The organism is Streptomyces dengpaensis (assembly GCF_002946835.1).
Taxonomy (GTDB): Bacteria; Actinomycetota; Actinomycetes; order Streptomycetales; family Streptomycetaceae; genus Streptomyces; species Streptomyces dengpaensis.
The window spans coordinates 3,495,818-3,553,488 of the sequence record NZ_CP026652.1 but is presented as its reverse complement, the minus strand read 5'-3'; the positions used below and the strand labels follow the sequence as shown (position 1 = coordinate 3,553,488).

The 57,671-nt window shown below is 71.0% G+C and carries 50 protein-coding genes and 3 pseudogenes (2 of these 53 running past the window's edge); 41 read left to right on the top strand and 12 right to left on the bottom strand.

Annotation, left to right across the window (positions count from 1 at the left end):
- The 7 genes from C4B68_RS16095 to C4B68_RS16065 all read left to right on the top strand — a co-directional run.
- Positions 1-598: the 3' portion of a DNA-directed RNA polymerase subunit alpha gene (locus C4B68_RS16095; RefSeq protein WP_003966937.1), read on the top strand. It extends 425 nt beyond the left edge of the window; 598 of the gene's 1,023 nt are visible here — the last part of the coding sequence; the start codon falls outside the window, past its left edge; the stop codon is at positions 596-598.
- Between the two features lie 164 nt (positions 599-762).
- Entirely contained in the window at positions 763-1,275 is a 513-nt protein-coding gene (gene rplQ, locus C4B68_RS16090; RefSeq protein ID WP_099500636.1) for a 50S ribosomal protein L17, read from the top strand.
- A 299-nt stretch (positions 1,276-1,574) separates the two neighbouring features.
- Positions 1,575-2,441 carry a tRNA pseudouridine(38-40) synthase TruA gene (gene truA / locus C4B68_RS16085; RefSeq protein ID WP_099500637.1) on the top strand — a complete coding sequence of 289 codons (867 nt, stop codon included), beginning with the start codon at positions 1,575-1,577 and terminating at the stop codon, positions 2,439-2,441.
- A gap of 40 nt (positions 2,442-2,481) precedes the next feature.
- Entirely contained in the window at positions 2,482-3,705 is a 1,224-nt protein-coding gene (locus C4B68_RS16080; RefSeq protein ID WP_099500638.1) for a GDSL-type esterase/lipase family protein, read from the top strand.
- A gap of 188 nt (positions 3,706-3,893) precedes the next feature.
- The gene (locus C4B68_RS16075) at positions 3,894-4,712 is read left to right on the top strand and encodes a glycosyltransferase family protein (protein WP_306511184.1); all 819 of its coding nucleotides are present in this window, start codon (positions 3,894-3,896) and stop codon (positions 4,710-4,712) included.
- Positions 4,712-5,704 (top strand): glycoside hydrolase family 26 protein, encoded by a 993-nt coding sequence (locus C4B68_RS16070; protein ID WP_099500639.1) that lies wholly within the window; start codon positions 4,712-4,714, stop codon positions 5,702-5,704. Before C4B68_RS16075 ends, C4B68_RS16070 begins: the two co-directional genes overlap by 1 nt.
- A 64-nt stretch (positions 5,705-5,768) precedes the next feature.
- Complete coding sequence (locus C4B68_RS16065) at positions 5,769-5,999, top strand: hypothetical protein (protein WP_143674302.1); 231 nt, start codon at positions 5,769-5,771, stop codon at positions 5,997-5,999.
- A gap of 94 nt (positions 6,000-6,093) precedes the next feature.
- Here C4B68_RS16065 and C4B68_RS16060 read toward each other — a convergent pair whose 3' ends face one another.
- Positions 6,094-6,981: a hypothetical protein gene (locus C4B68_RS16060; RefSeq protein ID WP_099500774.1), complete on the bottom strand. Its 888-nt coding sequence runs from the start codon at positions 6,979-6,981 to the stop codon at positions 6,094-6,096.
- 74 nt (positions 6,982-7,055) lie between these two features.
- Between C4B68_RS16060 and C4B68_RS16055 the strand changes: the two genes are divergently transcribed.
- The 4 genes from C4B68_RS16055 (at position 7,056) to glmM (ending at position 11,122) form a co-directional block, all read left to right on the top strand.
- On the top strand, positions 7,056-8,267 hold the full coding sequence (locus tag C4B68_RS16055) for a glycosyltransferase family 87 protein (protein WP_099500775.1): 1,212 nt from the start codon (positions 7,056-7,058) through the stop codon (positions 8,265-8,267).
- Positions 8,268-8,556: 289 nt separating this feature from the next.
- Positions 8,557-9,000, top strand: coding sequence for a 50S ribosomal protein L13 (rplM, locus tag C4B68_RS16050; protein WP_099500641.1), 444 nt, complete (start codon positions 8,557-8,559; stop codon positions 8,998-9,000).
- A gap of 42 nt (positions 9,001-9,042) precedes the next feature.
- Positions 9,043-9,564 carry a 30S ribosomal protein S9 gene (gene rpsI / locus C4B68_RS16045; protein WP_099500642.1) on the top strand — a complete coding sequence of 174 codons (522 nt, stop codon included), beginning with the start codon at positions 9,043-9,045 and terminating at the stop codon, positions 9,562-9,564.
- A gap of 199 nt (positions 9,565-9,763) precedes the next feature.
- Entirely contained in the window at positions 9,764-11,122 is a 1,359-nt protein-coding gene (gene glmM / locus C4B68_RS16040) for a phosphoglucosamine mutase (RefSeq protein WP_099500643.1), read from the top strand.
- Here glmM and C4B68_RS16035 read toward each other — a convergent pair.
- Positions 11,119-12,078, bottom strand: coding sequence for a DUF389 domain-containing protein (locus C4B68_RS16035; RefSeq protein ID WP_099500644.1), 960 nt, complete (start codon positions 12,076-12,078; stop codon positions 11,119-11,121). The two genes, glmM and C4B68_RS16035, sit on opposite strands and share 4 nt — an antisense overlap.
- Positions 12,079-12,120: 42 nt before the next feature.
- A complete protein-coding gene (gene coaA / locus C4B68_RS16030) occupies positions 12,121-13,089 on the bottom strand; it encodes a type I pantothenate kinase (protein ID WP_167459096.1) in 969 nt (322 codons plus the stop codon).
- Positions 13,090-13,262: 173 nt separating this feature from the next.
- On the opposite strand from coaA, the gene glmS reads away from it, so the two are divergent.
- The 7 genes from glmS to tsaE all read left to right on the top strand — a co-directional run bounded on the left by glmS (position 13,263) and on the right by tsaE (position 20,494).
- Positions 13,263-15,110, top strand: coding sequence for a glutamine--fructose-6-phosphate transaminase (isomerizing) (gene glmS, locus C4B68_RS16025; protein ID WP_099500646.1), 1,848 nt, complete (start codon positions 13,263-13,265; stop codon positions 15,108-15,110).
- Positions 15,111-15,222: 112 nt separating this feature from the next.
- A complete protein-coding gene (locus tag C4B68_RS16020; RefSeq protein ID WP_240634375.1) occupies positions 15,223-15,384 on the top strand; it encodes a hypothetical protein in 162 nt (53 codons plus the stop codon).
- 53 nt (positions 15,385-15,437) lie between these two features.
- Positions 15,438-15,809, top strand: a complete 372-nt coding sequence (locus C4B68_RS16015) for a holo-ACP synthase (RefSeq protein ID WP_099500647.1) — start codon at positions 15,438-15,440, stop codon at positions 15,807-15,809.
- A gap of 49 nt (positions 15,810-15,858) precedes the next feature.
- Positions 15,859-17,361 (top strand): NAD(P)H-hydrate dehydratase, encoded by a 1,503-nt coding sequence (locus C4B68_RS16010; RefSeq protein WP_099500648.1) that lies wholly within the window; start codon positions 15,859-15,861, stop codon positions 17,359-17,361.
- Between the two features lie 171 nt (positions 17,362-17,532).
- On the top strand, positions 17,533-18,690 hold the full coding sequence (gene alr, locus C4B68_RS16005; protein WP_099500649.1) for an alanine racemase: 1,158 nt from the start codon (positions 17,533-17,535) through the stop codon (positions 18,688-18,690).
- Positions 18,691-18,759: 69 nt separating this feature from the next.
- Positions 18,760-19,995 (top strand): alpha/beta fold hydrolase, encoded by a 1,236-nt coding sequence (locus C4B68_RS16000; protein WP_099500650.1) that lies wholly within the window; start codon positions 18,760-18,762, stop codon positions 19,993-19,995.
- The gene (tsaE, locus tag C4B68_RS15995; RefSeq protein ID WP_099500651.1) at positions 19,961-20,494 is read left to right on the top strand and encodes a tRNA (adenosine(37)-N6)-threonylcarbamoyltransferase complex ATPase subunit type 1 TsaE; all 534 of its coding nucleotides are present in this window, start codon (positions 19,961-19,963) and stop codon (positions 20,492-20,494) included. The genes C4B68_RS16000 and tsaE overlap by 35 nt, the downstream gene beginning before the upstream one ends.
- Before the next feature lie 529 nt (positions 20,495-21,023).
- Here the strand turns inward: tsaE and C4B68_RS15990 are convergent.
- A complete protein-coding gene (locus C4B68_RS15990; RefSeq protein ID WP_099500652.1) occupies positions 21,024-21,578 on the bottom strand; it encodes a hypothetical protein in 555 nt (184 codons plus the stop codon).
- Positions 21,579-21,701: 123 nt separating this feature from the next.
- On the opposite strand from C4B68_RS15990, the gene tsaB reads away from it, so the two are divergent.
- From tsaB to C4B68_RS15955, 8 genes and pseudogenes are all read left to right on the top strand, one after another.
- Positions 21,702-22,349 carry a tRNA (adenosine(37)-N6)-threonylcarbamoyltransferase complex dimerization subunit type 1 TsaB gene (tsaB, locus tag C4B68_RS15985; RefSeq protein ID WP_099500653.1) on the top strand — a complete coding sequence of 216 codons (648 nt, stop codon included), beginning with the start codon at positions 21,702-21,704 and terminating at the stop codon, positions 22,347-22,349.
- Between the two features lie 17 nt (positions 22,350-22,366).
- Positions 22,367-22,918 carry a ribosomal protein S18-alanine N-acetyltransferase gene (gene rimI, locus C4B68_RS15980; protein WP_099500776.1) on the top strand — a complete coding sequence of 184 codons (552 nt, stop codon included), beginning with the start codon at positions 22,367-22,369 and terminating at the stop codon, positions 22,916-22,918.
- Positions 22,911-24,059 (top strand): tRNA (adenosine(37)-N6)-threonylcarbamoyltransferase complex transferase subunit TsaD, encoded by a 1,149-nt coding sequence (gene tsaD, locus C4B68_RS15975; protein WP_099500654.1) that lies wholly within the window; start codon positions 22,911-22,913, stop codon positions 24,057-24,059. Before rimI ends, tsaD begins: the two co-directional genes overlap by 8 nt.
- Complete coding sequence (locus tag C4B68_RS15970; RefSeq protein ID WP_099500655.1) at positions 24,056-24,307, top strand: hypothetical protein; 252 nt, start codon at positions 24,056-24,058, stop codon at positions 24,305-24,307. The genes tsaD and C4B68_RS15970 overlap by 4 nt, the downstream gene beginning before the upstream one ends.
- Before the next feature lie 86 nt (positions 24,308-24,393).
- Positions 24,394-24,591 (top strand): annotated as a pseudogene (locus C4B68_RS44075) (LacI family DNA-binding transcriptional regulator); the annotation flags it as partial.
- Positions 24,592-24,798: 207 nt separating this feature from the next.
- Positions 24,799-25,956 (top strand): annotated as a pseudogene (locus tag C4B68_RS15965) (glycoside hydrolase family 3 C-terminal domain-containing protein); the annotation flags it as partial.
- Between the two features lie 191 nt (positions 25,957-26,147).
- The gene (locus C4B68_RS15960; protein ID WP_099500657.1) at positions 26,148-26,504 is read left to right on the top strand and encodes a YciI family protein; all 357 of its coding nucleotides are present in this window, start codon (positions 26,148-26,150) and stop codon (positions 26,502-26,504) included.
- Positions 26,505-26,723: 219 nt separating this feature from the next.
- A complete protein-coding gene (locus C4B68_RS15955; protein ID WP_099500777.1) occupies positions 26,724-27,944 on the top strand; it encodes an RNA polymerase sigma factor in 1,221 nt (406 codons plus the stop codon).
- Between the two features lie 70 nt (positions 27,945-28,014).
- On the opposite strand, the gene C4B68_RS15950 is transcribed toward C4B68_RS15955, so the two are convergent.
- A complete protein-coding gene (locus C4B68_RS15950) occupies positions 28,015-29,190 on the bottom strand; it encodes a class I SAM-dependent methyltransferase (protein ID WP_240634374.1) in 1,176 nt (391 codons plus the stop codon).
- Between the two features lie 91 nt (positions 29,191-29,281).
- On the opposite strand from C4B68_RS15950, the gene C4B68_RS15945 reads away from it, so the two are divergent.
- The 4 genes from C4B68_RS15945 (at position 29,282) to groL (ending at position 33,371) form a co-directional block, all read left to right on the top strand.
- Positions 29,282-30,256: a polysaccharide deacetylase family protein gene (locus C4B68_RS15945; protein ID WP_099500659.1), complete on the top strand. Its 975-nt coding sequence runs from the start codon at positions 29,282-29,284 to the stop codon at positions 30,254-30,256.
- Between the two features lie 50 nt (positions 30,257-30,306).
- Positions 30,307-31,077: a polysaccharide deacetylase family protein gene (locus C4B68_RS15940; RefSeq protein ID WP_099500660.1), complete on the top strand. Its 771-nt coding sequence runs from the start codon at positions 30,307-30,309 to the stop codon at positions 31,075-31,077.
- A 245-nt stretch (positions 31,078-31,322) separates the two neighbouring features.
- Complete coding sequence (gene groES, locus C4B68_RS15935) at positions 31,323-31,631, top strand: co-chaperone GroES (RefSeq protein WP_099500661.1); 309 nt, start codon at positions 31,323-31,325, stop codon at positions 31,629-31,631.
- Between the two features lie 111 nt (positions 31,632-31,742).
- Positions 31,743-33,371, top strand: coding sequence for a chaperonin GroEL (gene groL, locus C4B68_RS15930; RefSeq protein ID WP_099500662.1), 1,629 nt, complete (start codon positions 31,743-31,745; stop codon positions 33,369-33,371).
- Positions 33,372-33,493: 122 nt separating this feature from the next.
- Here the strand turns inward: groL and C4B68_RS15925 are convergent, their stop codons facing one another.
- From C4B68_RS15925 to C4B68_RS15915, 3 genes and pseudogenes are all read right to left on the bottom strand, one after another.
- Entirely contained in the window at positions 33,494-34,201 is a 708-nt protein-coding gene (locus C4B68_RS15925) for an ester cyclase (protein ID WP_099500663.1), read from the bottom strand.
- 152 nt (positions 34,202-34,353) lie between these two features.
- The gene (locus C4B68_RS15920) at positions 34,354-35,127 is read right to left on the bottom strand and encodes an SDR family NAD(P)-dependent oxidoreductase (RefSeq protein WP_099500664.1); all 774 of its coding nucleotides are present in this window, start codon (positions 35,125-35,127) and stop codon (positions 34,354-34,356) included.
- A gap of 97 nt (positions 35,128-35,224) precedes the next feature.
- Positions 35,225-35,861: pseudogene (locus tag C4B68_RS15915) on the bottom strand (MOSC domain-containing protein).
- A 79-nt stretch (positions 35,862-35,940) separates the two neighbouring features.
- Here C4B68_RS15915 and C4B68_RS15910 point away from each other — a divergent pair.
- A complete protein-coding gene (locus C4B68_RS15910) occupies positions 35,941-36,912 on the top strand; it encodes a LysR family transcriptional regulator (RefSeq protein ID WP_240634372.1) in 972 nt (323 codons plus the stop codon).
- 135 nt (positions 36,913-37,047) lie between these two features.
- On the opposite strand, the gene C4B68_RS15905 is transcribed toward C4B68_RS15910, so the two are convergent.
- Entirely contained in the window at positions 37,048-37,377 is a 330-nt protein-coding gene (locus C4B68_RS15905) for a WhiB family transcriptional regulator (RefSeq protein WP_099500665.1), read from the bottom strand.
- A 390-nt stretch (positions 37,378-37,767) separates the two neighbouring features.
- On the opposite strand from C4B68_RS15905, the gene C4B68_RS15900 reads away from it, so the two are divergent.
- The 4 genes from C4B68_RS15900 to C4B68_RS15885 all read left to right on the top strand — a co-directional run bounded on the left by C4B68_RS15900 (position 37,768) and on the right by C4B68_RS15885 (position 42,293).
- Positions 37,768-38,379 carry a response regulator transcription factor gene (locus C4B68_RS15900; RefSeq protein WP_003948568.1) on the top strand — a complete coding sequence of 204 codons (612 nt, stop codon included), beginning with the start codon at positions 37,768-37,770 and terminating at the stop codon, positions 38,377-38,379.
- Positions 38,380-38,635: 256 nt separating this feature from the next.
- A complete protein-coding gene (locus C4B68_RS15895) occupies positions 38,636-39,211 on the top strand; it encodes a sigma-70 family RNA polymerase sigma factor (protein ID WP_099500666.1) in 576 nt (191 codons plus the stop codon).
- A gap of 312 nt (positions 39,212-39,523) precedes the next feature.
- The gene (guaB, locus tag C4B68_RS15890) at positions 39,524-41,029 is read left to right on the top strand and encodes an IMP dehydrogenase (protein WP_099500778.1); all 1,506 of its coding nucleotides are present in this window, start codon (positions 39,524-39,526) and stop codon (positions 41,027-41,029) included.
- 139 nt (positions 41,030-41,168) lie between these two features.
- Positions 41,169-42,293 (top strand): GuaB3 family IMP dehydrogenase-related protein, encoded by a 1,125-nt coding sequence (locus C4B68_RS15885; protein WP_099500667.1) that lies wholly within the window; start codon positions 41,169-41,171, stop codon positions 42,291-42,293.
- A gap of 73 nt (positions 42,294-42,366) precedes the next feature.
- Here C4B68_RS15885 and C4B68_RS15880 read toward each other — a convergent pair whose 3' ends face one another.
- On the bottom strand, positions 42,367-42,888 hold the full coding sequence (locus C4B68_RS15880; RefSeq protein WP_099500668.1) for a hypothetical protein: 522 nt from the start codon (positions 42,886-42,888) through the stop codon (positions 42,367-42,369).
- Between the two features lie 151 nt (positions 42,889-43,039).
- Positions 43,040-44,248 (bottom strand): nucleotide sugar dehydrogenase, encoded by a 1,209-nt coding sequence (locus tag C4B68_RS15875; RefSeq protein WP_099500669.1) that lies wholly within the window; start codon positions 44,246-44,248, stop codon positions 43,040-43,042.
- A 269-nt stretch (positions 44,249-44,517) separates the two neighbouring features.
- On the opposite strand from C4B68_RS15875, the gene C4B68_RS15870 reads away from it, so the two are divergent.
- Entirely contained in the window at positions 44,518-46,224 is a 1,707-nt protein-coding gene (locus C4B68_RS15870) for a glycerol-3-phosphate dehydrogenase/oxidase (protein ID WP_099500670.1), read from the top strand.
- Between the two features lie 101 nt (positions 46,225-46,325).
- Here the strand turns inward: C4B68_RS15870 and C4B68_RS15865 are convergent, their stop codons facing one another.
- The gene (locus C4B68_RS15865) at positions 46,326-47,588 is read right to left on the bottom strand and encodes a serine hydrolase domain-containing protein (RefSeq protein ID WP_099500671.1); all 1,263 of its coding nucleotides are present in this window, start codon (positions 47,586-47,588) and stop codon (positions 46,326-46,328) included.
- Between the two features lie 185 nt (positions 47,589-47,773).
- Here C4B68_RS15865 and C4B68_RS15860 point away from each other — a divergent pair, with 185 nt between their 5' ends.
- The 5 genes from C4B68_RS15860 to C4B68_RS15840 all read left to right on the top strand — a co-directional run.
- Complete coding sequence (locus C4B68_RS15860) at positions 47,774-49,765, top strand: serine/threonine-protein kinase (protein ID WP_099500672.1); 1,992 nt, start codon at positions 47,774-47,776, stop codon at positions 49,763-49,765.
- 170 nt (positions 49,766-49,935) lie between these two features.
- Positions 49,936-52,878 carry a protein kinase gene (locus C4B68_RS15855; protein WP_099500673.1) on the top strand — a complete coding sequence of 981 codons (2,943 nt, stop codon included), beginning with the start codon at positions 49,936-49,938 and terminating at the stop codon, positions 52,876-52,878.
- Positions 52,879-53,044: 166 nt separating this feature from the next.
- Positions 53,045-54,724: a serine/threonine-protein kinase gene (locus tag C4B68_RS15850; protein WP_099500674.1), complete on the top strand. Its 1,680-nt coding sequence runs from the start codon at positions 53,045-53,047 to the stop codon at positions 54,722-54,724.
- 71 nt (positions 54,725-54,795) lie between these two features.
- The gene (locus tag C4B68_RS15845) at positions 54,796-56,442 is read left to right on the top strand and encodes a serine/threonine-protein kinase (RefSeq protein WP_099500675.1); all 1,647 of its coding nucleotides are present in this window, start codon (positions 54,796-54,798) and stop codon (positions 56,440-56,442) included.
- Between the two features lie 182 nt (positions 56,443-56,624).
- Positions 56,625-57,671, top strand: partial view of a serine/threonine-protein kinase gene (locus tag C4B68_RS15840; protein WP_099500676.1) — the 5' portion only. It continues 687 nt past the right edge of the window; only the first 1,047 of its 1,734 coding nucleotides appear in the window; the start codon lies at positions 56,625-56,627; its stop codon lies beyond the right edge, outside the window.

The following is a 57,671-nucleotide window of genomic DNA, read 5'->3' as shown; positions in this document are numbered from 1 at the left end:
CGGTCGCGGTTACGTCTCCGCCGTGCAGAACAAGCAGGTGGGCCAGGAGATCGGCCGTATCCCGGTCGACTCCATCTACTCGCCGGTTCTGAAGGTCACGTACAAGGTCGAGGCCACGCGTGTCGAGCAGCGCACCGACTTCGACAAGCTGATCGTCGATGTCGAGACCAAGCAGGCCATGCGTCCGCGTGACGCCATGGCTTCCGCCGGTAAGACGCTGGTCGAGCTCTTCGGGCTCGCCCGCGAGCTCAACATCGACGCCGAGGGCATCGACATGGGCCCGTCCCCCACGGACGCCGCCCTGGCCGCCGATCTCGCGCTGCCGATCGAGGAGCTCGAGCTCACCGTTCGCTCGTACAACTGCCTCAAGCGTGAGGGCATCCACTCCGTGGGTGAGCTCGTCGCCCGCTCCGAGGCCGACCTCCTGGACATCCGCAACTTCGGTGCGAAGTCCATCGACGAGGTCAAGGCGAAGCTGGCCGGGATGGGTCTCGCCCTGAAGGACAGCCCGCCCGGATTCGACCCCACGGCCGCGGCCGACGCTTTCGGGGCCGATGACGACGCCGACGCCGGTTTTGTCGAGACCGAGCAGTACTGAGAGCTCGGGACCGATCACCGGGTCTTGGCTGCGGGCCCGCTGTGGCTGGTCGCGCATTTCCCCGCGCCCCTTACGGGGCGCGGGTCTCCGACGGGCAAACCCGCCCGCTCGGATACTGACCTCGGTACCTGATACGGCCGGGGCAGACACCTAGGAGAAACACCATGCCGAAGCCCACCAAGGGTGCCCGTCTGGGCGGCAGCGCCGCGCACGAGAAGCTGCTCCTCGCGAACCTCGCGAAGTCGCTGTTCGAGCACGGCCGCATCACCACCACCGAGGCGAAGGCCCGCCGCCTGCGCCCGTACGCGGAGCGTCTGATCACCAAGGCGAAGAAGGGTGACCTTCACAACCGCCGTCAGGTGCTCTCGGTGATCACGGACAAGAGCATCGTGCACACGCTCTTCACCGAGATCGGCCCGCGCTACGAGAACCGCCCGGGTGGTTACACCCGTATCACCAAGATCGGTAACCGCCGTGGCGACAACGCGCCCATGGCTGTCATCGAGCTGGTGGAGGCCCTGACCGTGGCCCAGCAGGCCACCGGTGAGGCCGAGGCGGCGACGAAGCGTGCCGCGAAGGACGCCGAGGCTGCGGCTCCGGCTGCCGCCGAGGCCGCCGAGGCCGTCGAGGACGCCAAGCCGGCCGAGCAGGCCGCCGAGGAGTCCAAGGACGCCTGAGGCTCTGCCTTGCGTTGAGCGGGTCCGCCCCCTGCGGGGCGGGCCCGCTTTCGCGTTCCGCGGGCGGGGGCGAGCGCCGTACGCGGCTGCGGGTCCGGCTGTGCCCACCCTCCCCCCACTCTCGGCTTCTCCCCCAGTGCCTTAAGGGCCTGGGAGGTACCCCCAGAGCGGGGGGACCCTCATCGCCGCTGCGCAACGACTGCCCACAGCCTGGCGGCGGTCCGCCGGCCTGGCTGTCCCGCAGCCTGGCGGCGGTCCGCCAGCCTGTCTGTCTGCCCCCGGCCTGAGAGGATCTATCTGTGAGTGACGAAGTACAGCCCGGTTTTGTGCGTGTGCGTCTGGAACTGTCCTACGACGGGACCGCGTTCCATGGGTGGGCGAAGCAGGCCGGTGAGCGTAGGACCGTGCAGGCGGAGATCGAGGACGCGCTACGGACGGTGACGCGGTCCGGGGACACCGCGTACGAGCTGACCGTGGCCGGGCGGACCGATGCCGGAGTGCATGCACGCGGGCAGGTGGCGCATGTTGATCTGCCTCTGGAGGTCTGGGGCGAGCACCGCGGGAAGCTGCTCAAGCGGCTTGCCGGGCGGCTGCCCAAGGATGTGCGGGTGTGGGCTCTCAGGGAGGCGCCCAGCGGTTTCAATGCCCGCTTCTCCGCGATCTGGCGGCGGTACGCCTATCGCGTCACCGACAACCCCGGTGGCGTCGATCCGCTGCTGCGCGGTCACGTCCTCTGGCACGACTGGCCCCTCGACGTGGACGCCATGAACGAGGCAGCAGGGCGGCTCCTGGGGGAGCACGACTTCGCCGCGTACTGCAAGCGGCGCGAGGGTGCGACCACCATTCGTACGCTCCAGGAGCTGAGCCTGGTGCGGGGTGAGGACGGGATCATCACCGCGACCGTGCGGGCCGATGCCTTCTGCCACAACATGGTGCGGTCGCTGATCGGTGCGCTGTTGTTCGTGGGGGACGGGCATCGCGGGACCGACTGGCCCGGGAAGGTGCTGGCCGCCGGTGTGCGTGACTCCGCCGTCCATGTCGTACGGCCGCACGGGCTGACGCTCGAGGAGGTCGGGTATCCCGCCGACGAGTTGCTGGCCGCGCGGAGCAAGGAGGCGCGGAACAAGCGGTCGCTGCCCGGGGCAGCAGGGTGTGCAGCCTGTTAATGACAAGCTGAGGTCATGAGCGTAATGACAAGCTGAGGTCATGAGCGACCAGTACGACGACGTCCCCGGCTCCTCCTTCACGGAACGGCCGGCGGACCTGATCACCACGGACATCACGGCGGACCTCCTGCGTGGCGCGCTGGAGCTGGAGCGCACCCAGCACGGGGTGCTGCCGCACCGGCTGCCCGCCCGGGCCCGGGCTCAGTGCGCCGACGGGCAGCTGGCCATGGCGGAGGCCCAGCCCTCCGGCGTGCGGCTGGTCTTCCGAACCCGGGCGACCGTTGTCGAGCTGGACACGCTTCCCACCAAGACGGTCTACCTGGGTGCCCCGCCCCGTCCCGACGGCGTGTACGACCTGCTCGTCGACGGCCGCCCGGCCGGCCGGGCGAGCGCGCCCGGCGGCAATGCCCTGATCGTGGACATGACCACCGGTTCCGCGGAGTCCCGGCCCGGACCGGTGGGCACCGTCCGGTTCGCCGGTCTGCCCGGTCAGGTGAAGGCCGTCGAGATCTGGCTGCCGCACAACGAGGTGACCCAGCTGGTCGCCCTGCGCACCGACGCCCCTGTCGAGGCTGTGCCGCAGGGGGGCCGCAAAGTGTGGCTGCACCACGGGAGTTCGATCAGCCAGGGCTCCGACGCCGCCAGTCCCAGCACGACCTGGCCCGCGCTGGCCGCCTCCCTCGGCGGTGTGGATCTGATCAACCTGGGCCTGGGCGGCGGTGCCCTGCTCGACGCGTTCACCGCCCGCGCCCTGCGCGACACCCCCGCGGACCTGATCAGCGTCAAGATCGGCATCAACCTGGTCAACACCGACCTGATGCGGCTGCGTGCCTTCACCCCGGCGGTGCACGGCTTCCTCGACACCATCCGCGAGGGGCACCCCACCGCGCCGCTGCTGGTCGTCTCGCCGATCCTGTGCCCCATCCACGAGGACACCCCCGGCCCCAGTGCCCCGGACTTCAGCGATCTCAGCGCTGGGAGGCTGCGGTTGCGGGCCGCGGGCGACCCCGCGGAGCGCGTCGCCGGGAAGCTGACGCTGGGCGTCATCCGGGACGAGCTCTCCCGCATCGTGAAGCAGCGGGCGGCCGAGGACCCCCATCTGTACTACCTCGACGGCCGTGACCTCTACGGCGCGGCGGACTTCGTCGAGCTGCCGCTGCCCGACCAGCTCCACCCGGACGCCGCCACGCACTGCCGCATCGGCGAACGCTTCGCCGAGCTGGTCTTCCGCACCGGCGGACCGTTCGCCGCCGAGCGTTCCTGAGACGCCACCAGGGAAAAGGGCAATGACCGTATCAGCGCTTGATTATGGCATTTCGGTTAGGTGCTCCATTATTTCGGGTTAAGCGTGAACCCGTTCGCTTGTGTCACCAGCGTGGCCAGTTGACGCCACTTTAGATTTCCCGGCACATCGCCTCGTTCCGCGCGAGGCGGGTGGTCTGGGAGACCTGGATGAGTTCAATTGAGGCCGCCCGTGTGGTGCGCCCCGGGACGAGACGGCAGCAGACCCTCAGGCCGCCCTCGGACCAGCCGGCGCAGCCCGGACTGCTGCCGCTGCCGCCGTCGGACGACGAGAAGTACGCCTACCCCAAGCGCCGCTTGTGGATGCTCACGGTCACTTCGATGGTCAGCGTGTCCTGTCCGGCGCTGAGTCAGTTCCGACTGGCGTCCTCCTCCCCGCTGTTGTGGCTGTTCGCCCCCCTCCTGACGTTCACGGTGCTGTACTACCTGATCTCGCTGCGGGTGAATCTGTGCAGCCGCGATTTCGACGTGGAGCGGCATCGAAGACTCGTGGGCGCATGGCGCCCCGGCACCTATCCCTCGGTCGATGTCTTCCTGCCGGTGTGCGGTGAGCCGATCGAGGTGCTGCACAACACCTGGACCCATGTACGGATGCTCGCCGACGACTACCCGGGCCCCTGCGAGCCGTTCGCCCTCGACGACTCGGCCAGCTACCGCCTGGAGGCGTGGGCGGTCCGCATGATGTACGGCTGGGCGCACGTCTTCGCTATCTGGGACATCCTGCGCGGCCGCCGCATGGGCTGGCAGGCCACCGGTTCCGCCGCGGCGAAGCGGAGCGGAATCACACGGCACCGGACCGCTGTGTGGCTGTGGGGCGGTGGAACCGCGGTGCTCTGGGTGGCCGCCGCCGGCTGGCGCACGCTGATGCCCGACCCGGCCGACTTCGCCCTCCTTCTGTCCTCCGGACTCTTCTACGCGCTGATCGTCGGACGAGTCCTGGTCCAGCCCCGTGCGATGGGAGCCCACTGATGCGCGTGTGCCGTGTCACCGCCGCCCTGCTCGTTCCGCTCACCGCCGCCGCCCTCGCGCTGACGGCGTGCAGCCCGGGCACCGTCGGCGGCCGTTCCCGCGTCCCGGCCACAGCCGCGGGCGCGCAGGAACCGCCCTATGACGTACGCCCGTTGCTCCAGCCGGCGAAGAAGTACTTCGGCGTCGCCCGGGCCAAGGCCCCGCACTCCATGGAGCCGGTGGACGACTACACCAGGCTGGTCGGCAAGAGGCCGAATCTCATCCGGTACTACGCGGCCTGGGGCGACGGATTCGACGCCACGGGTGTCCGCAACGCCTGGAACACCGGTGCGCTGACCATCGTGTCCTGGGAGCCGCAGAAGACGTCCCTCACCGAGATCGCCGACGGCGAGACCGACGCGTACATCAAGGAGTACGCGACGGCGGTCCGCACCCTGAACATCCCGGTCGCGATCAGCTTCGCGGACGAGATGAACGGCGACTGGGAGAAGTGGGGGATCACCGAGACCACGCCCAAGGAGTACGTCCGGGCCTGGCGGCACATCCACGACGTCTTCGAGGACGTCGGCGCGACCCACGTGATCTGGGCCTGGTCGCCGAACATCATCAAACCGGACACCCACGACGACCTCAGCCGCTTCTACCCGGGCGAGAACTACGTCGACTGGGTCGGCCTGATCGGGTACTTCACCGACTGGGACCCGCACACCTTCGAGGGGCTGTTCGGGGCGACCATGGCCGAGGTGCGCAGGTTCAGCCGCGAGCCGATGCTCGTCCTGGAGACGGGCGCCATGCCCGGCGAGCTCAGGGCGACCCATGTGCGGGCTCTCTTCGAGGGCATCGCGCCCGCCCGCGACATCGTCGGCTTCGCCTGGTTCGACTACAAGGCACGCGAGGACTGGAGGCTGACGGTCGAACCGGAGGGCCTGGCCGAGTTCCGGCGCCTCGCCGCGGACGACCTCTACGGCTTCGACGCACGGAAGGCTCGATGACGTCCGCCGAGCGCGGTCACCTGGCGTACGAGCTGGCGAGGGCGCCCGGCCCGACGACGTCGTGGTGAAGCGGACAGCCCGGCAGACCGGCTGGTACGCGCCGGAGGAGTGCGATGTGCCCGCGGCCTGCCTGGCGGGCCGGCGGCGGCTGTGGCTGGTGTCGACGACGTTCGGCGATGTCCGCGCCCGGATGAGGGAGAGTACGGCCGCGGCACTGGCCAGGGGGTTCAAGGTCGTGCGCACCGAGCGGATGCGCCTGATGACGGTGCAACTGCTGGAGCGCCGGGGCCGCTGATCGCGGCGGACGACCCCGCGGCGGCCGGCCACTCGGGACGGTCGGCCGCCGCGGAAGGCGGCTCACCGGGCTGGCCGGCCGCCGCGGAAGGCGGCTACCCGTTGGCCGCGGCCGATGCCTGGGCCTGGCCACGGCGGCCGATCTGCCGGAAGGTGAACTCCTGGAGGTCGTCGCCGGTGGTGAAGACCGCGGTGTCCTTGGTCGTCACGTCCTTGCCGTTGGTGAAGCCGGCGATCGTGAAGTAGGCGTAGCGGCCGTAGGAGTTGGTGGTGGAGCGGCAGACCGCCGCGTCGCAGAAGTTCTTCACGCCGTTGCCGGACAGCGAGTCGACGATGCTCTTCTTGTCGGCCTCGCCCTTGGCCTTGAGCGCCTGGGCCTCGGTGTCGAAGACGGCCACGCCGACCGTCACCGCGACACCGTCCTTGGTGTAGGTGACGCGCAGGACGCGCGTGCAGTCGTTCTTGGTGAGGACCGCGGGGAGGGTGTTCTTCGCGGCCGAGGCGCAGTTCTTGGTGTCGGCCGTCGGACCCTTGCGGTAGACGATGTCGCCCACCGTCAGCGTCGTACCGGGGAAGAGGATGTCCGGGCTGAGCGGGGCCGTGTCCTTCTTCACGCTGGATATGAAGTCCTTCGGATCCAGCGGGGGAGGGGCCGAGGTCGGCTCGAACGACGGTGCCGGCCCGGTGGTGTCGCTCGGGATGTCCGCGGTGGCGGGCAGGTCGGAGGGCTGGTTCGAGGCCTGGCCGTCCCCGTTCGCGTTCACGACGGCCATGGCGACCGCCGCGCCGACCGCGATCGTGGCAAGCGCGCCGGCGCCGATGAACAGCAGCCTTCGGCGCTTGTTGCGCGACTCGGACGCCTCGGCGAGTGCCGCCCAGTCAGGAGTCTGATCGGCGGTCTGGTTTCCCCACTGAGGCTGCTGAGATCCCGGCTTCCAGGGATTCCACGGAGGCTGCCCCTGCCCACCCTGCCCATAACTCATGCGCCGCATCTTAGACGGGCGTTGGGGGGTGCCGTTCCGCTTCACAGTGCACTTGAGCCCCTAGCGTGACCTGCATGAACGAGGGCAAAAGTGACATGTCCGGGTGGTTGGTGCGGCGGGCGTCCCGGCACGCGTGGGCGGTCCTGGCGGTGGTGCTCTGCGTCCCGGTCGTGAACGTGGCGCGCGCGAGCTCGGACGGCGGGATGGACAACGCGATCGTCGTACGGGCGGCCAGGACCTGGCTGGACGGGGGCTCGCCCTACGCCGACCCGCACTTCCTCTATCTGCCGGGCGCGGTGCTCGCGGCCGTGCCGCAGGCGATGCTGCCACTGGCCGCGCTGCGGGTGCTCGTCCCGCTGACGGTGACCGCGCTGCTGGCGGCGGGCTGGGCCTGCGCGCTGCGTATCCACGGGATTTCCTGGCGCAGCCGCTTCGCCGTGCTCGGGCTCACCGCGCTCGCGCTGGGTTTCGCGCCCTTCGGACACCTGGTGACGCTCGGCAACTGGACTGTGACGGCGGCGCTCGCGCTGCCGCTGGGGTTGCTGTGTGCGGTGCGGGGGCGGTGGGTCGCGGCGGGGGCGGTGATCGGTGCCGCGATCGTGCTGAAGCCGTTGCTCGCGCCGGTGGCGCTGCTCTTCGTCTTCGCCCGGGAGTGGCGGGGGCTGGCCGTCCTGGTGCTGGTTCCGGCGGTGGTTTCCGGCGGGGCGGCGCTGCTGATGCCGGATCCCGCGGGGTTCGTCACGCGGACGCTGCCGTTTCTGCTGCGCGGGCATGACGATTTCGTACGGCTCTACGAGGCTTCGCCGGGGGCGGTGCTCGCCCGGCTGGGGGTGCCGGCGGCTGTCGCCGGGGTGCTGGCCGGCGTGGCCGCGCTCGCGGGGGTCTGGTGTGCGTACCGGCGGTGGCGGCTTGCCCTGCCTGGGCCGCTGCGGGTGGTCGAGGCCGGGGTGATGCTGATGCTCTCGGCGTTTCTGGTCTCCCGGCCTTCGTACGACCACTATCTGCTCGTTGTCGTGCCGCTGCTGCTCGCGGGGCTGCCGTGTCCCGGCTCGGTGGCTCGGGGGCCCTGGTTCTGGCTGGCGTTCGTGCCCCAGGTGCCGGGGGTTACCTGGCCCTGGCTGGAGCCGGTGACCCGGCGGGCCTATCGGGACTGCCTTACCTTGTGTGTACTGGCTGCCGCGGTGGCCGTGCGGCCGGGGTTGTCGCTGGGGCCGGTTTCCAGGCGCCCGGCGCTGCAGGCTGTGCCCGCCCGTCCCGCCCTGCGGGACGACTGCCCACAGCGATAGCCCGGCGGGACGACTGCCTGCAGCGGTAGCCCGGCGGGACGACTGCCTGCAGCGGTAGCGGCGCTTGTTCGGCGTTTTGACCCCTGCGGGGCGGCGCGGGTAGGCTTGCAGTTCGTTATGTGTATTGGCTTGCTCATTCTCACGTGGGGGGCCCTTACACCGGTCCACCGGGGCCGATGACCAGCGACCAGCACGCGGTATGCGTCACCGCAGTGCGGTCAGGGCTGTCGTGATCGTCCGTGGTGGCCTTGTCAGGACCCACTCACTGAAGAAGCGAAGGCTACGAACCGTGCGTACGTACAGCCCCAAGCCCGGCGACATCACTCGCCAGTGGCACGTCATCGACGCCCAGGACGTCGTCCTCGGCCGTCTGGCGACCACCGCCGCCAACCTTCTGCGGGGCAAGCACAAGCCGATCTTTGCCCCGCACGTCGATGCCGGTGACTTCGTCATCATCATCAACGCCGACAAGGTGCACCTGTCCGGCAATAAGCGGACCCAGAAGATGGCGTACCGCCACTCGGGTTACCCGGGTGGTCTGCGCTCCGTCCGCTACGACGAGCTGATGGACAAGAACCCCGAGAAGGCCGTCGAGAAGGCCGTCAAGGGCATGCTCCCCAAGAACTCCCTGGGCCGTCAGATGCTCTCGAAGCTGAAGGTCTACTCGGGCGACCAGCACCCGCACGCTGCCCAGCAGCCGGTGCCGTTCGAGATCACCCAGGTCGCGCAGTAAGTCCGGCCACCCCCTAAGACTGAAGAGAATCTGAGGAGAATCGTGGCCGAGAACACTGTTGAGCAGCCGGTCGAAGAGACTGAGCTCGTCGACATCGACAGCTACACCACCGAGTCCGAGATCGTCGTTGAGGGCGAGTACACCTCGGAGTCGATGGCGTCCCGTTTCGGCGAGCCGCAGCCGGCCGCCGGCCTGGGTCGCCGCAAGAACGCCATCGCCCGCGTCCGGATCGTCCCGGGCACCGGCAAGTGGAAGATCAACGGTCGCACCCTTGAGGACTACTTCCCCAACAAGGTGCACCAGCAGGAAGTCAACGAGCCCTTCAAGGTGCTCGAGCTCGAGGGCCGCTACGACGTCATCGCCCGCATCGCGGGTGGCGGTGTCTCCGGTCAGGCCGGTGCGCTCCGTCTCGGTGTCGCCCGTGCGCTGAACGAGGCCGACGTCGACAACAACCGCGGCGCCCTGAAGAAGGCCGGCTTCCTCAAGCGCGACGACCGTGCGGTCGAGCGCAAGAAGGCCGGTCTCAAGAAGGCCCGCAAGGCCCCGCAGTACAGCAAGCGTTAATCTTCGCTGCCTGCTCGTACGGGTACGGCGTGTAGCTTCTACACGCCGTACGCGGAGTACGTCCGAACGCCCCGGCGGCACGCCACAGTGCCCCCGGGGCGTTCGTTTATCACAGGCATGGGCGTATAACGGCACAAGGTGCTCAAAGGCTCGTGTGATCGGGTGACTTCCGAACTCTGAAGCTTCCTCAGGAGGACAAGTGGGACGACTCTTCGGCACGGACGGCGTGCGCGGTGTCGCCAACGCGGATCTGACGGCCGAGCTCGCGCTCGGACTCTCCGTGGCAGCGGCGCACGTACTGGCCGAGGCCGGCACGTTCGAGGGCCACCGGCCGAAAGCAGTGGTCGGGCGGGACCCGCGCGCGTCCGGGGAGTTCCTTGAGGCAGCCGTGGTCGCGGGCCTGGCCAGCGCGGGCGTGGACGTCCTGCGCGTCGGTGTGCTGCCCACCCCCGCGGTGGCGTACCTCACCGGGGCGCTGGGCGCCGACCTCGGCGTGATGCTCTCGGCCAGCCACAACGCCATGCCCGACAACGGGATCAAGTTCTTCGCCCGCGGCGGCCACAAGCTCGCCGACGAGCTGGAGGACAAGATCGAGCGCGTCTACGAGGAGCACCGCACCGGCGCCCCCTGGGACCGCCCGACCGGTGCCGGCGTCGGCCGGGTGACGTCGTACGACCAGGGTCTCGACCAGTACGTCGCCCACCTCATCGGCGTCCTGCCGAACCGCCTCGACGGTCTCAAGGTCGTCCTCGACGAGGCGCACGGTGCCGCCGCCCGGGTGTCGCCCGAGGCCTTCAGCCGCGCCGGCGCCGAGATCGTCACGATCGGCGCGGAGCCGGACGGGCTCAACATCAACGACGGCTGCGGCTCCACCCACCTGGGCAAGCTCCAGGCCGCCGTCCTCGAACACGGCGCCGACCTCGGCATCGCGCACGACGGCGACGCCGACCGCTGCCTCGCCGTGGACCACACGGGTGCCGAGGTGGACGGCGACCAGATCCTGGCCGTGCTCGCGCTGGCGATGCGGGAGCGTTCCGCACTGCGCTCCGACACCGTTGTCGCGACGGTCATGTCCAACCTGGGCTTCAAGCTCGCCATGGAGCGCGAGGGCGTCTCCCTCGTCCAGACGGCGGTCGGCGACCGCTATGTGCTGGAGGAGATGAAGGAGCACGGGTACGCGCTCGGCGGCGAGCAGTCCGGGCACGTCATCGTCCTCGACCACGCCACCACCGGCGACGGCACGCTGACCGGCCTGCTCCTCGCGGCCCGGGTCGCCCAGACGGGACGTACGCTCCAGGACCTCGCCTCGATCATGGAGCGGCTGCCGCAGGTGCTCATCAACGTGCCCGACGTCGACAAGTCGCGGGTGAAGACCTCTGCCGAGCTGTCCGCCGCCGTGGCCGACGCCGAGCGCGAACTCGGCTCCACCGGGCGGGTGTTGCTCCGCCCGTCCGGCACCGAGCCGCTCGTGCGCGTCATGGTCGAGGCCGCCGACATCGACCACGCCAGGTCGGTGGCGGGCCGCCTCGCGGACGCCGTGAAGTCGGCGCTGGGCTAGTTCCCGCCTGCCCTCGCTCCCTCTCTCGCTTGTCGGTCGCGCTGCCTGGCCCAGAGCCACTTCTGGGCCAGGAGCGTGAGCGTGCCGGCGAGGATGATGCCGAGCAGGTTCAGCAGGAGCTGCTCGGTGGAGCCCCAGGTCTGCTTCGAGTCGCCGTAGCTAAGGGCCACGGCCGCGTTGGCGGCCGCGGGGACGGTGGTCACGGAGATGGCCACGCCCACCAGGGCGCCCGACTTCGAAGAGGTCAGGGACAGCGTGCCGGCCGTGCCCGCGAGGACCGCCACGACGAAGGAGAACCAGTCGGGGGCCCAGACGAAGCCGGTGTTGGGCCGGTCCGCGTCCAGCTGCTCCTGGGTGAACAGGCCGACCGCGTCCATGAAGTAGCTGAATCCCACCGTGACCACCATGGCCACGGCGAAGCCGGCCAGCAGCGCGATCATCGATCGCAGGGCCAGTCGCGGGTGCCGCTGGACGATCGCCGTGGAGAAGCCGGCCAGCGGCCCGAACTCCGGGCCGACCGCCATCGCGCCCACGATCAGGATCGCGTTGTCGAGCACCACACCGCAGGCCGCGATCATCGTGGCGAGCGTGATGAAGGCGACGTAGGTGAACGACAGCGTCGACTCCTCGTGCGTCGCGTCCGCCAAGTGCTCCCACAGCACCGCGTCCGCCGCCTCGCCCGGTGCCTCCTCCTCGGCCTTCTCAGCCCGCTTGGAGATCGACAGGTCGATGTTCTCGACGGCGATCGAGCCCGTCTTGTCGATGTCCAATGCCCGTAGCGCGCCGATGAGTTCGTCAGCGGCCTCGCGCGCGACGTCGCACATGACGACGTCACCGGCCGGGTTGCGCGCGGCACCCGGCATCACGACGAGGTGGGTGGTGCCGACCGTCTTCTCGATCAGGCGGACCACGTCGTCGGTTCTGTTGGCCGGGGTGATCAGGCGCAGATGCAGCATGACGCCCTTTTTAACAGGCCGACGTTGCGTTCAGGGGGCGGGCTAGAGCTTGCGCAGGCTCAGGCGCTGCACCTTGTGGTCCGGGCCCTTGCGCAGGACGAGCGTCGCGCGGCCGCGCGTGGGCGCCACGTTCTCCAGCAGGTTGGGCTTGTTGATGGTCCGCCAGGTCGTGCGGGCGTAGTCGAGCGCCTCCTCCTCGGAGACCTGGGTGTACTTGCGGAAGTACGAGTCGGGGTCCTGGAAGGCGGTCTGGCGCAGTTTCTTGAAGCGGTCGATGTACCAGCGCTCGATGTCCTCGGGGCGGGCGTCGACGTACACGCTGAAGTCGAAGTAGTCCGCGAGGCCGACGCGGGTGCGGCCGTCCGTGCCGGGCAGGGCGGGCTGCAGCACGTTCAGGCCTTCGACGATGAGGATGTCGGGGCGGCGGACGGTGAGCTTCTGGCCGGGCACGATGTCGTAGATGAGGTGCGAGTAGACGGGGGCGGTGACCTCGTCCTTGCCCGCCTTGATGTCGGCGACGAAGCGGGTCAGGGCGCGGCGGTCGTACGACTCGGGGAAACCTTTCCGCGACATCAGGCCGCGGGCCTCAAGCTCCTTGGTGGGGAGAAGAAACCCGTCCGTGGTGACGAGTTCGACCCGCGGGTGCTCGGGCCAGCGGGAGAGCAGGGCCTGAAGGAGGCGGGCGGCGGTCGACTTTCCCACAGCGACGGAGCCGGCGACGCCTATGACGAAGGGCGTGCCGGACTGGGAGCCCTGTTCGCCCAGGAACGTGTTCAGGGCGCCTCTGAGGCCGTCCGTGGCGCCGACGTAGAGGTTGAGGAGCCGGGACAGCGGGAGGTAGATGTCCCGCACCTCGTCGAGGTCGATGACGTCGCCGAGGCCACGCAGCTTTTCGACCTCCTCGGCGCTGAGGGGGAGCGGCGTCTTCTCGCGCAGCGCGCTCCACTCCGTACGGGTGAGGTCGACGTAGGGAGTCGCCTCCGGCCTCTGCCGGTGGGCGCTCCGGGGCATCGGGGAGACCGGAGAGATCACAGTCCATTGTTACGGGGGTGTGGACGGGGTGGGGCGTGGGGTGCGTCACGCGGGTGTCCTGGTCGCTTGGGGCGTCCGAAGGGGGGCTGGAATTTCCGAAATCGGGCACGCGGAGCCGTGTTGCGGCGGGCGTCGGCGCTTAGGCTGCGGCCATGTGCGGAATTGTGGGATACGTGGGGTCGCAGTCGGCGCTTGATGTGGTGGTGGCCGGGCTGAAGCGACTGGAGTACCGGGGATACGACTCCGGGGGCGTCGCCGTCCTGGCGGACGGGGGGCTCGCGGCCGCGAAGAAGGCCGGGAAGCTGGTCAACCTGGAGAAGGAACTGGCCGACCGGCCGCTGCCGGCGGGCACGACGGGCATCGGGCACACCCGCTGGGCCACCCACGGCGGTCCTACGGACGCGAACGCGCATCCGCACCTGGACAACGCGGGCCGGGTCGCCGTCGTCCACAACGGCATCATCGAGAACTTCGCCGTGCTGCGCGCCGAGTTGGCCGAGCGGGGACACGAACTGGCCTCCGATACGGACACCGAGGTGGTCGCGCATCTGCTCGCCGAGGAGTTCTCCGCGTGCGCGGACCTGGCAGAGGCGATGCGGCTGGTGTGCCGGCGTCTGGAGGGCGCGTTCACGCTGGTCGCGGTGCACGCGGACGACCCGGACGTGGTGGTCGGGGCGCGGCGGAACTCGCCGCTCGTGGTGGGCGTTGGAGAGGGCGAGGCCTTTCTCGCTTCGGACGTCTCCGCGTTCATCGCCCATACGCGGTCGGCGATCGAGCTGGGTCAGGACCAGGTGGTGGAGCTGCGCCGGGACGGGGTGACAGTGACGGGCTTCGACGGCCTTCCGGCCGACGTGCGCTCGTACCACGTCGACTGGGACACGTCGGCGGCCGAAAAGGGGGGCTATGACTACTTCATGCTCAAGGAGATCGCCGAGCAGCCCAAGGCGGTCGCCGATACGTTGCTGGGGCGCATCGACGCGTCCGGGTCGCTGACGCTGGACGAGGTGCGGATCCCGGGCGCCGCGCTCCGGGAGATCGACAAGGTCGTCATCATCGCGTGCGGTACGGCGTTCCACGCCGGGATGATCGCCAAGTACGCCATCGAGCACTGGACCCGCATCCCGTGCGAGGTGGAGCTGGCGAGTGAGTTCCGGTACCGGGATCCCATCCTGGACCCGCGGACCCTGGTGGTCGCCATCTCGCAGTCCGGCGAGACCATGGACACGCTGATGGCGCTGAGGCACGCCCGCGAGCAGGGCTCCAAGGTGCTGGCGATCTGCAACACGAACGGGTCGACGATCCCGCGCGAGTCGGACGCCGTGCTGTACACGCACGCGGGTCCGGAGGTCGCGGTCGCCTCGACGAAGGCGTTCCTGACCCAGCTGGTCGCCTGCTATCTGGTCGCCCTGTACCTGGGCCAGGTCCGCGGCACCAAGTGGGGCGACGAGATCCAGGCCGTCATCCGTGAGCTGTCCCGGATCTCCCGCGAGGTCGAACGGGTCCTGGAGACCATGGAGCCGGTACGCGAGCTGGCGCGGTCCCTCGCCCACAAGGACACCGTGCTGTTCCTGGGGCGGCACGTCGGGTATCCGGTGGCTCTGGAGGGCGCGCTCAAGCTGAAGGAACTGGCGTACATGCACGCCGAGGGCTTCGCGGCCGGTGAGCTGAAGCATGGGCCGATCGCCTTGATCGAGGAGGACCTGCCCGTGGTGGTCGTGGTGCCGTCGCCCCGGGGGCGGTCCGTTCTCCACGACAAGATCGTGTCCAACATCCAGGAGATCCGGGCGCGGGGTGCGCGCACGATCGTCATCGCGGAGGAGGGGGACGAGGCGGTGGCGCCGTACGCGGACCACCTGATCCGGATCCCGGCCACGCTGACGTTGCTGCAGCCGTTGATGGCGACCGTGCCGTTGCAGGTGTTCGCGTGCGAGTTGGCGGCGGCTCGGGGGAACGAGGTGGATCAGCCGCGGAACTTGGCGAAGTCGGTGACCGTGGAGTGACGCGTTCTGCCGGTTCGGTTTCCGCCGGTTCCAGTTCGCCTACAGCCGCGGCGGGTTCGAGCAGACGTACTTCAACCTCGGCGCGCGCCGTGAATCACGACGCTCCGGGGGCATGGCCGATCTGCTCGTGCGCGAGCTGTTGGACGCCGGGATCGTCGGCCGGGACACCCCGTACGACTCCGATCCCGGCTTCAACAGCGACGGCGCCCGCACGGCGCGGATCATCGCCGACCATTTCGGGCTTCCCTCACCGCCGCTCGATCAGGAACGGTGAGACATTCCCGCCAAATGGACCGGTGCCGGGTCGCGCCCCTTAGGGTGCGGGGCATGAGCATCATCGGGGTCGGTATCGACGTGGCCGAGATCGACCGGTTCCGGGCGGCGTTGGAGCGCACGCCCGGGCTGGCCGAACGGCTCTTTCTGGAACAGGAGTTGTTCGTGGCGAGCGGCGAGCGCCGCGGCATCGCGTCCCTGGCCGCACGCTTCGCCGCGAAGGAGGCCCTCGCCAAGGCGCTGGGCGCCCCGGCGGGCCTGCACTGGACCGACGCCGAGGTCTACGTCGAGGACAGCGGCCAGCCACGCCTGCGCGTCAAGGGCACGGTCGCCGCCTGTGCGGCCGAACTGGGCGTACGGGCCTGGCACGTGTCGCTGAGCCATGACGCGGGGGTGGCTTCGGCGGTCGTGGTGGCGGAGGGGTAGTCGTTGCCAGGGGCGGCGCGGTGGGCGCTGGTGCGGGAGACTCGGCGGTATGCGTACTGCGTACAGCGTGGAGACCGTAAGAGCCGCCGAGCGGGAGTTGATGGCGCGGCTTCCTGAGGGAGCGTTGATGCAGCGGGCGGCCGCCGGGCTGGCCGCCGCCTGCGCGGACTTGCTGGGGCGGGTGTACGGCAGCCGGGTGGTTCTGCTCGTCGGCAGCGGCGACAACGGGGGTGACGCGCTGTACGCCGGCGCGCGCCTCGCCCGCCGCGGCGCGGGCGTCACCGCGGTGCTCCTCGCCCCCGAACGGGCGCACGCCGGAGGGCTGGACGCGTTGCTGCGGGCGGGTGGGAGTGTGGAGTCCGGCGGGAGCCTGGCCCCCGTAGGGACGGACGACGCGCGTGTGGCTCCAGGTGGGCAGGGCGACGGGCAGGCGCGCATCGTCGCGGAGTTGATCGGGCGGGCCGACCTCGTCGTCGACGGCATTGTCGGGATCGGCGGCAAGGGCGGGCTGCGGCCCGACGCCGCGGCGCTGGCCGCGCTCGCCGCGGACTCCCGTGCCGCCGTGGTCGCCGTCGATCTGCCGAGCGGCATCGAGGCCGACACCGGAGAGGTGCACGGCGCGGCCGTCCGCGCCGATCTGACCGTGACCTTCGGCACGCACAAGCCGGGGCTGCTCATCGACCCCGCGCGCGTCTACGCCGGGTCCGTACGGCTCGTCGACATCGGGCTCGCTCTTCCGGGTGAGGCCGAGTTGGAGGCCTTGCAGCACGCTGATGTGGCAGCGCTGTTGCCCATGCCGGGGGCGGAGAGCGACAAGTACCGGCGCGGGGTCCTCGGGATCGCCGCCGGATCGGCGCGCTACCCCGGGGCGGCGGTGCTCGCCGTGTCCGGTGCGCTGCGGGGCGGGGCGGGGGCCGTGCGGTACGTCGGGCCCGCGGCGGACGCCGTCATCGCCGCCTTTCCCGAGACGCTCGTGTCCGACCGGGGGCCCGCGCGGGTCGGGCGGGTGCAGGCGTGGGTGGTGGGGCCCGGGGCCGGGGACGACGCGTCGTCGGTCGCCGAGGTGCTCGGCGCGGAGGTGCCGGTGCTGGTGGACGCGGACGGGTTGCGGCTCGCGGACCGGGACGCCGTACGGGCCCGTCGCGCGCCCACGCTGATGACCCCGCACGCCGGGGAGGCCGCCGCGCTGCTCGGGGTCTCGCGTCAGGCCGTCGAGGGGGCTCGGCTGGATTCCGTGCGGGAGTTGGCGGCCGCGTACGGGGCGACGGTGCTCCTCAAGGGGGCGACGACGTTGGTGGCCGATGCGGGGGGCGGGGTTGTGCGGGTGAATCCGACGGGGACGGCGTGGCTGGCGACGGCGGGGAGCGGTGACGTGCTGTCGGGCCTCGCGGGGTCTCTTCTCGCGGCCGGGCTGTCGGCGCTGGACGCCGGGAGTGTGGCCGCGTATCTCCACGGGCTCGCGGGGCGGTTCGCGGCGGACGGGGCGCCTGCCGGGGCCCACGATGTGGCCGCCGCGATCCCGGACGCCTGGCGGGACGTCCGCGCGGGGTGACCGCCGGGAGGGTTTTTCGCCCCCTCCGCCCCTGCCCGTCCCGTACCTGGGGCTCCGCCCCAGACCCGCTCCTCAAACGCCGGAGGGGCTAATTCCTGCCGGGGGGCGAAGAAAGCGTTGCACGGGACCGGCGCCGGAGTGGTGTCAGACCCCTCTGAGACACTTGGCGCGATGAACGAGACAGCAGCCCTGCGCGCCCGCGCCGAGATCGACCTGTCAGCCCTGCGGGCCAACGTGCGGACCCTGCGCGCCCACGCGCCGTCCGCGGCCGTGATGGCCGTGGTCAAGTCCGACGCGTACGGCCACGGGGCGGTGCCGTGTGCCCGCGCGGCACGCGAGGCGGGTGCCACCTGGCTCGGCACCGCCACCCCCGAGGAGGCCCTCGCACTGAGGGCCGCCGGTCTGCCGGGGCGCATCATGTGCTGGCTCTGGACGCCCGGAGGGCCCTGGCGGGAGGCGATCGAGGCCGATCTCGATGTGTCGGTCAGCGGCATGTGGGCCCTGCGGGAGGTCGTGCGAGCGGCCCGGGACGCCGGCGCGCCCGCCCGCGTCCAGCTCAAGGCCGACACCGGCCTCGGACGCAACGGCTGCCAGCCCGCCGACTGGCCGGAACTCGTCAGGGAGGCCCTGAGCGCCGAGGCTCAGGGGCTGATCACCGTCACCGGTCTCTGGTCGCACTTCGCCTGCGCCGACGAGCCCGGTCACCCCTCCATCCCGGCCCAACTCACCCGTTTCCGCGAGATGGTGGCGTACGCCGAGGAGCAGGGCGCCCGCCCCGAGGTGCGGCACCTCGCCAACTCGCCCGCCACACTGACCCTTCCCGAGAGCCACTTCGACCTCGTACGCACCGGCCTCGCGGTCTACGGCATCTCGCCCAGCCCCGAGCTCGGCACCCCGGCCGACTTCGGGCTGCGCCCGGTGATGACGCTGAGCGCGTCACTCGCGCTGGTGAAGCACGTTCCGGCCGGCCACGGCGTCAGCTACGGGCATCACTACACCACCCCCGGCGACACGACCCTCGGCCTGGTGCCCGTCGGCTACGCGGACGGCATCCCGCGCCACGCCTCCGGCACCGGCCCCGTCCTGGTCGACGGCAAGTGGCGTACGGTCGCGGGCCGGGTCGCGATGGACCAGTTCGCCGTCGATCTCGGCGGGGACGAGCCGGAGCCCGGCACGGAGGCGATCCTGTTCGGCCCGGGCGACCGCGGCGAGCCGACCGCCGAGGACTGGGGCCGCGCGGCGGGCACGATCGCGTACGAAATCGTCACCCGGATCGGAACCCGCGTCCCGCGCGTCTACGTGAACGTGAATGAGGAACAAGCCGGGTAATGACCTGTCGGGCCCGGCGAAGAGCGCACAGCGAACCGGCGAAGAGCGCACAGCGAAGAGGAGCGTGACGTGAGCGAGAGCAGCGCGGAGGCCGTCGTGAGCGCGGCCTCGGTGGCCGCCGCCTCCGCCGGGAACTGGCGCAAGGCCGGTGTCGTCGGCGCCGCGATAGGCGTCGTCGCCGCGGGCGCCGCCGCGGGAGTCGCCATAGAGCGGCTCACGGTCGGCCGCGGCATGCGCCAGAAGGCCCGTCTCGCCCTCGACTCGACGGGACCGTACGGAGCGCTGCGCGGCACGCCCGGCAAGGCGTACGCGGACGACGGAACCGAGCTGTACTACGAGGTCGACGACGCCGAGCCACAGGCCCCGCTCGCCCCGCGCCGCCGCCGGCTCTTCGGCCGCAAGGCCCCGGCCCCCGTCACCGTCGTCTTCAGCCACGGCTACTGCCTCAACCAGGACTCCTGGCACTTCCAGCGCGCCGCACTGCGCGGTGTCGTACGGACGGTGCACTGGGACCAGCGCAGCCACGGGCGCTCCGGGAGAGGCAAGTCCCAGCTCGACGACGAGACGCCGGTCACCATCGACCAGCTCGGCCGCGACCTGAAGGCCGTCATCGACGCGGCCGTGCCCGAGGGCCCGATCGTGCTGGTCGGGCACTCCATGGGCGGCATGACCGTCATGGCCCTGGCCGACCAGTACCCGGAGCTGATCCGCGACCGCGTCGTCGCCGTCGCCCTGGTCGGTACGTCGTCGGGGCGGCTCGGCGAGGTCAACTTCGGGCTGCCCGTCGCGGGTGTCAACGCCGTGCGGCGCGTGCTGCCCGGCGTACTGAGGGCGCTCGGCCAGCAGGCCGACCTGGTGGAGCGGGGGCGGCGGGCCACCGCCGATCTGTTCGCCGGTGTGATCAAGCGGTACTCGTTCGCCGGCCGGGACGTCGACCCGGCCGTCGAGCGGTTCGCGGAGCGGATGATCGAGGGCACGCCGATCGACGTGGTCGCCGAGTTCTACCCGGCGTTCACCGCACACGACAAGACGGCGGCGCTCGCCCGCTTCGCCGAGCTGCCCGTCCTCGTCCTCGCCGGCGTCAAGGACCTGGTGACCCCGAGCGAGCACAGCGAGGCCATAGCCGACCTGCTGCCGGACGCCGAGCTGGTGCTCGTGCCCGACGCCGGACACCTGGTCATGCTGGAGCATCCCGAGGTCGTCATAGACCGTCTCGCCGACCTCCTCATGCGCGCGGGCGCCGTCCCGGCAGGGGCTACCGTGGGTGCCTATGGAAGCACCAGCAGCACCGCACAACCCCGCTGATCCCGCACCGGAGGGTGTCAGCGCGCAGATCACCGTCACCTCCCCCGAACAGATGCGGGAGGTGGGCCGCCACCTCGCCAAGCTGCTGCGCGCGGGCGACCTCGTGATGCTGAACGGGGAGCTCGGCGCGGGCAAGACCACGCTGACCCGCGGACTCGGCGAGGGGCTCGGCGTGCGCGGCGCGGTCACCTCCCCGACCTTCGTCATCGCCCGCGTGCACCCGTCCCTCGGCGACGGCCCGCCGCTCGTCCACGTGGACGCGTACCGCCTCGGCGGCGGGCTCGACGAGATGGAGGACCTCGACCTCGATGTCTCGCTCCCCGATTCGGTGATCGTCGTGGAGTGGGGCGAGGGCAAGGTCGAGGAGCTCACCGACGACCGGCTGCTCGTCGTCATCCACCGGGCCGTCGGCGACACCACGGACGAGGTACGGCACGTCACGGTCACCGGGCTGGGGGCGCGCTGGGCGACGGTGGATCTGAGCGTGCTCGCGGCCTGATGGCGCTCGGAGGGGCGGCTGTGTTCGTGGCCTGATCGCGCTCGGAGGGGGTGTGTTCGTGGCCTGACCGTGCTCGGAGGGGCGGCTGTGTTCGTGGCCTGATCGCGCTCGCGGGGCGGCCGTGCTCGTGGCCTGGTGGGCGGGGGTTTTCGCCCCGCTCCTCATGAACGTTCCGACAATACGTCGGCAAGATGTTGCGTTCGGCATCCCGCACGTGGTCACATGGACATCAGTCTGTAGTTAGGTCTACCTAACCGCGCTCCCCCGAAGCCCCAGGAGGCGTCCATGTCGGCTTCAGAGTCGTCAGAGTCGGCTTCAGCACGTGACGTGCCGGCGCAGCCGCGCACGGAGGCCAGGGTGTCGATGCGGGACCTGCTGGCGTCGTGCGCCGCGGCCCGGGCGGTGTCCACGCCGCCTCTCGAGCCCGCGCCGCCCGTGACGGAGCCCGCGGAGGTACGGCGCCCGCAGGCGGCCTGACGCCAAGCGGCCCGACGCACGCCTGGCGGCGCGCTCCCGAGCGGCGTGACGCCTACTGGATGACGACGACCTTCACGCCGATCGTCGCGAAGTTCCACATCGCTTCGCCGTCCGCGCGGGACTCGCGGATGCCACCGAGCTTCCGCGTGGAGTCCGGGGCAACCGTCGAGCCGTCCACCGCCGCGCTGAAGCCGATGCCGATGTCGTCGACCAGCGCGAACCGTACGACGTGCTCGATCTGCACACCGTCGGAGCCGGTGGTCGCGTTGGCACGCGTCGTGACGGCGTACGTGCCGGCGGCCGGGTCGATCGTGCCCGGCGTGACCTTGAAGGTGCGCTGGACCTTGTTGTCCGCGCCGACCAGCCACACGCGGTCGTCGTCGGTCGAGTAGACGACCCGCTCACCGGTGCCGGACTGGGCGGGCAGCGCCGCCGGGTTCTTCTTGTCCCGGGGGGCCTTCGGCGCGGCGGTCTTGGGCGACGCGCTCGCGCGCGGCTTGCCCAGGGTGTCCGGCACATTCGCGGACGCCTGGTAGGCGAGGAAGCCGACTGCGGCGACGGCCGCCACGGTGAGCCCGGCCACGAATCCCGAGCTGCTCCTAGCCACCTTGTATGCCCACCTCTCGTACCCGCGTTCTCACCTTGTACGTCCTTTGCTGTGACGGTAGCAGCAGGGGAGCTGTAGTCCCGGACGGCCGTACGTCCGGCCCGGGCGCCGTACGCTGTTTGCGTGCTCTTGCTCGCTCTGGATACCGCCACCCCCGCTGTGACCGTCGCCCTGCACGACGGCACGTCCGTCATCGCCTCGTCGAGCCAGGTGGACGCCCGCCGCCACGGGGAACTGCTGCTGCCGGCCGTCGACCGGGTGCTCGCCGAGGCAGGCCGGCGGCTCGACGCCGTCACCGGCATCGTCGTGGGCGTCGGCCCCGGCCCGTACACGGGGCTGCGCGTCGGCCTCATGACCGCCGACACCTTCGGGCTCGCGCTCGGCGTGCCCGTGCACGGCCTGTGCACCCTCGACGGGCTCGCGTACGCGAGCGACATCGAGGGTCCCTTCGTCGTGGCGACAGACGCGCGGCGCAAGGAGGTCTACTGGGCGCGGTACGCCGACCGCCGCACGCGCCTGTCGGAGCCCGCCGTCGACCGGCCCGGCGACCTGGACCTCGACGGCCTGCCCGCCGTCGGCGCGGGCGCCCTGCTCTACCCCGACACCTTCCCGGACGCCCGCGCGCCCGAGCACGTCTCGGCGGCCGCGCTGGCCTCCCTTGCCGCGGAGAAGCTCGCCGCGGGCGAGGAGCTGGAGGCCCCCCGGCCGCTCTACCTGCGCCGCCCGGACGCCCAGGTACCGAAGAACTACAAGGTGGTCACCCCGAAGTGACATCCGAGCTGCGCGAAATGCGCTGGTGGGACATCGATCCCGTACTGCAACTGGAAAAGGACCTCTTCCCCGAGGACGCCTGGTCACGGGGCATGTTCTGGTCCGAGCTGGCCCACTCGCGGGGCCCGGAGGCGACGCGGCGGTATCTCGTGGCCGTCGAGGATGAGCGGCTCGTCGGGTACGCGGGGCTCGCCGCCTCCGGCACTGCGTCTGATAGCGGCTTCGCCGCGGTCGGCGACGTACAGACCATCGCCGTACGCCGTGACCAGTGGGGCACCGGGCTCGGTGCCCGGCTGCTCACCGAGCTGCTGCGGGCCGCGACCGCGTTCGAGTGCGCCGAGGTGATGCTCGAATGCCGCGTGGACAACGTCCGCGCGCAGAAGCTGTACGAGCGCTTCGGCTTCGAGGCCATCGGCTTCAGACGCGGCTACTACCAGCCGGGGAATGTCGACGCCCTGGTCATGCGCCTCCACGATCCGGCGACATCAGTACCTGCAGTACCTGCAGTACCTGCAGAACCTGCAGAACCTTCAGCACCTTCAGCACTAGGAACCGAAAGCAATGGCTGACTCACGCGACGAGCCTCTCGTACTCGGCATCGAGACCTCCTGCGACGAGACCGGCGTCGGGATCGTCCGTGGCACCACGCTCCTCGCGGACGCGGTCGCGTCCAGCGTCGACGAGCACGCGCGCTTCGGCGGGGTCGTGCCGGAGGTGGCCTCGCGCGCCCACCTGGAGGCGATGGTGCCGACCATCGACCGGGCGCTGAAGGAGGCGGGTGTGAGCGCCCGCGATCTCGACGGGATCGCCGTCACCGCCGGGCCCGGACTCGCCGGCGCGCTGCTCGTCGGGGTCTCGGCGGCGAAGGCGTACGCGTACGCGCTGGGCAAGCCGCTGTACGGCGTCAACCACCTCGCGTCCCACATCTGCGTGGACCAGCTGGAGCACGGCGCCCTGCCGGAGCCGACGATGGCGCTTCTGGTGTCCGGCGGCCACTCGTCCCTGCTGCTCTCGACCGACATCACGTCCGACGTACGGCCCATGGGCGCGACCATCGACGACGCCGCCGGCGAGGCCTTCGACAAGATCGCGCGCGTACTGAACCTCGGCTTCCCGGGCGGTCCGGTCATCGACCGGTACGCGCGCGAGGGAGACCCCACCGCGATCGCCTTCCCGCGCGGGCTCACCGGGCCGCGCGACCCGGCGTACGACTTCTCCTTCTCCGGCCTGAAGACCGCCGTGGCCCGCTGGATCGAGGCCAAGCGGGCCGCGGGGGAGGAGGTGCCGGTGCGGGACGTCGCGGCCTCCTTCCAGGAGGCGGTGGTGGACGTGCTGACCAGGAAGGCCGTACGGGCCTGCCGCGACCAGGGCGTCGACCACCTCATGATCGGCGGCGGCGTGGCCGCCAACTCCCGGCTGCGCGCGCTCGCCCAGGACCGCTGCGAGGCCGCCGGGATCCGGCTGCGGGTGCCGCGGCCGAAGCTGTGCACGGACAACGGGGCGATGGTGGCCGCGCTCGGGGCTGAGATGGTCGCCCGGAACCGGGCCGCCTCCGACTGGGATCTGTCGGCGGACTCCTCGCTGCCGGTGACCGACCCGCATGTGCCCGGGAACTCTCATGACCATGACCATGACCATGACCATGACCATGGCCATGTGCACTCGCACGATCATGTGCACGAGGTCAGCAAGGAGAACCTGTACTCGTGACCGTCGCGCTGATGTGGGAGGCGCGGGCCGTCGCCGGGCGTGGTGACGAGCTGCTCGACTGGGTGCGGTCGCAGGAGCTGCCCGGGACGCCCTTGCGGAGAGAGATCCTTCGGGCTCCCCAGGACCGGGTTCTCGTCATCACGTGGTGGGATGCGGCGTACGACGCCGAGCTGCCCGAACTTCCTGAGCCTGATGGAGAGTTGGTGACTCGGGCCGTGCATCGCTGGCGGTTCGAGTCGGTGGCCTGACGGCTGCGGTTTCCCATTTCCGATCCCGATCCGATTCCGATCCCGCTCCCATTTTCCGGAAGACTCGTGCAATTTTTCGCGGGTGTGTGTGGAACCGTAGGGGCGTCTTGGATACGTCGACGGAGGTGGGCGCAGTAGCCCGGGAGAGCTTCAAGAACAAGGTGACGATCACCGAGATCGCCCGGCAGGCCGGGGTTTCGGTGCCCACCGTGTCGCGTGTCGTCAACGGCCGCTCCGATGTGTCGCCGGAGACCCGGGCTCGGGTCGAGGACCTGTTGCGGCACCACGGCTACCAGCGCAGGCCCGCCGCGCCGGGTGGCCGGGCCGCCCTCATCGACCTCGTCTTCAACGACCTCGACAGTCCCTGGGCCGTGGAGATCATCCGGGGGGTTGAGGAGGTCGCGCACGCCTCTGGTGTGGGCACGGTGGTCGCTGATCCGGCTGTCGGGTCGGCTGCCCTCGTCGCCGCGTCCACCGCTTCGGCGGCCGCGCCCGCCACCACCGCCCCCGCCCCCGTCGATCTCGACCCACCCCACATGCGCGCGCTGGCACGGCAGTTGGCCGAGGAGTCCGTGGTCCTGCTGGCAAACGACGGTGCGTTGCCGTTTGCGTCCGGGGTGCGGCGGATCGCCGTGCTCGGGCCGCTCGCCGACGATCCGGCGGGGATGCTCGGGTGCTACAGCTTCCCGCGCCATGTCCTGCTGGACTACCCCGAGGTCGAGACGGGGGTCACCGTGCCGACGCTGCTCGAAGCGCTGCGCGCGGAGTTGCCGGACGCGGAGTTCACGGCCGATCCGATGGCGGCCGACGTGTGCGTGGTCGTGGTCGGAGACCGTTCGGGGCTGTTCGGGCGCGGTACGTCGGGCGAGGGCTGTGACGCGGCCGATCTCGAACTGCCCGGCGGACAGGGCGAGGTGGTGGACACGGCGCTGGCCGCTGGGACACCGGTCGTGCTGGTGCTGCTCTCCGGCCGCCCGTACGCGCTCGGGCGCTGGGCGGACCGGTGCGGGGCGGTGGTGCAGGCGTTCTTCGCGGGCGAGGAAGGCGGGCCCGCGGTGGCCGGGGTCCTGTCGGGGCGGGTGAACCCGTCGGGACGGCTCCCGGTGAGCGTGCCGCGCGACTCCGCAGGGCAGCCGTGGACGTATCTCGCCCCGCCGCTCGGACGGCGCGGTGAGGCGAGCACTCTCGACCCCACGCCGCTGTTCCCGTTCGGACACGGGCGGTCCTACACGTCGTACGCCTGGCAGCGGCCGTCGGTCGACGACAGCGCGTTCCCGACGGACGGCGAGACGACCCTGCGGCTGACCGTCCGCAACACAGGGGAGCGGTCCGGTACGGAGGTCGTCCAGCTCTATCTCCACGATCCCGTGGGCAAGGTGGCCCGCCCGGTGGTCCGCCTGATCGGCTACGCACGCGTGCCGCTGGAGGCGGGCGCGTCGGCGGAGGTCCACTTCACGGTTCCGGCCGACCTGGCCGCGTACACCGGACCCGACGGCGACCGGATCGTCGAACCGGGGGAGCTGGAACTGCGGTTGGCGATGTCCAGCGCCGACGACGACGTGCGGTATGCGGTGCCGGTGACGCTGACCGGGCCCGAGCGGGTCGTGGGGCGGGAGCGGCGGATGCGATGCGAGGTGCGGGTGAAGTGAGACGGGCAGGGGCGTCCGGGCCCCGGCCCGCACCACCGCCGACCGTTACTGACCGGCGGAAATTCCCGTGCCGGAAAAATTCTCGAAGAAATCCGGCGCGCGTGTCGATCCCGGCGTCTCCCGTTCGACGCACGGGTGAGAGGTCAGGAGAAGCCCGGCCTCCGCAGAGGCAAGAGACACGAGGAGTCACCATGCCGCGCTATCTGTCGCTCGTCCAGATCGACGAGAGCACCGCGCCCGCCGAGGGCCCCAGCCCCGAGCTGATGCAGCGGATGGGAGAGCTGCTCGAAGAGATCACCAAGGCCGGGGTCATGCTCGACACCGCCGGGCTGACTCCGTCCGCCCAGGGGAAGCGGGTGCACTGGGAAGGCGGGCAGCTGTCCGTCACCGACGGGCCCTTCACCGAGTCCAAGGAGGTCGTCGGCGGCTACGCGCTCATGCAGTGCAAGGACATGGCCGAGGCCCTGGAGTGGACCAAGCGGTTCCTGCAGGTGCACGAGGAGCACTGGAACGTGACCTGTGAGGTGCGGGAGATCGCGGAGGGCTGAGCCAGGACTTGGCCCGAACGCCCCGCGGGTGTCTGATGGTGGGCTGTGGAACAGCAGCCCACCGCCGGCACACACGGTACCGATGCGGTCGCCGCACCCGGTACCGATGAAGCCCGCACACCCGGTACCAGTGAAGCCACCGCACCCGATCCCCAGGAAGCCACCGCACCCAGGCCCCCGGAAGCCGTCTCACCCCGTACCAGCGAAACCGTCGAGACGATCTTCCGCATCGAGTCGCCCCGCATCATCGCCGGCGTCGCCCGGATCGTCCGGGACGTCGGTATAGCCGAGGAGCTCGCCCAGGACGCCCTGGTCGCGGCGCTTGAGCAGTGGCCGCGGGACGGCGTCCCGGACAACCCGGGCGCCTGGCTCATGGCCACGGCCAAGCACCGCGCGATCGACCTCGTACGCCGCCGGGAACGCTACATGCGCAAGCTGGAGGAGGTCGGCCGGGACCTCTCCCTGAGCGCCCCGCACCGCCTGGACGAACCCTCCGACCCGGACGGCATCGACGACGACCTCCTCCGCCTGGTCTTCACGGCCTGCCACCCCGTGCTGTCCGCCGAGGCCCGCATCGCCCTCACCCTGCGCCTGCTGGGCGGTCTGACCACCGCCGAGATCGCCCGCGCCTTCCTCGCTCCCGAGGCGACGATCGCCCAGCGCATCGTGCGCGCCAAACGGACGCTGGCGACGAAGGGGGTCGCCTTCGAGGTCCCGTACGGCCCGGAGCGCGAGGCCCGGCTCGGGTCCGTGCTCGAGGTCATCTACCTGATCTTCAACGAGGGGTACGCGGCCACGGCCGGCGACACCCTGCTGCGCCCCGCCCTGTGCGAGGACGCGCTCCGACTGGCCCGTGTGCTGGCCGAGTTGATGCCGAAGGAGCCGGAAGTGCACGCTCTGGCGGCCTTGCTGGAGCTCCAGGCATCCCGCACGGCGGCCCGCACCGGCCCGTCCGGCGAACCGATCCTCCTCAAGGACCAGAACCGCGGCCGCTGGAACCGCCTCCTGATCCGCCGAGGCTTCACCGCACTCGCCCGAGCCAACGCGACCGCGACGGGAGGCCCCGGCCCGTACGCCCTCCAGGCCGCCATCGCCGCCTGCCACGCGCAGGCGTACGCGCACGAGGACACGGACTGGCACCAGATCGCCACCCTCTACGGCCTGCTGGCGGTCCGCTCCCCATCCCCCGTCGTCGAACTGAACCGCGCGGTCGCCGTCTCGATGGCGGACGGCCCGGCCCCCGCCCTGGAGATCGTCGACACCCTCGCCAGTGAACCCGCCCTCCGCGACTACCACTTGCTCCCCAGCGTCCGCGGCGACCTGCTCGCACGCCTCGGGCGTACGGCGGAGGCACGCGCGGAATTCGAGCGCGCGGCGTCCCTGGCCCGCAACGAACGGGAGCGCGAACTCCTGCTGGCGCGCACGGAGGAGTGCGGCTGACAGCGGGGCGCGATCACCCCGAGGAGTGGCGAGCCTCGGTGCCTGCGGCGTCCGGCAGGGCGGGCGGTCGTCACCCCACGGGGTGGCCGACCAGCATGGTCGGGGCGCCCGCGACGCGCGTGAGGAACACCGTCGCGGAATACGGCCCGTGTGACTTGGGCAGGGCCTTCCGGCGCAGCTCCTCCGGCTCGACGGCCGACCCCCGCTTCTTCACCGTCAGCACGCCGACCTCCCGCTCCCGCAGCAGCGCCTTCAACCTCTTGACGTTGAAGTGGAGTTGATCGGTGATCTCGTACGCGGAGGCGTACGGCGTCGGGCGCGGCTCGTCCGCCGTGACGTACGCGATCGTCTCGTCGATCAGGCCGCCGTCCAGCTCCTCGGCCACCTCCGCGACCAGATGGGCCCGGATGACGGCGCCGTCGGGCTCGTACAGATAACGCCCGACCGGGCGCACCGCGGGGTCCGGCAGCCCGCGGCCCCGGAGTTCGCGCGGGCCCGGCAGCAGGGTGGCCCGCACGAGGCCAGGCTCGGTGCCGAACCACAGCACCGCCTCCTTCACGTCCCCGCCGTCCGAGATCCACTCGGCCTCCGCCTCGGCGGGGATCGCCTCGTGGGGGATGCCGGGGGCGATCTTCAGGGCCGCGCGGGGGGCCTTCGTGGCCGTCTCGATCGCCCAGGAGAGTGGTGGCGAGTACGCCTCCGGGTCGAAGATCCGGCCCCGTCCGCCGCGTCGAGCCGGGTCCACGAAGACCGCGTCGTACGCGGCGGTGTCCACCTGCGTGACGTCCGCCTCCCGTACCTCGATCAGGTCGGCCAGCCCGAGCGCGTCGGCGTTCGCGCGGGCCGCCGCCGCCGTCAGCGGGTCGCGGTCGACGGCGAGCACCCTGATGCCCGCGCGCGCCAGCGCGATCGCGTCGCCGCCGATGCCGCAGCAGAGGTCGGCGACGGAACGGACGCCCAGGTCCGCGAATCGACGCGCCCGGTGCGTCGCGACCGTCGTACGCGTCGACTGTTCGACCCCGTTCGGGGTGAAGAACATCCGCTCGGCGTCCTCGGTCCCGAACTTCGCCGCCGCCCGCTGCCGCAGCCGCGCCTGCCCGAGGGCCGCCGAGACCAGCTCGGCCGGGTGCTCGCGGCGCAGCCGGGTGGCGACGGCCAGCTCCTGTGCCGGTTCGGTGCCGCGGACCTCGTCGAGCAGGGCGAGGCCCTCGGGGGTGAGAAGGGAGGCGAAGGAGACGTCGTTCACGGGGCCATTGTGGGCCAGTCGGTGGACGGTGCGCGTCCGGCGGCGGTGTCGGGGCCTCGGGCGGGCCCCGCACCTGGGAGGATGCGACGCCATGCGACCAGTACGACAAAAGTACAAATACGGGGCAAAAGGCCTCGGTCTCCACCGGGGGGCCGGTCTCCGTGGGGCCGCCCGCCGTGGAGCCGGTCTCCGTGCTGGTATCGCCGTGCTCGCCCTCGCCGCCCTCGTCCCCGGCTGTACGGACGTCCCCTTCGACCGCCTGGAGGGGGCCTATGGTCAGCAGCCGCTGAAGGCACCCCCCGCCCGTGCCCTCGACGCGTACGCCTCCAAGCTCGGTCAGGCACACGCCCGGCGCGTCGCCGCGGCCCAGCGCTGGGGGCTGGCCGAGACACCCCTGCCGGCCCCGCCCGCGCCCGTCAGGAAGCCGGCGATCAGGACCCGTGAGGGGTTCGAGGCCGACGGCCACGAGGAGCTGGAGCTGCCCCCGGTCTTCACGACCGTCCCGACCAAGGACAAGGTCGTCTTCCTCACCGTCGACGACGGCGCGGAGAAGGACCCGGAGTTCCTGCGGATGATGAGCGATCTGCAGATCCCGTACACCGCCTTCCTCAGCAATTATCTGATCAAGGACAACTACCGGTACTTCCGGAAGATGCGCGACCGGGGCGTCGGCCTCAGCAACCACACGCTGCACCACGCCTACCTGCCCGGACTCCCGTACGCGGAGCAGCAGTACGAGATCTGCGGCATGCAAAGGGTGATGGAGCGGCAGTTCGGCAAGCGCCCGACGCTCTTGCGGCCGCCCTACGGCAACTACGACGGGGACACCCTGCGCGCCGCGAAGTCCTGCGGCATCGAGTACGCCGTCCTCTGGGCCGAGGAAGTCTTCGTCGACCGCTGGGAGTACCGCGAGTGGGACCAGGACCTGCACCCCGGCGACATCGTCCTCACCCACTTCCGGGGCCGGAACGAATGGAACGGCAGCATGCCCGACCTGGTCCGCCATTTCATGGAGAAGGTCACGGACAAGGGGTACGCGGTGGCCCGCCTGGAGGACTACCTGTGAGCGTGCAGGTGCCTGTGAGCTTGCCGGGGCACCTGGGTGCGCCAAGGCGTATGGGCGGGCCAGGGCCTGGCGTGCGGGGGCTGACCGTCGCCGTGCTCGCCGCGGCCGCACTGCTCAGCGGGTGCGCCCAGTCCGTCGACCCGATCGAGCGGCTGGGCAAGAAGGCGGCGCAGAAGGTACACCCGCACGAGTCGGCGTACCGCCGCTGGGGCCTCGCCGCCCCGCTCGCCCGGGCGCCGAGACCGCCCTCCCGGCCCACCGTGCGCTCCGCGGGCCCGGCGCTGCCGCCCGTCGTGGACCGCGTCCCCACCCGCGACAAGGTGGTCTTCCTGACGTACGACGACGGCGCCGAGCGCGATCCGCGGTTCGTCGACATGGTCCGTGAACTGCGGCTGCCGGTCAGCATGTTCCTCACGGACAGTGTCGTCGGGCCGGGGTACGGGCACTTCGCGCGGCTGCGCTCGGTGGGCGCGAGCGTGCAGAACCACACCCTCGACCACGCCTCCCTGCGCGGCCTGCCGTACATCGGCCAGCGCGCCCAGATCTGCGGCCAGCAGGACAAACTCAAGCAGCGCTTCGGCATCCGGCCCCGGTTCTTCCGCCCGCCGTACGGCGCGTACGACACCACCACGCTGCGCGCCGCCGCCGACTGCGGGGTGGCCGCGATCGTCCTGGGGCGGCACGCCGACGCGCGGCCGCTCCGCCCCGGCGACATCCTGCTCGGCTTCGACGGCCCCGACCAGACGGAGGCCACGACCAGACTGCTGCGCCGCGTCCAGAAGGAGGGATTCACGGCAGGGCGCCTTGAGGACTACCTCTGATGGCTCGGCCCGGCCGTCAGGAGACGCCCACACCGCCGAAGGTGATGAAAAAACACGCGCCGCGCCACAGGGCTTTGGCACTCCGCTTGACCGAGTGCTAATCGCAGTCATAGTGTCGGCTCTGGCACTCCCCCCTGGAGAGTGCCAATAGCGACGGGCAGGTCCGGCACCCGCGACGACGGATCGACCTGGTCGCCACCTCAGACAGTTAACCCCGTGAGATCTCCGAAGGGGGAGGTCGGATCGTGACGACCGCCAGCACCAAGGTTGCCATCAAGCCGCTCGAGGACCGCATTGTGGTCCAGCCGCTGGACGCCGAGCAGACCACGGCCTCTGGCCTGGTCATCCCGGACACCGCCAAGGAGAAGCCCCAGGAGGGCGTCGTCCTGGCCGTGGGCCCGGGCCGCATCGAGGACGGAAAGCGCGTCGAGCTCGACGTGGCCGTCGGCGATGTCGTGCTGTACAGCAAGTACGGCGGCACCGAGGTGAAGTACAACGGCGAGGAATACCTCGTCCTCTCGGCTCGCGACGTGCTCGCGATCATCGAGAAGTAATTCACCGAGCATCGCAGTGAACTGCGCCCCTGGCCCCCGCGACCTTTGACAAGCCGGGCGCCGGGGGCGCCGTTCGTTTCTCCCAAGTTCCGAGAGGGCTGAATCGCTCCCATGGCGAAGATCCTGAAGTTCGACGAGGACGCCCGTCGCGCCCTTGAGCGCGGCGTCAACAAGCTTGCCGACACGGTGAAGGTGACGATCGGCCCCAAGGGCCGCAATGTCGTCATCGACAAGAAGTTCGGCGCACCCACCATCACCAACGACGGTGTGACCATCGCCCGCGAGGTAGAGGTCGAGGACCCGTACGAGAACCTCGGCGTTCAGCTGGTGAAGGAGGTGGCGACCAAGACCAACGACATCGCGGGTGACGGTACGACCACCGCCACCGTGCTCGCCCAGGCGCTCGTGCGCGAGGGCCTGAAGAACGTCGCCGCGGGTGCCTCCCCGGCGCTGCTGAAGAAGGGCATCGACGCGGCCGTCCAGGCGGTCTCGGCTGAGCTCCTCGCGACGGCGCGCCCGATCGACGAGAAGTCCGACATCGCCGCCGTCGCCGGGCTGTCCGCCCAGGACCCGCAGGTCGGCGAGCTCATCGCCGAGGCGATGGACAAGGTCGGCAAGGACGGTGTCATCACCGTCGAGGAGTCCAACACCTTCGGTCTGGAGCTGGACTTCACCGAGGGCATGGCCTTCGACAAGGGCTACCTGTCGCCGTACTTCGTGACGGACCAGGAGCGCATGGAGGGCGTCCTCGAGGACCCGTACATCCTCATCCACCAGGGCAAGATCAGCTCCATCCAGGACCTGCTGCCGCTGCTGGAGAAGGTCATCCAGGCCAACGCCTCCAAGCCGCTGCTGATCATCGCCGAGGACGTCGAGGGCGAGGCCCTGTCGACCCTGGTCGTGAACAAGATCCGCGGCACGTTCAACGCCGTCGCCGTGAAGGCCCCCGGCTTCGGTGACCGCCGCAAGGCCATGCTCGGCGACATCGCCACCCTCACCGGTGGTCAGGTCATCGCCGAGGAGGTCGGCCTCAAGCTCGACCAGGTCGGCCTGGACGTGCTGGGCAGCGCCCGCCGCGTGACCGTCACCAAGGACGACACCACCATCGTCGACGGTGGCGGCAGCTCCGAGGAGGTTCTCGGCCGCGTCAACCAGATCAAGGCCGAGATCGAGAACACCGACTCCGACTGGGACCGCGAGAAGCTCCAGGAGCGCCTCGCGAAGCTGGCCGGCGGCGTGTGCGTGATCAAGGTCGGCGCCGCCACCGAGGTCGAGCTCAAGGAGAAGAAGCACCGTCTGGAGGACGCCATCTCCGCGACCCGCGCCGCGGTCGAGGAGGGCATCGTCTCCGGTGGTGGCTCCGCGCTCGTCCACGCCGTCAAGGTCCTCGAGGACAACCTCGGCAAGACCGGCGACGAGGCCACGGGCGTCGCGGTCGTCCGCAAGGCCGCCGTCGAGCCGCTGCGCTGGATCGCCGAGAACGCCGGCCTGGAGGGTTACGTCATCACCTCCAAGGTCGCCGAGCTCGACAAGGGCCAGGGCTTCAACGCCGCCACCGGCGAGTACGGCGACCTGGTCAAGGCCGGCGTCATCGACCCGGTCAAGGTCACCCGCTCCGCCCTGGAGAACGCCGCCTCCATCGCCTCCCTGCTCCTCACGACCGAGACCCTGGTCGTCGAGAAGCCGGCCGAGGAGGAGGCCGAGGCCGGTCACGGCCACGGTCACGGCCACGCCCACTGAGGTTCGTAGCTGACGGCGAAGGCCCGGTTTCCCCGCGGGGGAACCGGGCCTTCGTGCTGTGCCGTCAGGGCTCCCAGGGTCCATGCCGTGCTGTCGGATCCACAGCCGGCCATGCCGTGATGTCAGGTCTCCAGCTCGTCCAGCGCCCCGAGCTGACTCATCAGCCCCAGCCGGTCGTACTGCCACCAGCCCTCGGCGATCTTCCCGTCCTCATTGCAGCGGAAGATGGTCGAGCCGGTCATGGTGACCTGCCGCCCGGTCGGGGGAATCCCCAGGAAGTCGCCCTTGTGGGTGCCGCTCCAGGTCCACCGCGTACAGACCCGGTCGCCCTGGGCGATCTGGTCGTCGACGGCGAACGAGAAGTCGAACCCACCGCGCCACATGTCGATCTCGCGCCGCATCGCGTCGAGTCCGATGGTGTCCTGCTCGTTGGCGGGATCGTGGTCGTGGTAGTTCTCCGCCATCAGGCTGTTGAGCGGCGGAAGTTCACCCTCGGTGGCCAGCGTCTCGTAGAACCTGCGGATGTTGGCCGCGTACATCTGCTCGTCGCGGACCACTTCCAGGTCCGTGAACGTCGGCATCTCGTCGCAGAGCGCCACCATCTCCCGGAAGATCTTGTCGGTCTCGGGGAGGTTCGAGTTCCGCATCGCCTCTTCGTACGAGGGGAACTCCACGATCTCTATGAAGTGGGTCGCGTCGGACCGGTCCTTGCCGATCACGTTGTGCGTCGCGGCCCGCTTGCCCTTGGTCTGTTCGGCCCATGTGTCCATCAGCCGGTTCATCTCGTCGAACCGACTGGTCTTGCAGTCGATGAGCTGTACGAATGTCATGGCGCCGCCTCCGGCCCCCTGGGTCCGGTATGAACGCCCCCATTTTAGTGAAAATCCCCTCCAACCGTTTTGGTTGAAGGGGATTCGACTGCTGTCCACCCAGGCCGTACTCCAGGAAACTACCGGGCGTAACGGCGCCGCCGCCGCCGATCTCACTGCGGCCCGTACTTCCGTCCCGTCTTCGACGTGATCCCGCCCAGCAGCGCCCGCGGCGTCACCTTCACCATGCCCATGAGCGCCTTGTAGCGCGGGTCCGGAACCGACAGCGTCTTGCCGCGCGCGAGATCCGCGAGCGCCGCCGCGACCAGCTTGTCCGCGTCGAGCCACATCCAGTTCGGGATGTTGTCCGTCCCCATCCCGGCCCGCTGGTGGAACTCGGTGCGCACGAAACCGGGGCACAGCGCCATCAGCCGTACGCCGCTGCCCGCCAGGTCCCGCGCCGCGCCCTGCGTGAACTGCACGACCCACGCCTTGGACGCCCCGTACGTACCCCGCGGCACGAACGCGGCCACCGAGGCGACATTGACGACCCCGCCCCGGCCGCGCTCCCGCATGGACGCGGTCGCCGCCGACGTCAGCCGGAGCACCGCCTCGCAGTGCACCTTGAGCATCGTCAGCTCGTCGGCCATCGATACGTCGAGATAGCGGCCCTTGTTGCCGAAGCCCGCGTTGTTGACCAGCAGGTCGACCGGGTTCCTGCGGTCGCCGAGGCGCTCGGCCACCGCCTCGATGCCGTCGTCGGTCGCCAGGTCCGCCGTCAGCACCTCCGCCTCGATGCCGTGCCGGTCGTGCAGTTCGGTGGCCTGCTCGCGCAGCCGCTTCGTATCGCGCGCCACCAGCACGAGGTTGTGCCCGTCAGCCGCCAGACGCCGCGCGAAGGCGGCGCCGATGCCCGCGGTAGATCCCGTAATCAGAGCCGTTGTCATGGCGCAAGGTTAGTGACCTGGCCAGGCGTCCGGCGCGCGGTGCCACCCAACGTCCGGCCACGCTCCACGAGTTCCCCGCACCGCGGCTCACCAGGTCCTACGCGCCGTACTTCGCCACGTACTTCTCGGCCACCGCCAGCGCCTCCGGGTCCAGGGCGTCTCCCGCGGCCAACAGCCTTGGCAGCAGCGTCCGTTCGGTCGTGACGGCGCGGAACTGGAGAGCGACGGTGACGTCGTGGTCCGGCCGGTGGATGATCTCGATCGCGTCGCCGGAGCGGATCTCGCCGGGCTCGATCACCCGCAGATACGCGCCGGGCGCGCCCTTTTCCGTGAAGCGCCTGACCCAGCCCTTCTCACCGACGTGCCCCTGAAAGGTCCGGCAGGGGATGCGTCCACTGGCGACCTCCAGGACGACCTCAGGGCCGATGCGCCAGCGTTCGCCGATCAGCGCGCCGGACACGTCGAGCCCCTCTGTCGTGAGGTTCTCGCCGAACATGCCGCTTCGCAGCGTCCGGCCGAGCTCGCGCTCCCAGTCGTCGAGGTCCTCGCGCGCGACCGCGTACACGGCCTGGTCGTTGCCGCCGTGATGGCGCAGTTCGCACACCGCGTCCCCGGCGAGTGGTCACCCGAACGGGCCCCTCGACGGGTTGCTTGTCGATGCCGGTCACGCCCTCCGGCTGGTCCGTGTACTCGACGGCCCGCGCGCGGCCCAGATTCAGCGACAGAAGCTTCATAGCCCCACGCTAGGTGATCGGAGTCAAAGCGTCGACGGGATATTCGTCATCGCATCCAAGGATCACTTATGCTCAGAAGGTGATCGAGGCCCGTCATCTCCGCGTCCTGCGTGCTGTCGCCGCCACCGGCTCCTTCTCGGCGGCGGGACGCGAACTGGGCTGCACCCAGCCCGCCGTCAGCCAGCAGATGAAGGCCCTGGAGTCGTCCGTCGGCACACCACTGCTGGTCCGCACCGGGCGCGAGATGCGCCTCACCGTGGCCGGCGAGGCACTGGTCCGGCACGCGGCGGGCATTCTCTCCGGGCTCACGGCCGCCGAGGAGGAGGTCGCCGCCATCGCGGGTCTGCGCGCGGGCCGGGTGCGGCTCGTCTCCTTCCCCAGCGGCAGCTCCACGCTCGTACCGACGGCGCTCGCCGCGCTGCGCGCCGCGCACCCCGGCACCCGTGTCTCCCTGGAGGAGGCCGAGCCGCCCGAGTCCGTGGAGAAGCTCCGGGCCGGCGACTGCGACATCGCGCTCGCCTTCCGGTACGAGGGCGCGGCGGGTGTCGAGGAGTGGGACGACCTGGTCGTACGGCCTCTGCTGACGGACCGTCTTGTCGGGCTCGTGCCCGAGCGGCACCGGCTCGCCGGGGCGGACTCGGTCGCGATCGGCGAGTTCGCCGGAGAGCCGTGGATCGCGGGCTGCCCGCGCTGCCGCGGACAACTGGTCGAGGTCTGCCGCGGCGCGGGCTTCGAGCCCCGCATCGACTTCGCCACCGACGACTACCCGGCCGTGGTCGGCCTCGTCGGCGCGGGTCTGGGCGTCGCGGTCCTTCCGGAGCTCGCCGTCGAGTCCGTGCGTCCCAAGGGGGCGCGGACGGTGACGGTGGAGCCCGCGGTCCGCCGCGAGATCGTCGCGCTCACACTGCCGGACCTGGCGCAGGTACCCGCGGTGGCGGCGACCCTTGAGCGGCTGGCGCGGGCGGCGGCTCGGCAACGGCGAAGGCCGACGGAGGCCGGCGAAGACGGGGCACGCGCGCGTAGCGCGAAAGGCGGGGGCACGCACGCGTAGGACGCGAAGTGGCGCCGGGCACGCATGCGGCGACAACTACGGTCATGCGTGCGGGCAGTGACAGCCACGGGCACGCGTGCGTGCGGCGAAAACTAGGGGCACGCGTGTGCGTGCCCGAGGTGCAGAAACGTTCCTTCAGTTGTTCGAAGCGGAACCGCCTCCATTGGCCGACGCCGAGACCAGCCGGTTGCGCGCCCGCCCCATGAGCTCTTCGCGCTCGTCCTCGGTCAGCCCGCCCCACACGCCGTACGGCTCACGCACTGCCAGCGCGTGCGCCGCGCACTCCGCGCGTACCGGGCATCTCATGCAGACCTCTTTGGCCGAGTTCTCGCGAGCGCTCCGTGCCGCACCACGCTCGCCCTCGGGGTGGAAGAAGAGCGAGCTGTCGACCCCGCGGCAGGCCGCGAGGAGCTGCCAGTCCCAGAGGTCCGCGTTCGGACCGGGAAGGCGGGAGAAATCTGCCATTGCGTGTCCCCTTGTTGCCGTTCCGGGATGCTCTGTGCCCACCGACCGTACATCTACGATCTAAGGAGATGAAAATATGACTCATTGCGAATCTAGCCGCATACACCAGTAAATGGCCAGAAAACAGGCTAAATGGGGCATAGGTTGTGATGAAACGTTGAGGGTCCGTTGCGCACGTCTGCACTGTGTCCGCGCCCTCACGTACAGTGCCGATGATGACTGACTGCCCCGTAACTCTTTCGAGTGACCATCGTTGAGAGTGCGGAGGCGGTTGAAGGAACAAGCGCTCGGGCAGGCGGCAGTGACCGTCGGCGAGTGTCGACCGCACCGGTGACGATTCGTACCAGCCTGGAGGCTCAAGGTGACGCGCATCAGCTGCGGAGGGCGGCCATGACATCCGTCCTCGTCTGCGACGACTCCCCGCTTGCCCGAGAGGCGCTCCGCCGCGCGGTCGCGACCGTGCCCGGCGTCGAGCGCGTGACGACGGCGGCCAACGGCGAGGAAGTCCTCCGCCGCTGGGGTGCCGACCGCTCGGACCTGATTCTGATGGACGTACGCATGCCCGGCCTGGGCGGCGTCGAGACCGTCCGGCGGCTGCTGTCCGCCGACCCCGGTGCGCGCATCATCATGCTCACCGTCGCCGAGGACCTGGACGGTGTGGCACTCGCCGTCGCCGCCGGCGCCCGCGGCTATCTGCACAAGGACGCCTCCCGCGCGGAGCTGCGCGCGACCGTCACACAGGCGCTCGCCGACCCCACCTGGCGGCTCGCCCCGCGCAGGCTGCGCTCGGCCGAGATGGGCGCGGCGCCCACGCTCACCGCGCGTGAGATCCAGGTCCTCGAAGGCATGAGCCACGGCCGCTCGAACGCGGAGATCGGCCGTGAGCTGTTCCTCTCCGAGGACACGGTCAAAACGCACGCCAGGCGGCTGTTCAAGAAGCTCGGCGCCTCCGACCGCGCGCACGCCGTGGCGCTCGGTTTCCGGTGGGGCCTGGTTCGCTGAGTGAGCCGCCGCGGGGGTACGGGAATCCCCGCCTACCTCATGGTGGGCGGGGTTGGCAAAGGGACCCGCCGGGTGCCTGCTGCTCGTTTCGCCGCGGATGCCGCATCCTTGAGGTGTGGAGTCTCTCGGGGACGAGTCGGTCGAGCGGAAGGGGAGGGCGCAGGAGATGAGTTCCGGCGCACCTGCTCATAACGCTTCGGTGCACAACTACGGACGCGGTGCCACGGATCGGACGACGCCAAGGCACCATGGACCGATGCGTGACGACGAGACGACGGGGATCGGTGCGCTCGTCCATCGCGCGGTCGACGGAGACGAGCAGGCCACACACGACCTGCTCGCCCACGTTCACCCTCTGGCCTTGCGCTACTGCCGTGCCCGTCTGTCGCGACTTCCGGGTGACGCGCGGCACTTCGTGGAGGATCTCGCGCAGGAGGTCTGCGTCGCGGTGCTTCTGGCGCTGCCGCGCTACAAGGACACCGGGCGCCCCTTCGAGGCGTTCGTCTTCGCCATCGCCGCGCACAAGGTCGCCGATCTGCAGCGCGCCGCGATGCGCCACCCCGGGTCGACGGCCGTCCCCTCGGACGAGATGCCCGAGCGCCCGGACGATTCGCTCGGGCCCGAGGAGCGAGCCCTGCTCAGCAGCGACGCCGAGTGGGCCAAGAAACTCCTGGCCAACCTCCCCGAGAACCAGCGCGAGCTGCTCCTGCTGCGCATCGCGGTGGGCCTGACGGCCGAGGAAACAGGCCAGATGTTGGGAATGTCACCAGGGGCCGTACGGGTGGCCCAGCACAGGGCGCTGAGCCGCTTGCGGGCACTGGCGGAGCAGTAGTTCCGCCCCTGCCCGGCAGGTTCCGCTTCGGTGGGACTTCCGCTTCGGCCGGGCTTTCCGCCGGGACGGCGATCCCTTCTCCGCCGTAACGGCGAGAAGCCACACGGCGGTGTCCGTCGGTGCCGAGCGCACGCCGGCCAGGCACCGCTCTCCCCGGGCGTCCGCTGGGGCCCCGGCCCACAGCTGAACACCGCCAACACCCATTCCGTACGAACGTACGAAGGCGATCCCCGCCCTCGACCGTGGAATGAGTGAGCCGCGCTTCCCGTTAGCATGGAGATCCGCACCGATCAAGGCTTTGAGGAAGGTGTCATGACTGCCAACGTCGACGGAGTGCCCGCCAAATTCGCGACACTCGGGCTGACCTACGACGACGTGCTGCTGCTGCCGGGCGCGTCGGACATGGCGCCCGACCAGATCGACACCGCCTCGTACATCTCGAAGAACGTACGGGTGAACATCCCGCTGCTGTCCGCCGCCATGGACAAGGTCACCGAGTCGCGGATGGCGATCGCGATGGCCCGCCAGGGCGGCGTCGGCGTACTGCACCGCAATCTGTCCATCGAGGACCAGGCCAACCAGGTCGACCTGGTGAAGCGCTCCGAGTCCGGCATGGTGACCGACCCGATCACGGTGCACCCGGACGCGACGCTCGCCGAGGCCGACGCGATCTGCGCTAAGTTCCGCATCTCCGGCGTGCCGGTCACCGACGGCGGCGGCAAGCTGCTCGGCATCGTCACCAACCGTGACATGGCCTTCGAGACCGACCGTTCGCGCCAGGTGCGCGAGGTGATGACGCCGATGCCGCTGGTCACCGGCAAGGTCGGCATCTCCGGCAACGACGCGATGGAACTGCTGCGCCGCCACAAGATCGAGAAGCTTCCGCTGGTCGACGACGCGGGCGTCCTCAAGGGCCTCATCACGGTCAAGGACTTCGTGAAGGCCGAGAAGTACCCGAACGCCGCGAAGGACGCCGAGGGCCGCCTCCTCGTCGGCGCGGCCGTCGGTGTGGCCGGTGACGCCTTCGAGCGCGCCCAGGCCCTCATCGAGGTGGGCGTCGACTTCATCGTCGTCGACACCGCGCACGGCCACTCCCGCATGGTCGGCGACATGGTCGCCAAGATCAAGTCGAATTCGTCCGGCGTCGACGTCATCGGCGGCAACATCGCCACGCGTGAGGGCGCTCAGGCGCTCATCGACGCGGGCGTGGACGGCATCAAGGTCGGCGTCGGGCCCGGCTCCATCTGTACGACCCGGGTGGTCGCCGGCATCGGCGTACCGCAGGTAACGGCCATCTACGAAGCGTCGCTCGCCGCCAAGGAGGCCGGTGTCCCGGTCATCGGCGACGGTGGCCTGCAGTACTCCGGGGACATCGCGAAGGCCCTGGTCGCCGGCGCCGACACGGTGATGCTCGGCTCGCTGCTCGCGGGCTGCGAGGAGTCGCCGGGTGAGCTGATGTTCATCAACGGCAAGCAGTTCAAGTCGTACCGCGGCATGGGCTCCCTGGGCGCCATGCAGTCCCGTGGTGAGCAGCGTTCCTTCTCCAAGGACCGCTACTTCCAGGAGGGCGTCGCCTCCGACGAGAAGCTCGTGCCCGAGGGCATCGAGGGCCAGGTGCCCTACCGCGGCCCGCTCTCCGCGGTCGTCCACCAGCTGGTCGGCGGTCTGCGCCAGTCGATGTTCTACGTCGGCGGCCGCACCATTCCCGAGCTGCAGGAGCGCGGCCGGTTCGTCCGCATCACCTCGGCGGGGCTCAAGGAGAGCCACCCGCACGACATCCAGATGACGGTCGAGGCGCCGAACTACAGCCGTAAGTGACCTCCACGCGCGCGTGAAGCCGTACACACGCGCGTGTGAAGCTGTACAAGGGCGGCTCCGGATGAACCTCCGGGGCCGCCCTTGTCGTACCCGTCGGGGATACTGGGAGGCGCAGAAGCGAAGAGGAAAGGCCACACACGTGACTGAGATCGAGATCGGGCGCGGCAAGCGCGGCCGCCGGGCGTACGCCTTCGACGACATCGCCGTCGTCCCGAGTCGCCGTACGCGGGACCCCAAGGAGGTCTCGATCGCCTGGCAGATCGACGCCTACCGCTTCGAGCTGCCCTTCCTGGCGGCCCCGATGGACTCGGTCGTCTCCCCGGCCACCGCGATCCGCATCGGCGAGCTGGGCGGCCTGGGCGTACTGAACCTCGAAGGCCTGTGGACGAGGTACGAGGACCCGCAGCCGCTGCTCGACGAGATCGCCGAGCTGGACGCGGCCACCGCGACCCGCCGCCTCCAGGAGATCTACGCGGCTCCCATCAAGGAGGAGCTGATCGGGCAGCGCATCAAGGAGGTCCGCGACTCCGGCGTCGTCACCGCCGCCGCGCTGTCCCCGCAGCGCACGGCGCAGTTCTCCAAGGCCGTCGTGGACGCGGGCGTGGACATCTTCGTCATCCGCGGTACGACGGTGTCGGCGGAGCACGTCTCGGGTGCCTCCGAGCCGCTGAACCTGAAGCAGTTCATCTACGAGCTGGACGTCCCGGTGATCGTCGGCGGCTGCGCCACGTACACCGCCGCCCTGCACCTGATGCGCACGGGCGCGGCCGGTGTCCTCGTCGGCTTCGGCGGCGGCGCCGCGCACACCACGCGCAACGTCCTGGGCATCCAGGTCCCGATGGCCACGGCGGTGGCGGACGTCGCCGCGGCCCGCCGCGACTACATGGACGAGTCCGGCGGCCGGTACGTGCACGTGATCGCGGACGGCGGCGTCGGCTGGTCCGGCGACCTGCCCAAGGCGATCGCCTGCGGCGCCGACTCGGTGATGATGGGCTCCCCGCTGGCCCGCGCCACGGACGCGCCCGGAAAGGGCCACCACTGGGGCATGGAGGCCGTCAACGAGGAGCTGCCGCGCGGCAAGAAGGTCGACCTCGGCACCGTCGGCACCATCGAGGAGGTCCTCACGGGCCCCTCGCACACCCCCGACGGCTCCATGAACTTCTTCGGCGCCCTCCGCCGCGCCATGGCCACCACCGGCTACAGCGAGCTCAAGGAGTTCCAGCGCGTCGAGGTGACGGTCGCGGACTCCCAGCACAAGCGCTAGTCCCTAGCGCCCTTGCGGCGAAGGGCCCGTCCACCGCGCGATGGACGGGCCCTTTCGTACGCCGGTTTTCCGGCTACTGACCGGCCTTGCGGGCGCTCGTGAACGCCACGTACGCCGCGATCGCGAAGAAGACGAAGGTCAGCGGGTCGGAGTCGGCCTTCCAGGCTTCCTGGACCAGGCCGAAGTTGTCGAAGAAGACCTCGCTGAAGCCGACGCCCAGTTCCTTGGCGCCGATCATGGCCTCGCCGATCAGCTGGCCGAAGTAGACCGAGGCGGCCGACAGGACCACGCTGACGATCGGCAGGATCGGGTTGCGGCCGCCGACGCGGCCCGCGGCGAGGCCGATCAGGAAGCCGACGCCGACGGCGGCCCAGCCGATCTCGTGCTTGGTGAGACCGATGATGGCGCCGTAGACGCCCGCCGTGACCACGGCGGCACCGAAGGCGGCCGCGAGGCCGAGCCCGAGGCTGTCGCGCACCGGAGCGGCCGGGGCGACCGGGGCCGTCGGGAAGCCGGGCTGGGGCACGCCCTGCTGCGGCTGGCCGGGCTGGTCGGCGTACGGGTTGCCGGACGGTGGCGGAGTCGACTGACTCATGTGGTTCCCCCCAGGGAAGTTAGCGCACCTGTGGTGTGCGCCAGGGACGTGAGCGCACATCTGTCGGCGCCCGGGTCACGGGCGCACTTGTGTGCGGGAGCTGCCGCACATTAGCAGGCGCGAGTGACCAAGCGCGTCAAGTTTTCGGAGGTCAGAGCCGGTGCGCCGCCCCGGTCGGGGTCGCTCCCCGTGTGTCCAGCAGGAGTTGGGCCTTCACGGAGAGTCCTTGCAGGTCGTACGTGCGGTGCTGCTGGAGCAGGATCGTGAGGTCGGCGTCGGCCGCGGCCTCGTAGAAGGAGTCGGCGCGCGGGACCGGGCGCCCGAGGACGCTCCACGCCGGGACGTGTGGGTCGTGGTAGCTGACGGACGCCCCGAGTTCCATCAGGCGCAGCGCGATCTCGTGGGCGGGAGAGCCCTCCTGGTCGGCGAGATCGGGCTTGTAGGTGACGCCGAGGAGCAGCACGCGCGCGGCGCGGGCCGATTTGCCGTGCTCGTTGAGGAGGGTGGCGGCGCGCTGGATGACGTACTGCGGCATGTGGCTGTTGACCTGCTGGGCCAGCTCGACCATCCGGAGGGAGCGGCCCGTGTGGCCGGTCAGATCCTGGGGGATGCCGTGGCCGCCCACACCGGGGCCCGGCCGGAACGCCTGGAAGCCGAACGGCTTGGTCTCGGCGCACCGGATGACGTCCCACAGGTCGACGCCCAGGTCGTGGCAGAGCACGGCCATCTCGTTGACGAGGGCGATGTTGACGTGCCGGAAGTTGGTCTCCAGGAGCTGCACCGTTTCCGCTTCGCGTGGTCCACGCGCGCGTACGACCTTGTCGGTGAGGCGCCCGTAGAAGGCGGCGGCCGACTCGGTGCAGGCGGGGGTCAGACCGCCGATGACCTTCGGCGTGTTGGCGGGGGCGAAGTCGCGGTTGCCGGGATCGAACCGGCTGGGCGAGTACGCGAGGTGGAAATCGCGCCCCACGCGCAGCCCGGAGCCCTCTTCGAGGAGCGGGCGGAGGAATTCCTCCGTGGTGCCGGGATGTACGGGCGATTCCAGGATCACCGTGGTGTGCGGGCGCAGCTGCGCGGCAAGGGTGCGGGCGGCCGCCTCCACCTGACCCAGATCGAGACCGCCGTCCGCGCCCCGCGGAGTCGGCGCGCAGATGACCGCGGTGCGTACGCGGCCGAGTTCCGCGGGGTTGGTGGCCGGCCGGAAGCCCCCCGAGAGCATCCGGCGCAGTTCGGCGGGGGTCAGGGAGCCGCCTTCCGGACCCGTCTTGTAGCCGAGCGTGGGGATGCCGGCGGCGACGGCGGCCTGGGCCAGCGGCAGGCCGAGATGTCCGAGTCCGATGACGGCGAGATCTGCGGGCATGGAGTGGGCCGTCCTTCCCAGTAACCGAAGCGGGACAGGTGCGCAAGCCCTGTGGACAGGTCGGGCGAGCGCACTGTCACACTAGGAGTAAATATGACCGATTTGCTGGATTGTTCGACTGCGATTCCTTGCGCGTCGCCGAGAGTTGTCCACAGGCTGCGGACGGCCGGTGGCCGAAGGCGGGCAAGACGGTCAGACTTTGGACGTGGGGGATGTGAGCCGGGCGTCGCGGAAGGTGACGCCAGCCCGACGGACAGCGGGAGGCAGCGGTGAGGACAGCGACACTGGGGCCGGCGGAGCGCGCCGAGTCACTGGCGGCCATGGCCGAGCACGAGCTGGATGTGCTGGTCATCGGCGCGGGAGTGGTCGGCGCGGGCACGGCGCTCGACGCCGTGACACGAGGCCTGTCCACGGGCCTGGTCGAGGCGCGTGACTGGGCGTCGGGCACGTCGAGCAGATCCAGCAAGCTGATCCACGGTGGCCTGCGCTATCTGGAGATGCTCGACTTCGCGCTGGTGCGCGAGGCCCTGAAGGAGCGCGGACTGCTCCTCGAACGGCTCGCACCGCACCTCGTGAAGCCCGTCCCGTTCCTCTACCCGCTCCAGCACAAGGGCTGGGAGCGGTGGTACGCGGGCTCGGGCGTCGCGCTCTACGACGCGATGTCGATGGTGCGCGGCCACGGCCGCGGACTGCCGACGCATCGTCATCTGAGCCGCCGCCAAGCCCTGCGCGTCGCCCCCGCCTTGAAGAAGGACGCGCTGGTCGGCGCCCTGCAGTACTACGACGCGCAGATGGACGACGCCCGCTACGTGACCACGCTGGTGCGCACGGCGGCGGCGTACGGCGCGAAGGTCGCCAACCGCGCGCGCGTGACCAGCTTCCTGCGCGAGGGTGAACGCGTCGTCGGTGCCAGGGTGCAGGACGTCGAAGGGGGCGGGGAGTACGAGATCCGCGCCAAACAGGTCGTCAACGCCACGGGCGTGTGGACCGACGACACCCAGGCGATGGTGGGGGAGCGGGGACAGTTCCACGTACGGGCGTCCAAGGGCATACACCTGGTCGTGCCGAAGGACCGGATCAACTCCTCCACAGGCCTGATCCTGCGTACCGAGAAGTCCGTGCTGTTCGTCATCCCGTGGGGGCGCCACTGGATCATCGGCACCACCGACACCGGCTGGGACCTCGACAAGGCCCACCCGGCGGCGTCCAGCGCGGACATCGACTATCTGCTGGAGCATGTGAACTCGGTGCTCTCGGTGCCGCTGACCCGCGACGACGTAGAGGGTGTGTACGCGGGGCTGCGGCCGCTGCTGGCCGGCGAGTCGGACGCCACCAGCAAGCTGTCGCGTGAGCACACGGTGGCCCATCCGGTGCCGGGGCTCGTGGTCGTGGCCGGCGGCAAGTACACGACGTACCGGGTGATGGCCAAGGACGCGGTGGACGAGGCGGTGCACGGCCTCGACCAGCGGGTCGCCGACTGCGTCACCGAGGACATTCCGCTCCTGGGCGCCGAGGGATACCGGGCGCTGTGGAACGCGCGAGCGCGGATCGCCCAGCGCACCGGACTCCATGTGGCGCGTGTGGAGCACCTGCTGAACCGGTACGGGTCGCTCGCCGAGGAACTCCTCGACCTCATCGCCGAGAACCCGTCCCTGGGCGAGCCCCTGGCAGCCGCCGAGGACTACCTCCGGGCCGAGATCGTCTACGCCGCCTCGCACGAGGGCGCCCGGCATCTGGACGACGTGCTGACCCGGCGCACCCGCATATCGATCGAGACCTTCGACCGGGGCACGCGCTGCGCCCGCGAGGCGGCCGAGCTGATGGCGCCGGTCCTGGGCTGGGACAAGGACCAGATCGAGCGCGAGGTGGAGCACTACGACAAGCGGGTCGAGGCCGAGCGGGAGTCCCAGCGCCAGCCGGACGACCTGACGGCGGACGCGGCGCGGCTGGGGGCGCCGGACATCGTGCCGCTTTGAAAGCTTTGAGCGGAGCTCTGTGGCCTGTGGGCTGGGCCTGTGGGCTGATGTCACTCGAACGAGTGTCGTGATCTGGGATCTCCGCTCGGAGCCCGTCCGTTCTACGAGGTGCGGGGGCAGAACTCGGCGGCGAGCAGGGCGGGTTCGAGTTTCGGGTCTGCGATCCCGTCCGTGTTCACCCGGAAGGTGAGGACACGACGACCGTCGACGGTGGCCGCGGTGCGCACGTAGCTGCCGGAGATACGGCCGTTGTGCCCCCACACCGTGGTGCCGCACGGCAGCTTCACGGGGAACAGGCCCATGCCGTACGAGCCATGTGCGGCACGGGTGTTGAGCATCTCGTGCAGCACGCGTGGGAGCAGCAGGTCGCCGTCCAGCAGGGCCCGGTAGAAGCGGTTCAGGTCGGCGAGCGTGCTGACCAGCTCACCCGCGGCGCCGGCCACGCGCGGGTCGAGTTCGGTGACGTCCGAGCCGTCTGCGGTGTACGCGCGACCGTGCGGCAAGGGCAGCGAGGAGCGGGCACCGGGGAAGGAGGTGCCGGTCAGCCGGAGAGGAGTGATGATGCGGCGCTCGGCCTCGGCGGCGTACGAGTGGCCGGTGATCTGCTCGACGACCATGCCGAGCAGTACGTAGTTGGTGTTCGAGTAGGCGAAGTGGCCGCGGTCGGCCGGGGGGTGGGTGAGTGCGATGCGTACGGCCTGAAGCGGGCTGACGGGGACGGTGCCCTTGGTGTCCGCGGTGAAGTCGTAGAGGCCGCTGGTGTGGGTGAGCAGGGCGCGCAGGGTCAGGCGGCGGCCGTCGTTGCCCGCGCCGCGCACCAGACCGGGGAGGTGATCGTCCACGGAGTCGGACAGGGACAGCCGGCGTTCGGCGGCGAGCTGCAGGACCAGCGTCGCGATGAACGTCTTGGTGATGCTGCCCGCGCGGAAGTGGTCGGATCGGGCCATTCCGTGACCGGCGCCGACGAAGCGTGAGCCGGAGTCGTCGCGGGCCAGCAGGGCGGCGGCGGGGGCCTTGCCACGGGTGACGAGGAGGGCGAGGTCAGCGTCTTCGGCCGGGGTGGCGTTCTGGGCAGAGGCCGCGCCCTTGGGCGGGGTGGCGTTCTTGGCCGGGGGCGCGTCTTCGGCGGGGTTGGCGTCCTTGCCCGGGGTCGCTTCCCTGCCCGGGTTCGCGTCCTTGGCCGCAGCGGTGTCTTCGGGAGGGGCAGGGGCGGGAGCCGGGACTGGGGCAGGGGCCGAGGTCGAGGCCGCGGGGTCTTGGGAGGCGGCCCGGGTCACGTCCGGCAAGCCGGTCGGGACTAGGCAGAGCAGCGCCAGGAGCACGGGAATGGCCAGAAGTGTCCGAGGTGTCCTGCGCGCTGGCATCGGCGGTCCTTCCTTGTCGCGGCCCATCATGCGGGATGTCGCTGTGGCGGGCTTCGGGTGGTCCCGGTGTGAGAGGTGTCGCGGTCACCGAGCGGGTCGGCGTCCGAGGGGCCCCCTGGGCGTGGAGCGCTTGCCGGGTGAGAGACAATGGAGGCTCTGTCGGGGCGGGTTGCATGAGGGGACGCATGTCGGAGGCGGAGCGGGCGGGAGCATCCCGTCAGGACAAGAGCGAACGTCTCCTCGCCGGGCGGTACCGGCTGGGAGACGTTCTCGGCCGCGGTGGCATGGGCACGGTGTGGCGGGCCGAGGACGAGACCCTGGGCCGTACGGTCGCGGTCAAGGAGCTGCGGTTCCCGTCGAGCATCGACGAGGACGAGAAGCGACGGCTGATCACGCGCACGCTGCGTGAGGCCAAGGCGATCGCGCGGATCCGCAACAACGGCGCGGTGACGGTCTTCGACGTGGTCGACGAGGACAACCGGCCGTGGATCGTGATGGAGCTCATCGAGGGCAAGTCTCTCGCCGAGGTCATCCGTGAGGACGGCCTGCTCACGCCGAAGCGTGCCGCGGAAGTGGGCCTGGCGATTCTCGACGTGCTGCGTTCCGCGCACCGCGAGGGCATCCTGCACCGGGACGTGAAGCCGTCCAACGTGCTGATCTCCGAGGACGGCCGGGTCGTGCTGACCGACTTCGGTATCGCGCAGGTCGAGGGCGACCCGTCCATCACCTCGACCGGCATGCTCGTCGGCGCGCCCTCGTACATCTCGCCGGAGCGGGCGCGCGGTCACAAGCCCGGACCAGCGGCCGACCTGTGGTCGCTGGGCGGTCTGCTGTACGCGTCGGTGGAGGGCGTGCCTCCGTACGACAAGGGTTCCGCGATCGCGACGCTCACCGCGGTGATGACCGAGCCGGTGGAGCAGCCGAAGAACGCGGGGCCACTGGAGAACGTGATCTACGGGCTCCTCGCCAAGGACCCCGGGCAGCGGCTCGACGACGCCGGCGCGCGGGCGATGCTCAGCGACGTGCTGTACGCCTCCGAGCCCAAGGAGACGGTGCCGGAGCCGTCGGACGCGACGAAGGTCGTGGCGTGGCCGCCGGTGCCCGATGAGGGTCCGGGCGCGGGGAGTTCGGGCGGCGCCGGGGCCAAGCGGGGCGAGGAGGCGGCGGATCGTTTGCGCGGGGCGCTGCGTTCCGTGCGGAAGGCCGCGGCGGCGGCCGGGGCCGGTACGGAGGCCTCCGGGCCGGCGGGTGACGAGGGGGCGGCATCCGCGGGTGCGTCCACTGCTGTGTCGCCTGCCGCGTCCGCGTCGCCCTCGGCGTCCGGTTCCTCCGCGGCGTCCGGCAAGTCCGGCTCGGGATCCGGGTGGCCGGTGGCTCCCGATAGGCCGCCGCGGCCCGCGCCTCGGGCGTCGTTGACGGATGTGGTGCCGCGGCGGACGTTGGTGATCGTCGCGGTGATCGTGGCGCTGGCCGTGCTCGGAACGGTGCTGGCGCTGACGCTTGGCGGCGGGGACGGCGACGGGGCGAAGGACGGCAAGAGCGGCGACACCAAGGCGGCCGTGTCCAGCGGGGCGACCGCGAGCAGCGGCAGCAAGAACAGCGGCGGCACTCACACCGACGGTGGTGACAAGACGGGCGCCTCCGCGGGTTCCGACCCGGAGGGGACCGCGAACGCCACGTCGGGCGCGACGCCGAGTGCGAGCGCGTCGGGCGGTGCGGGCAGCGGCGGCAAGGAGTCGGGCAGCACCGCCGTGTCGACGTACAAGAGCGGTCAGGGGTTCTCGATCGGGCTGCCGAAGGGGTGGAAGTACCAGTCGACGGACAGCGCGGGAGCCCGGTTCACCGGTCCCGACGGGCAGAAGCTTCTGGTCGGCTGGACGACGACGCCCAAGGACGACCCGGTCGCGGACTGGAAGAACCAGGAGCGGTACATGACGCGCTCGCAGTACCAGCGGGTGCGCATCGAGCAAGTGGACTACCGCGGCTGGAACACGGCCGACTGGGAGTTCACTTATGCGGACGGAGGCACGAAGTACCGGTCGATCGACCGCGGGTTCGTCGTCAACGCGCATCAGGGGTACGCGCTGATGTACACGGCCAAAGCGTCTGACTGGGACGGTGGGCTGCGCAAGGACACGTGGAAGACGCTGACCAAGACGTTCCAGCCGAAGTCGTGACGTACCGCTCGCCGATGTGACGTTCCGCCACGGATGGGGGCCTTGAGATCTCCCATCCCCACTTTGCGGCTTGCTTCCGGCACGTATCGTGAGTGGTTGCGGACAGTACGAAGCCGTAACGGCACACAAGGCGAACGGAATTGACCAGCCGATCGGCCGGGGGAGGCATCGTGGACGACTATGCGGGACGGGTACTCGCCGACCGCTACCGCCTGCCGCTGCCGCCGGCGGACGAGTACGAACTCGCCGAGACCCGTGCCTTCGACACGTACAGCGGGCAGGAAGTCCTGGTACGGCAGGTGCCGTTGCCGGAGGTCGTCGAGGCCGAGGTGCTCGACGCGGATGGCTTGCCCGAGGGGTTCGTGGCCCGGGACGGCGGGGTGCGGCGGGCGTCCGCGCGAACCACGCGCCGGCCCACCGAACCGGCCGTGCGACGGGCGATCGAGGCCGCACAGGCCGCCGCGCAGATCCCTGACCACCCCCGGCTCGACCAGGTCTTCGACGTGTTCGCCGAGGGCGGGTCGCTGTGGATAGTCAGCGAGTTGGTGCCCGCGAGGCCGCTGGCCGCGCTGCTCGCCGAGAAGCCGCTGAGCCCCTACCGGGCCGCCGAGGTCGCCTCCGACGTCCTCACCGCGCTGCGCGTGCTGCACGCGCACGGGTGGGTGCACCGGAACATCACCGTGCGCACGGTGCTCGTCTGCGACGACGGCCGCGTGATGCTCACCGGCCTGGCGGCCGGGGCCGCGGAGGAGGCGCTGTGCGGGTACGACCCGATACCGGATCGGGACGATTCCGGGACTCGGGCTGCTGAGTCAGGGGTTGCCGGAGGTGCCGGGTCCGGTGGTCGCGCCGGGCAGGCGGGGGGCGGGGGTTCGCCCGGCGCCGGCGGGGGTGTTCCGCGGGGTGCCGGGACCGGTGCGCCAGGTGCGCCCCGCGGGTCCGGGTTCGGCGGTGGGCGTACGCCGGGTGTCGCTGTGGCGGCGTCGGCGGCCGGGTCCGACCCCGAGGCCGCTCGGCGGGCCGCGATCGAGGCTCGGGCGGAGCGGGGGGCGCCGGTTCCGGGGACGCCCACGGGGAGTGCCGCGGGTGGCGCGGGCCCACGTGCGCTCGAAGCGGGGGGAGCGGAAGGGGCGGCCCAAGCGGGGGGCGCCGGTGGCGACATACGGGCCGCGCGCGCCGGGGCCATCGCCGCGTACCGCGCCGGAGCGCGCGCCGCCGCCCGCGTGCAGGAAGAACAGCGGGGCAGCCAGGTCGCGTTGCCCGCGGCTCGGCCTTCGGCTCAAGCCGATCAAGCGGAGCTTGCCGAACGCGCCGGCCAAGCCGACGCATCGTCACCCCAGCCCCAGCCCCAGCCCCAGCCCCGGTCCCATGCCCACGCCCCGGGGCACAGCACGTCCCAGCCCCTCGGCCAGGGCGGCGGCGCTCCCCTGCTTCCCGGCCAAGCCACACCCCCCGGTCAGATAGCCGACCCGTACGGCGTCCGGGCCGGTAACGGCAGCACCTGGCATGGCGCCCAGCCGCGCACGGGCACAGGCCCCGGCACCGGCACCCATCCCGGCATCGACTCCGGTGCCATCGACGGTGGCACCGCTCAAGGACGCGCGGCGCTCCCCGCCGCCGGCCCGAACAGCGCGGCGCGCACCGGCACCGGTACCCCCGCGCTCGCGCCGGGGCAGTGGTCCGCCGCCGAGCACGGCGGTCCCGGACCCTCGACGGCCGTCGGCGCCCAGGACCACACCCGAACCCCCGACGGCACCCAGGGCCGGACCGGCCATTGGAACGAGCTGGTCGCGGGGGCGTCGTCGCCGCGCCGGGGTCCGGCCACCGCGCTCGCCGCCGAGCGGGCCCGGCAGGCGCGGATGGCCGTGGTCGGGCCGGTGACCGAGCGATGGGCGCCGGAGCAGGCCGGGCCGGTGCACGAGAACTGGCAGTTGGCGGCGCCGATCGGGCCCGCCACCGACCTCTGGGCGCTGGGCGCGCTGCTCTTCCGCGCCGTGCAGGGGCACGCGCCCTACCCGGAGGAGAACACCGCCGAACTGGTGCAGTTGGTGTGCGCGGAGCCGCCCGCGTTCGCCGAGGAGTGCGGACCGCTCAGGCCCGTCGTGGAGTCGCTGCTGCGCCAGGACCCCACCGAGCGGCTCGACTTCGAGGAGCTGCGCGGCTGGCTGCGTTCCCTCGTGCGGTCCGCGCCGGAGCCCGAGGCCGGGACGCATGTCGTCGCGACGCCCCCCGTCGACCCGAGGCGGCTGCCGATCGTACGGCGCCGCGGCGAGCTCGTCCGCAGGCGCCGCGCCGGGCTGCCCGCGACCAGTCCGCACGCCCGCCACAAGCGTTCCAGGAAGGACAGGCCGGCCAAGCCCCGCCGTCTGGGCCGGAATCTGCTCCTGCTGGTGCTGCTTCTGCTGGCCGCGGGGATCGCGTACGCCATGGTCTTCATGCCGAAGGCCGAGCCGACCAGCAGCGGCGGCAGCGGCAGTACCAGCGGCACGGACGGTGACCGGACCGGTGCCGCCGGAGACGTCAGCCCCGCCCCCGACACCGGCGGGGACGGTAAGGCGAGCAGCGAGCCACGGCCCGACCAGACGTCTCCCGGCGCCGACAAGAGCCCCTCGGATGCGGCCAGTTCGACCGAGTCGCAGTCGTCCGGCAACGCCGATGTCGCCCAGGGGTTCAAGCTCCGCAAGGACCCCGAGGGCTTCAGCGTCGCGGTGGCCGACGGCTGGGACCGTACGCCGAAGAACGGCAGCGGCCAAGTCGTGTACTCCCAGGGAGACTTCGAGCTCATCGTGGTACCCGGCCGGGACAGCACGTCGACGTACGGCGGCGACCCGATGACGTACCAGCGGGAGAGCGAGCGTGAGTTGCAGCCGTTCCGGGACTCGACCTGGGCCACGTCCAGTGGGATGCGGCGGATCGACGTGGGCGGACGGACGATGGCCGAGGGGCAGTTCACCTGGCAGGACTCGGCAGGGCGCTCGCTGTACGTACGCAACCTCGCGATCCTCATCGGCGGGCGGTACCACGTGGTGCAGCTGCGCGGCCCGGAGGCCGAACGGGACGAGGTGACACGGCTGTACGAGCAGGCGTCGGCGACGTATCAGGTCGCCGGCTGAGCCCGTCACGGGGCCGCAAGGCGGTGAACACCGGATGGTTCCCTCTCGTACGCGGAAGGGATAACCGTCACAGTGCGGTCTCCGTAGGCGCCTGCCTGTTCCCTGCGCGGGGGGCCGCTCTTTAGTCTGACCGCTGTCAAGACCATTGCGGGGAAACGTGAATCAGATGCAGGGCCTGCTCCTCGCGGGCCGCTACCGGCTTGTCGACATCATCGGCAGTGGTGGCATGGGCCGGGTGTGGCGCGCGCACGACGAGGTGCTGCATCGCGCCGTCGCGGTCAAGGAGTTGACCGCCGCGCTGTACGTCACCGAGGGCGATCTGGCCCCGCTGCTCGCCCGTACCCACGCCGAGGCGCGGGCCGCCGCCCGGATCAACCACTCTGCCGTCGTCACCGTGCACGACGTCCTTGAGCACGACAACCGGCCCTGGATCGTCATGGAGTTGGTCGAGGGCAACTCGCTGGCCGACGAGGTCAAGGAGCGGGGGCGCGTGGAACCGGCCGAGGCGGCGCGCATCGGCCTGTGGGTGCTGCGCGCGCTGGGGGCCGCGCACGCCGCCGGTGTGCTGCACCGCGACGTGAAGCCCGGGAACGTACTCCTGTCCTCCGACCGGCGCGGGCTGCTCACCGACTTCGGGATCGCCCAGGTCGAGGGCGACACGACCATCACGCGCACCGGCGAGATCGTCGGTTCCGTGGACTACCTCGCGCCCGAGCGGGTGCGCGGCCACGACCCCGGGCCCGCCTCCGACCTGTGGGCCCTCGGCGCGACGCTGTACACGGCGGTGGAGGGGAGATCGCCGTTCCGGCGCACCTCGCCGCTGACCACCATGCAGGCCGTGGTCGACGAAGAACCCCCGCCGCCGGAGCACGCCGGTCCGCTGGAGCCGGTCATCACCGCGCTGCTGCGCAAGGATCCCGCCGTACGTCCCAGTGCGCAGGAGGCCGAGCAGATGCTCGCCGAGGCGGCGGAGGGGCGGATGCCGAGGGCGGCGCAGGCGTATGTGCCGACGCAACATGTGCCGACGCAACGGGTGGATCTTGACGCGGGTGGGCGCCAGGGGGCGACCGCACAGGGCGCGGCACGGAGATCCGCACCACTTGTGCAGGGTGCGACCCTGCACCAACCCGTGCCCGCGCAGGCCGCTCCCAGAAGGCGGCGCCGCGGTCGCACCATCGCCCTGGTCGTCGTCATGGCCGCGCTGGTCGGCGTCGGCGGCGCCGTGGCCATGCGGTACGCGGACGACTGGCGGAAGGATGCCGGCGCCTCGGCCGGCGCCTCGGCCGGCGCCACGGGTGGGACCCCCGCGACTCCCGGGACCTCCGGGACCTCCGGGAAGGACGGGAAGGACGGGAACAGCGGGCAGCCGACCGATGCCGGTGCCGTCCCCGACGGCTGGGTACGCGTGGACGACGAAGAGGGCTTCAGTCTCGCCCTGCCCAGCAAGCGCTGGCAGCGGGAGGCCAATGGCACCCAGGTCGACTACACACCCGACGGCGGCAAGCACTTCGTCCGCATCGCCGTGGACGACTCGCCCGACTTCGACGACCCGTACATGCACCAGCTCGACCTGGAGCAGCAGTTGAGGAAGCTGAGCGCATACAACCGGGTGAGCCTGCAGTCCAACACCTTCCGGGACTGCCCCGGGGCCCTCTGGGAGTTCACCTGGACCGCGCTGCCGAAGCAGACGCCGTTCCCGGGGCCGCGCCGCGCCATCGAGCAGACCTATCTCGCCCGCGACGGGGTCGAGTACGCGATCTACATGTCCGCACCGGCGGCGGACTGGGACACCACGCGCCGGCAGTTCGACGCGGTCCTGCGCGGCTGGCGTCCCACGGCTCAGTAACCACAACTAGGCCGGTTGCCGTCACGGAGGGTTCCGGACCGGTGCGGCATGATGGGCTCATGATGGGGCCCATGGGGACCGAGGGGGAGAACGTCCGTGTGATCGCCGGCCGTTACCGGCTGGAGGCCAGGATCGGGCGGGGCGGAATGGGCGTCGTATGGCGCGCCACCGACCAACTGCTCGGCCGCCAGGTCGCGGTGAAGGAACTCGTCCTCGACGACACGCTCTCCGCGGACGAGGCCCGGCAGCAACGGGACCGCACCCTGCGGGAAGCCCGGGCCGTCGCCCAGCTGCAGCACCCGAACATCATCGTCGTGCACGACGTGGTCGAGGACGACGAACGCCCGTACATCGTCATGGAGTTGATCGACGGAGGTTCGCTCGCCGAGCGGATCTCCACGCGCGGTCCCGTCGACGCGCGCGAGGCCGCCCGCATCGGCATCGATCTCCTCGGCGCGCTGCGCCGCGCGCACGACGCGGGTGTCCTGCACCGGGACCTCAAGCCCGCCAACGTCCTGATGGAGGCGGGCACCGACCGCGTCGTCCTCACCGACTTCGGCATCGCGCAGGTCGCGGGCGCGACGACGCTCACCGAGAGCGGGGCGTTCGTCGGATCGCCCGAGTACACCGCGCCCGAGCGGATGTCCGGGACCAGGACAGGCCCGGAGTCCGACCTGTGGTCGCTCGGCGCGCTGCTGTGCACGGTCCTGAGCGGCGAGTCGCCCTTCCGCCGCGACTCGTTGGGCGGCATCCTGCACGCGGTCGTCGTCGACGAGATACGCCCGCCCGCCCAGGCAGCGCCGCTGCTGCCGGTCGTACGGGGGCTGTTGGAGCGCGATCCAGAACGGCGGCTCGACGCGGCGGAGGCGGAGTGGATGCTGCGCGCCTTCCTGGACACGGGGCGTACGCCGCGCCGGACCGCCGCACCGTACACGCCCACGCAGCGGGACGTACCGAAGTCGAGGCCCGCGCCCTCGCCAGCCCCGCCACCACCTCCCGTCGCCGCCGCGGACCGTCCGCCGCGGCCCTCCACCCGGGGCATCCTCGTCGCCGCCGCGCTGGTCGCCGCGATGGCCGGGGCGGGGGTGTCGGCGGCGGCGCTGCTGCTGAACGACGGTGGGAACGGCGGCGGCACACCACCCACCTCCAGTTCGCCTCGTACGCCGAGTACGAGTCCGTCGCGTACGGAGTCCGGCTCACCTTCGCGCCCGCCCGCGACCCCCGCGCCCACCGTCACGGTGACCCGGCAGGAGACGCCGGCCTCCACCGCCCGCGCGGTGCCCTCGGGTTACCGCCTCGCACGGGATCCGTACGGCTTCTCGCTCGCCGTACCCGACGACTTCACCCGGGATCCGCAGGGGGAGCGGGTCTTCTACCTGTCACCGGGGCAGACCGTCCGCCTCGGCATCAAGGTGAGCGACCCCGAGACGGGCGGCCCGCTCGGGGTGATGCGGCGGGCGGCCGCCAAGGGACCCTCCACGAACCCGGGCTACCGCGACGGCACGGTCACCCAGACCACGCACGACGGACAGCCCGCCGCACTCTGGGAGTTCACCTGGAACGGCTTCACCGAGGCCGAGGGCGCGCGGCACACGTATGACCTCTGCTGGGAGGAGGGCGGGCGGATGTACGACGTGTGGGTCTCGGCGCCGGTCGGCAAGGTGACGGAGGCGAAGGAGTACTTCGACGTGGCGGTGGACACGTTCGTGGCGGCGTGAAGGCCGCCGCCGTCAACGGGACTGCCGTCAACGGAAATGCGGTCAACGGAAGCGCCGTGAACGGGCGCGCAGCAAACGGGAGCACCGTAAACAGGAAATAAGGGATGCTGAGCGTCACGGGTCTGTGACCGGAGGCCGATCGGGCTGGAAGCCGAAGCGCTTGCCGCGATAGACATGAACCCATGAGCAACAACGGGGGAGCCCCTTACGGGTCCAACGAGCCAACGAGTTTCGGTCTGCAACCGCCACGGCCGGGTGGGCCCGGACAACAGCCGGGCGTGCCGGTACAGCAGCCGGGTGCGCCCGCACGGCAGTCGGGTGCGCCCGCACAGCAGCCGGGCGTCCCGTACCCGGGCAATCCCTATGCCTCACCCACCCAGGTCGTCCCGGAACCCACCCAGGTCGTACCCGAGCAACAGGCGCAGGACCCCGGCGCCGGACGGCTGATCGGGGGCCGTTACCGGCTTCTCTCCAAGCTCGGCCATGGCGGTATGGGCACGGTCTGGCGGGCCAAGGACGAGACGGTGGACCGTGAGGTCGCGGTCAAGGAGCCGCGCGTTCCGGATCACCTTCCCGAGCGTGAGCGCGCCAACGCCTTCGAGCGGATGCGCCGCGAGGCGCGCGCGGCGGCGCGGCTCGACCACCCGGGGGTCGTGAACGTCCACGACGTCGCCGTCGTGGACGGACAGCCGTGGATCGTCATGGAGTTGGTGCAGGGCCGCTCCCTGGGCGACGCCCTCCAGGAGGGCACCCTCGGCGTCCGCGAGTCCGCGCGTGTCGGCCTGGAGGTCCTCGGCGCGCTGGAGGCCGCGCACGCCGCGGGCATCCTGCACCGCGACGTGAAGCCCGACAACGTCCTCCTCGGCCGCCACGACCGCATTGTGCTCACCGACTTCGGCATCGCCCAGATCGAGGGCGAGACGAACCTGACGGACACCGGCGGCTTCGTCGGCTCACCCGAATACATCGCCCCGGAACGGGTGCTGGGCCAGCGCCCCGGCCCGGCCTCCGACCTCTGGTCGCTCGGCGTGCTGCTCTACGCGGCCACGGAGGGCGTCTCCCCCTTCCGCCGCAGCAACACCCCCGCCACGCTCCAGTCGGTCCTCAACTCCACGCCCACGCCGCCCGCTTCGGCGAGCGGCCCGCTCGCGCAGGTCATCAACGGCCTGCTGGACAAGGAGCCGTCCCGCCGGCCCGGCGCGGCCCAGGTCCGCCGCCTCCTGGAGGAG

Coding starts and splice junctions, on each gene's coding strand:
- rplQ (WP_099500636.1), top strand. CDS start 763: ATGCCGAAGCCCACCAAGGGTGCCCGTCTGGGCGGCAGCGCCGCGCAC.
- C4B68_RS16080 (WP_099500638.1), top strand. CDS start 2,482: ATGAGCGACCAGTACGACGACGTCCCCGGCTCCTCCTTCACGGAACGG.
- C4B68_RS16075 (WP_306511184.1), top strand. CDS start 3,894: ATGAGTTCAATTGAGGCCGCCCGTGTGGTGCGCCCCGGGACGAGACGG.
- C4B68_RS16070 (WP_099500639.1), top strand. CDS start 4,712: ATGCGCGTGTGCCGTGTCACCGCCGCCCTGCTCGTTCCGCTCACCGCC.
- C4B68_RS16060 (WP_099500774.1), bottom strand. CDS start 6,981: ATGAGTTATGGGCAGGGTGGGCAGGGGCAGCCTCCGTGGAATCCCTGG.
- C4B68_RS16055 (WP_099500775.1), top strand. CDS start 7,056: ATGAACGAGGGCAAAAGTGACATGTCCGGGTGGTTGGTGCGGCGGGCG.
- C4B68_RS16035 (WP_099500644.1), bottom strand. CDS start 12,078: ATGCTGCATCTGCGCCTGATCACCCCGGCCAACAGAACCGACGACGTG.
- coaA (WP_167459096.1), bottom strand. CDS start 13,089: ATGCCCCGGAGCGCCCACCGGCAGAGGCCGGAGGCGACTCCCTACGTC.
- glmS (WP_099500646.1), top strand. CDS start 13,263: ATGTGCGGAATTGTGGGATACGTGGGGTCGCAGTCGGCGCTTGATGTG.
- C4B68_RS16020 (WP_240634375.1), top strand. CDS start 15,223: ATGGCCGATCTGCTCGTGCGCGAGCTGTTGGACGCCGGGATCGTCGGC.
- C4B68_RS16015 (WP_099500647.1), top strand. CDS start 15,438: ATGAGCATCATCGGGGTCGGTATCGACGTGGCCGAGATCGACCGGTTC.
- C4B68_RS16010 (WP_099500648.1), top strand. CDS start 15,859: ATGCGTACTGCGTACAGCGTGGAGACCGTAAGAGCCGCCGAGCGGGAG.
- alr (WP_099500649.1), top strand. CDS start 17,533: ATGAACGAGACAGCAGCCCTGCGCGCCCGCGCCGAGATCGACCTGTCA.
- tsaE (WP_099500651.1), top strand. CDS start 19,961: ATGGAAGCACCAGCAGCACCGCACAACCCCGCTGATCCCGCACCGGAG.
- rimI (WP_099500776.1), top strand. CDS start 22,367: ATGCGCTGGTGGGACATCGATCCCGTACTGCAACTGGAAAAGGACCTC.
- tsaD (WP_099500654.1), top strand. CDS start 22,911: ATGGCTGACTCACGCGACGAGCCTCTCGTACTCGGCATCGAGACCTCC.
- C4B68_RS15960 (WP_099500657.1), top strand. CDS start 26,148: ATGCCGCGCTATCTGTCGCTCGTCCAGATCGACGAGAGCACCGCGCCC.
- C4B68_RS15945 (WP_099500659.1), top strand. CDS start 29,282: ATGCGACCAGTACGACAAAAGTACAAATACGGGGCAAAAGGCCTCGGT.
- C4B68_RS15940 (WP_099500660.1), top strand. CDS start 30,307: ATGGGCGGGCCAGGGCCTGGCGTGCGGGGGCTGACCGTCGCCGTGCTC.
- groL (WP_099500662.1), top strand. CDS start 31,743: ATGGCGAAGATCCTGAAGTTCGACGAGGACGCCCGTCGCGCCCTTGAG.
- C4B68_RS15925 (WP_099500663.1), bottom strand. CDS start 34,201: ATGACATTCGTACAGCTCATCGACTGCAAGACCAGTCGGTTCGACGAG.
- C4B68_RS15920 (WP_099500664.1), bottom strand. CDS start 35,127: ATGACAACGGCTCTGATTACGGGATCTACCGCGGGCATCGGCGCCGCC.
- C4B68_RS15905 (WP_099500665.1), bottom strand. CDS start 37,377: ATGGCAGATTTCTCCCGCCTTCCCGGTCCGAACGCGGACCTCTGGGAC.
- C4B68_RS15900 (WP_003948568.1), top strand. CDS start 37,768: ATGACATCCGTCCTCGTCTGCGACGACTCCCCGCTTGCCCGAGAGGCG.
- C4B68_RS15895 (WP_099500666.1), top strand. CDS start 38,636: ATGCGTGACGACGAGACGACGGGGATCGGTGCGCTCGTCCATCGCGCG.
- guaB (WP_099500778.1), top strand. CDS start 39,524: ATGACTGCCAACGTCGACGGAGTGCCCGCCAAATTCGCGACACTCGGG.
- C4B68_RS15880 (WP_099500668.1), bottom strand. CDS start 42,888: ATGAGTCAGTCGACTCCGCCACCGTCCGGCAACCCGTACGCCGACCAG.
- C4B68_RS15875 (WP_099500669.1), bottom strand. CDS start 44,248: ATGCCCGCAGATCTCGCCGTCATCGGACTCGGACATCTCGGCCTGCCG.
- C4B68_RS15865 (WP_099500671.1), bottom strand. CDS start 47,588: ATGCCAGCGCGCAGGACACCTCGGACACTTCTGGCCATTCCCGTGCTC.
- C4B68_RS15860 (WP_099500672.1), top strand. CDS start 47,774: ATGTCGGAGGCGGAGCGGGCGGGAGCATCCCGTCAGGACAAGAGCGAA.
- C4B68_RS15850 (WP_099500674.1), top strand. CDS start 53,045: ATGCAGGGCCTGCTCCTCGCGGGCCGCTACCGGCTTGTCGACATCATC.
- C4B68_RS15845 (WP_099500675.1), top strand. CDS start 54,796: ATGGGGACCGAGGGGGAGAACGTCCGTGTGATCGCCGGCCGTTACCGG.